The sequence below is a fragment of the Caulobacter sp. P1_D6 genome (assembly GCF_056406095.1).
The window spans coordinates 1-54,055 of the sequence record NZ_JBFUAW010000004.1; the positions used below are offsets into that span (position 1 = coordinate 1).

58 protein-coding genes and 2 tRNA genes (1 of these 60 cut by a window edge) are annotated in these 54,055 nt (G+C 69.7%); 27 read left to right on the forward strand and 33 right to left on the reverse strand.

Features of this window, described 5'->3' with window-relative positions; all coding sequences use genetic code 11:
- Positions 1-96: 96 nt before the first annotated feature.
- Complete coding sequence (locus tag AC1DYP_RS02040; RefSeq protein ID WP_477044915.1) at positions 97-1,317, reverse strand: acetyl-CoA acetyltransferase; 1,221 nt, start codon at positions 1,315-1,317, stop codon at positions 97-99.
- 133 nt (positions 1,318-1,450) lie between these two features.
- Between AC1DYP_RS02040 and AC1DYP_RS02045 the strand changes: the two genes are divergently transcribed.
- The gene (locus tag AC1DYP_RS02045) at positions 1,451-2,395 is read left to right on the forward strand and encodes a winged helix-turn-helix transcriptional regulator (protein WP_477044916.1); all 945 of its coding nucleotides are present in this window, start codon (positions 1,451-1,453) and stop codon (positions 2,393-2,395) included.
- On the opposite strand, the gene dgcA is transcribed toward AC1DYP_RS02045, so the two are convergent.
- The gene (gene dgcA / locus AC1DYP_RS02050; RefSeq protein WP_477044917.1) at positions 2,392-3,405 is read right to left on the reverse strand and encodes an N-acetyl-D-Glu racemase DgcA; all 1,014 of its coding nucleotides are present in this window, start codon (positions 3,403-3,405) and stop codon (positions 2,392-2,394) included. The two genes, AC1DYP_RS02045 and dgcA, sit on opposite strands and share 4 nt — an antisense overlap.
- Positions 3,406-3,495: 90 nt before the next feature.
- Positions 3,496-3,705: a DNA damage-induced SOS-independent cell division inhibitor A gene (gene didA, locus AC1DYP_RS02055; RefSeq protein ID WP_477044918.1), complete on the reverse strand. Its 210-nt coding sequence runs from the start codon at positions 3,703-3,705 to the stop codon at positions 3,496-3,498.
- A 126-nt stretch (positions 3,706-3,831) separates the two neighbouring features.
- On the opposite strand from didA, the gene AC1DYP_RS02060 reads away from it, so the two are divergent.
- Complete coding sequence (locus AC1DYP_RS02060; RefSeq protein WP_477032035.1) at positions 3,832-4,143, forward strand: polyhydroxyalkanoic acid system family protein; 312 nt, start codon at positions 3,832-3,834, stop codon at positions 4,141-4,143.
- Positions 4,144-4,196: 53 nt separating this feature from the next.
- Here AC1DYP_RS02060 and AC1DYP_RS02065 read toward each other — a convergent pair whose 3' ends face one another.
- Positions 4,197-4,682 (reverse strand): low affinity iron permease family protein, encoded by a 486-nt coding sequence (locus tag AC1DYP_RS02065; RefSeq protein WP_477044919.1) that lies wholly within the window; start codon positions 4,680-4,682, stop codon positions 4,197-4,199.
- A gap of 118 nt (positions 4,683-4,800) precedes the next feature.
- On the opposite strand from AC1DYP_RS02065, the gene AC1DYP_RS02070 reads away from it, so the two are divergent.
- From AC1DYP_RS02070 to AC1DYP_RS02105, 8 genes are all read left to right on the forward strand, one after another.
- Positions 4,801-6,072: a cation:proton antiporter gene (locus tag AC1DYP_RS02070; RefSeq protein ID WP_477044920.1), complete on the forward strand. Its 1,272-nt coding sequence runs from the start codon at positions 4,801-4,803 to the stop codon at positions 6,070-6,072.
- Between the two features lie 99 nt (positions 6,073-6,171).
- Positions 6,172-8,235: an ATP-binding protein gene (locus AC1DYP_RS02075; protein WP_477044921.1), complete on the forward strand. Its 2,064-nt coding sequence runs from the start codon at positions 6,172-6,174 to the stop codon at positions 8,233-8,235.
- 227 nt (positions 8,236-8,462) lie between these two features.
- Positions 8,463-9,443 (forward strand): ABC transporter substrate-binding protein, encoded by a 981-nt coding sequence (locus AC1DYP_RS02080; protein WP_477044922.1) that lies wholly within the window; start codon positions 8,463-8,465, stop codon positions 9,441-9,443.
- The gene (locus tag AC1DYP_RS02085; protein WP_477044923.1) at positions 9,440-10,183 is read left to right on the forward strand and encodes an ABC transporter ATP-binding protein; all 744 of its coding nucleotides are present in this window, start codon (positions 9,440-9,442) and stop codon (positions 10,181-10,183) included. The genes AC1DYP_RS02080 and AC1DYP_RS02085 overlap by 4 nt, the downstream gene beginning before the upstream one ends.
- A 106-nt stretch (positions 10,184-10,289) precedes the next feature.
- Positions 10,290-11,048 carry an ABC transporter permease gene (locus AC1DYP_RS02090; protein WP_477044924.1) on the forward strand — a complete coding sequence of 253 codons (759 nt, stop codon included), beginning with the start codon at positions 10,290-10,292 and terminating at the stop codon, positions 11,046-11,048.
- Between the two features lie 130 nt (positions 11,049-11,178).
- Entirely contained in the window at positions 11,179-11,925 is a 747-nt protein-coding gene (locus AC1DYP_RS02095) for a hypothetical protein (protein ID WP_477044925.1), read from the forward strand.
- A complete protein-coding gene (locus AC1DYP_RS02100) occupies positions 11,922-13,013 on the forward strand; it encodes a DUF2336 domain-containing protein (RefSeq protein ID WP_477032043.1) in 1,092 nt (363 codons plus the stop codon). Before AC1DYP_RS02095 ends, AC1DYP_RS02100 begins: the two co-directional genes overlap by 4 nt.
- 98 nt (positions 13,014-13,111) lie before the next feature.
- Positions 13,112-13,735, forward strand: coding sequence for a hypothetical protein (locus tag AC1DYP_RS02105; protein ID WP_477044926.1), 624 nt, complete (start codon positions 13,112-13,114; stop codon positions 13,733-13,735).
- Positions 13,736-13,737: 2 nt separating this feature from the next.
- Here the strand turns inward: AC1DYP_RS02105 and AC1DYP_RS02110 are convergent, their stop codons facing one another.
- The 4 genes from AC1DYP_RS02110 to AC1DYP_RS02125 form a co-directional block, all read right to left on the reverse strand.
- On the reverse strand, positions 13,738-14,181 hold the full coding sequence (locus tag AC1DYP_RS02110; protein ID WP_477044927.1) for a hypothetical protein: 444 nt from the start codon (positions 14,179-14,181) through the stop codon (positions 13,738-13,740).
- A gap of 74 nt (positions 14,182-14,255) precedes the next feature.
- Positions 14,256-14,561, reverse strand: a complete 306-nt coding sequence (locus tag AC1DYP_RS02115; protein ID WP_477044928.1) for a hypothetical protein — start codon at positions 14,559-14,561, stop codon at positions 14,256-14,258.
- Between the two features lie 61 nt (positions 14,562-14,622).
- The gene (locus AC1DYP_RS02120; protein WP_477032047.1) at positions 14,623-15,999 is read right to left on the reverse strand and encodes a hypothetical protein; all 1,377 of its coding nucleotides are present in this window, start codon (positions 15,997-15,999) and stop codon (positions 14,623-14,625) included.
- A 363-nt stretch (positions 16,000-16,362) separates the two neighbouring features.
- On the reverse strand, positions 16,363-16,812 hold the full coding sequence (locus tag AC1DYP_RS02125) for a DUF2214 family protein (RefSeq protein ID WP_477044929.1): 450 nt from the start codon (positions 16,810-16,812) through the stop codon (positions 16,363-16,365).
- 119 nt (positions 16,813-16,931) lie between these two features.
- Here AC1DYP_RS02125 and AC1DYP_RS02130 point away from each other — a divergent pair, with 119 nt between their 5' ends.
- Positions 16,932-17,402, forward strand: a complete 471-nt coding sequence (locus AC1DYP_RS02130; RefSeq protein ID WP_477044930.1) for a ribonuclease H family protein — start codon at positions 16,932-16,934, stop codon at positions 17,400-17,402.
- 4 nt (positions 17,403-17,406) lie between these two features.
- Here the strand turns inward: AC1DYP_RS02130 and AC1DYP_RS02135 are convergent, their stop codons facing one another.
- From AC1DYP_RS02135 to AC1DYP_RS02165, 7 genes are all read right to left on the reverse strand, one after another.
- Entirely contained in the window at positions 17,407-17,787 is a 381-nt protein-coding gene (locus AC1DYP_RS02135) for a methylglyoxal synthase (RefSeq protein WP_477044931.1), read from the reverse strand.
- Between the two features lie 87 nt (positions 17,788-17,874).
- Positions 17,875-18,435 carry a hypothetical protein gene (locus AC1DYP_RS02140; protein WP_477044932.1) on the reverse strand — a complete coding sequence of 187 codons (561 nt, stop codon included), beginning with the start codon at positions 18,433-18,435 and terminating at the stop codon, positions 17,875-17,877.
- Complete coding sequence (locus tag AC1DYP_RS02145) at positions 18,432-19,523, reverse strand: hypothetical protein (RefSeq protein ID WP_477044933.1); 1,092 nt, start codon at positions 19,521-19,523, stop codon at positions 18,432-18,434. The genes AC1DYP_RS02140 and AC1DYP_RS02145 overlap by 4 nt, the downstream gene beginning before the upstream one ends.
- A gap of 113 nt (positions 19,524-19,636) precedes the next feature.
- A complete protein-coding gene (locus AC1DYP_RS02150; protein WP_477044934.1) occupies positions 19,637-20,512 on the reverse strand; it encodes a hypothetical protein in 876 nt (291 codons plus the stop codon).
- A gap of 35 nt (positions 20,513-20,547) precedes the next feature.
- Complete coding sequence (locus AC1DYP_RS02155) at positions 20,548-22,149, reverse strand: peptide chain release factor 3 (protein WP_477032055.1); 1,602 nt, start codon at positions 22,147-22,149, stop codon at positions 20,548-20,550.
- Between the two features lie 9 nt (positions 22,150-22,158).
- Positions 22,159-23,676 carry a DUF1570 domain-containing protein gene (locus tag AC1DYP_RS02160; protein WP_477044935.1) on the reverse strand — a complete coding sequence of 506 codons (1,518 nt, stop codon included), beginning with the start codon at positions 23,674-23,676 and terminating at the stop codon, positions 22,159-22,161.
- 119 nt (positions 23,677-23,795) lie between these two features.
- On the reverse strand, positions 23,796-25,340 hold the full coding sequence (locus AC1DYP_RS02165) for a DUF1570 domain-containing protein (RefSeq protein WP_477044936.1): 1,545 nt from the start codon (positions 25,338-25,340) through the stop codon (positions 23,796-23,798).
- A gap of 255 nt (positions 25,341-25,595) precedes the next feature.
- Between AC1DYP_RS02165 and AC1DYP_RS02170 the strand changes: the two genes are divergently transcribed.
- On the forward strand, positions 25,596-25,739 hold the full coding sequence (locus AC1DYP_RS02170; RefSeq protein WP_477044937.1) for a hypothetical protein: 144 nt from the start codon (positions 25,596-25,598) through the stop codon (positions 25,737-25,739).
- Positions 25,740-25,796: 57 nt separating this feature from the next.
- On the opposite strand, the gene AC1DYP_RS02175 is transcribed toward AC1DYP_RS02170, so the two are convergent.
- Positions 25,797-26,177: a hypothetical protein gene (locus tag AC1DYP_RS02175; RefSeq protein ID WP_477044938.1), complete on the reverse strand. Its 381-nt coding sequence runs from the start codon at positions 26,175-26,177 to the stop codon at positions 25,797-25,799.
- 177 nt (positions 26,178-26,354) lie between these two features.
- On the opposite strand from AC1DYP_RS02175, the gene AC1DYP_RS02180 reads away from it, so the two are divergent.
- Entirely contained in the window at positions 26,355-27,095 is a 741-nt protein-coding gene (locus tag AC1DYP_RS02180) for a 2OG-Fe dioxygenase family protein (protein WP_477044939.1), read from the forward strand.
- 144 nt (positions 27,096-27,239) lie between these two features.
- On the opposite strand, the gene AC1DYP_RS02185 is transcribed toward AC1DYP_RS02180, so the two are convergent.
- A complete protein-coding gene (locus AC1DYP_RS02185; RefSeq protein ID WP_477032062.1) occupies positions 27,240-27,581 on the reverse strand; it encodes a DUF1491 family protein in 342 nt (113 codons plus the stop codon).
- A 99-nt stretch (positions 27,582-27,680) separates the two neighbouring features.
- Here AC1DYP_RS02185 and AC1DYP_RS02190 point away from each other — a divergent pair, with 99 nt between their 5' ends.
- Positions 27,681-28,544 (forward strand): hypothetical protein, encoded by an 864-nt coding sequence (locus AC1DYP_RS02190; protein ID WP_477044940.1) that lies wholly within the window; start codon positions 27,681-27,683, stop codon positions 28,542-28,544.
- Positions 28,545-28,702: 158 nt separating this feature from the next.
- Here AC1DYP_RS02190 and divJ read toward each other — a convergent pair whose 3' ends face one another.
- Complete coding sequence (gene divJ, locus AC1DYP_RS02195; RefSeq protein ID WP_477044941.1) at positions 28,703-30,457, reverse strand: cell cycle sensor histidine kinase DivJ; 1,755 nt, start codon at positions 30,455-30,457, stop codon at positions 28,703-28,705.
- Between the two features lie 188 nt (positions 30,458-30,645).
- Between divJ and AC1DYP_RS02200 the strand changes: the two genes are divergently transcribed.
- Together AC1DYP_RS02200 and AC1DYP_RS02205 are read left to right on the forward strand one after the other, a co-directional pair.
- A complete protein-coding gene (locus AC1DYP_RS02200) occupies positions 30,646-31,509 on the forward strand; it encodes a sensor histidine kinase (protein ID WP_477044942.1) in 864 nt (287 codons plus the stop codon).
- Positions 31,510-31,549: 40 nt separating this feature from the next.
- The gene (locus AC1DYP_RS02205) at positions 31,550-31,975 is read left to right on the forward strand and encodes a SufE family protein (protein WP_477044943.1); all 426 of its coding nucleotides are present in this window, start codon (positions 31,550-31,552) and stop codon (positions 31,973-31,975) included.
- 26 nt (positions 31,976-32,001) lie between these two features.
- Here the strand turns inward: AC1DYP_RS02205 and AC1DYP_RS02210 are convergent, their stop codons facing one another.
- Complete coding sequence (locus AC1DYP_RS02210; RefSeq protein ID WP_477032067.1) at positions 32,002-32,163, reverse strand: hypothetical protein; 162 nt, start codon at positions 32,161-32,163, stop codon at positions 32,002-32,004.
- 78 nt (positions 32,164-32,241) lie between these two features.
- Here AC1DYP_RS02210 and trhO point away from each other — a divergent pair, with 78 nt between their 5' ends.
- The gene (trhO, locus tag AC1DYP_RS02215; RefSeq protein WP_477044944.1) at positions 32,242-33,189 is read left to right on the forward strand and encodes an oxygen-dependent tRNA uridine(34) hydroxylase TrhO; all 948 of its coding nucleotides are present in this window, start codon (positions 32,242-32,244) and stop codon (positions 33,187-33,189) included.
- Here trhO and AC1DYP_RS02220 read toward each other — a convergent pair.
- A complete protein-coding gene (locus AC1DYP_RS02220; protein WP_477044945.1) occupies positions 33,186-33,500 on the reverse strand; it encodes a hypothetical protein in 315 nt (104 codons plus the stop codon). The two genes, trhO and AC1DYP_RS02220, sit on opposite strands and share 4 nt — an antisense overlap.
- Before the next feature lie 113 nt (positions 33,501-33,613).
- On the opposite strand from AC1DYP_RS02220, the gene AC1DYP_RS02225 reads away from it, so the two are divergent.
- Positions 33,614-33,946: a hypothetical protein gene (locus tag AC1DYP_RS02225; protein ID WP_477044946.1), complete on the forward strand. Its 333-nt coding sequence runs from the start codon at positions 33,614-33,616 to the stop codon at positions 33,944-33,946.
- Between the two features lie 78 nt (positions 33,947-34,024).
- Positions 34,025-34,477: a PA2169 family four-helix-bundle protein gene (locus AC1DYP_RS02230; protein ID WP_477032071.1), complete on the forward strand. Its 453-nt coding sequence runs from the start codon at positions 34,025-34,027 to the stop codon at positions 34,475-34,477.
- A gap of 162 nt (positions 34,478-34,639) precedes the next feature.
- On the opposite strand, the gene AC1DYP_RS02235 is transcribed toward AC1DYP_RS02230, so the two are convergent.
- The 4 genes from AC1DYP_RS02235 to AC1DYP_RS02250 all read right to left on the reverse strand — a co-directional run bounded on the left by AC1DYP_RS02235 (position 34,640) and on the right by AC1DYP_RS02250 (position 37,371).
- A complete protein-coding gene (locus tag AC1DYP_RS02235) occupies positions 34,640-35,362 on the reverse strand; it encodes a DUF6456 domain-containing protein (RefSeq protein WP_477044947.1) in 723 nt (240 codons plus the stop codon).
- Entirely contained in the window at positions 35,359-35,745 is a 387-nt protein-coding gene (locus AC1DYP_RS02240) for a helix-turn-helix domain-containing protein (protein WP_477044948.1), read from the reverse strand. Before AC1DYP_RS02240 ends, AC1DYP_RS02235 begins: the two co-directional genes overlap by 4 nt.
- Positions 35,746-35,885: 140 nt before the next feature.
- Complete coding sequence (locus tag AC1DYP_RS02245; protein WP_477044949.1) at positions 35,886-36,815, reverse strand: sugar kinase; 930 nt, start codon at positions 36,813-36,815, stop codon at positions 35,886-35,888.
- 49 nt (positions 36,816-36,864) lie between these two features.
- A complete protein-coding gene (locus AC1DYP_RS02250) occupies positions 36,865-37,371 on the reverse strand; it encodes a MarR family winged helix-turn-helix transcriptional regulator (RefSeq protein WP_477044950.1) in 507 nt (168 codons plus the stop codon).
- Between the two features lie 91 nt (positions 37,372-37,462).
- On the opposite strand from AC1DYP_RS02250, the gene AC1DYP_RS02255 reads away from it, so the two are divergent.
- On the forward strand, positions 37,463-38,962 hold the full coding sequence (locus AC1DYP_RS02255; protein WP_477044951.1) for an alpha/beta hydrolase: 1,500 nt from the start codon (positions 37,463-37,465) through the stop codon (positions 38,960-38,962).
- On the opposite strand, the gene AC1DYP_RS02260 is transcribed toward AC1DYP_RS02255, so the two are convergent.
- The 4 genes from AC1DYP_RS02260 to AC1DYP_RS02275 all read right to left on the reverse strand — a co-directional run bounded on the left by AC1DYP_RS02260 (position 38,959) and on the right by AC1DYP_RS02275 (position 41,745).
- Positions 38,959-40,719, reverse strand: a complete 1,761-nt coding sequence (locus AC1DYP_RS02260) for a DUF885 domain-containing protein (protein WP_477044952.1) — start codon at positions 40,717-40,719, stop codon at positions 38,959-38,961. The genes AC1DYP_RS02255 and AC1DYP_RS02260 overlap by 4 nt on opposite strands.
- Positions 40,720-40,782: 63 nt before the next feature.
- Positions 40,783-41,418, reverse strand: a complete 636-nt coding sequence (locus AC1DYP_RS02265; protein ID WP_477044953.1) for a hypothetical protein — start codon at positions 41,416-41,418, stop codon at positions 40,783-40,785.
- A 131-nt stretch (positions 41,419-41,549) separates the two neighbouring features.
- Positions 41,550-41,624, reverse strand: a tRNA-Gly gene (locus AC1DYP_RS02270).
- A gap of 46 nt (positions 41,625-41,670) precedes the next feature.
- A tRNA-Gly gene (locus AC1DYP_RS02275) sits at positions 41,671-41,745 on the reverse strand.
- A 204-nt stretch (positions 41,746-41,949) separates the two neighbouring features.
- On the opposite strand from AC1DYP_RS02275, the gene AC1DYP_RS02280 reads away from it, so the two are divergent.
- Positions 41,950-42,810 carry an SDR family oxidoreductase gene (locus AC1DYP_RS02280; RefSeq protein WP_477045022.1) on the forward strand — a complete coding sequence of 287 codons (861 nt, stop codon included), beginning with the start codon at positions 41,950-41,952 and terminating at the stop codon, positions 42,808-42,810.
- Here the strand turns inward: AC1DYP_RS02280 and AC1DYP_RS02285 are convergent.
- Complete coding sequence (locus AC1DYP_RS02285; RefSeq protein WP_477044954.1) at positions 42,807-43,340, reverse strand: hypothetical protein; 534 nt, start codon at positions 43,338-43,340, stop codon at positions 42,807-42,809. The two genes, AC1DYP_RS02280 and AC1DYP_RS02285, sit on opposite strands and share 4 nt — an antisense overlap.
- 27 nt (positions 43,341-43,367) lie before the next feature.
- Entirely contained in the window at positions 43,368-44,243 is an 876-nt protein-coding gene (locus AC1DYP_RS02290) for an alpha/beta hydrolase (protein WP_477044955.1), read from the reverse strand.
- Positions 44,244-44,299: 56 nt separating this feature from the next.
- Here AC1DYP_RS02290 and AC1DYP_RS02295 point away from each other — a divergent pair, with 56 nt between their 5' ends.
- Positions 44,300-45,466, forward strand: coding sequence for a glycosyltransferase family 4 protein (locus tag AC1DYP_RS02295; RefSeq protein WP_477044956.1), 1,167 nt, complete (start codon positions 44,300-44,302; stop codon positions 45,464-45,466).
- A complete protein-coding gene (locus AC1DYP_RS02300; RefSeq protein ID WP_477032082.1) occupies positions 45,463-46,434 on the forward strand; it encodes a glycosyltransferase family 9 protein in 972 nt (323 codons plus the stop codon). Before AC1DYP_RS02295 ends, AC1DYP_RS02300 begins: the two co-directional genes overlap by 4 nt.
- 7 nt (positions 46,435-46,441) lie before the next feature.
- On the opposite strand, the gene AC1DYP_RS02305 is transcribed toward AC1DYP_RS02300, so the two are convergent.
- From AC1DYP_RS02305 to AC1DYP_RS02315, 3 genes are all read right to left on the reverse strand, one after another.
- Entirely contained in the window at positions 46,442-46,864 is a 423-nt protein-coding gene (locus tag AC1DYP_RS02305) for a hypothetical protein (protein ID WP_477044957.1), read from the reverse strand.
- Positions 46,865-47,140: 276 nt separating this feature from the next.
- A complete protein-coding gene (locus AC1DYP_RS02310) occupies positions 47,141-47,653 on the reverse strand; it encodes a hypothetical protein (protein WP_477032084.1) in 513 nt (170 codons plus the stop codon).
- A gap of 155 nt (positions 47,654-47,808) precedes the next feature.
- On the reverse strand, positions 47,809-48,420 hold the full coding sequence (locus AC1DYP_RS02315; RefSeq protein ID WP_477044958.1) for a YitT family protein: 612 nt from the start codon (positions 48,418-48,420) through the stop codon (positions 47,809-47,811).
- A 270-nt stretch (positions 48,421-48,690) separates the two neighbouring features.
- Here AC1DYP_RS02315 and infC point away from each other — a divergent pair, with 270 nt between their 5' ends.
- The 4 genes from infC to AC1DYP_RS02335 all read left to right on the forward strand — a co-directional run.
- On the forward strand, positions 48,691-49,212 hold the full coding sequence (gene infC / locus AC1DYP_RS02320; RefSeq protein WP_007672122.1) for a translation initiation factor IF-3: 522 nt from the start codon (positions 48,691-48,693) through the stop codon (positions 49,210-49,212).
- A 196-nt stretch (positions 49,213-49,408) separates the two neighbouring features.
- Positions 49,409-51,307, forward strand: coding sequence for an alpha/beta hydrolase family protein (locus AC1DYP_RS02325; RefSeq protein ID WP_477044959.1), 1,899 nt, complete (start codon positions 49,409-49,411; stop codon positions 51,305-51,307).
- Between the two features lie 77 nt (positions 51,308-51,384).
- Positions 51,385-52,635 carry an MFS transporter gene (locus AC1DYP_RS02330; protein ID WP_477044960.1) on the forward strand — a complete coding sequence of 417 codons (1,251 nt, stop codon included), beginning with the start codon at positions 51,385-51,387 and terminating at the stop codon, positions 52,633-52,635.
- A gap of 56 nt (positions 52,636-52,691) precedes the next feature.
- A protein-coding gene (locus tag AC1DYP_RS02335) for an alpha/beta hydrolase family protein (protein WP_477044961.1) crosses the window boundary here: on the forward strand, positions 52,692-54,055 show its 5' portion. It continues 565 nt past the right edge of the window; only the first 1,364 of its 1,929 coding nucleotides appear in the window; its start codon is at positions 52,692-52,694; the stop codon falls past the right edge of the window.

A 54,055-nucleotide genomic window follows, 5' to 3' on the forward strand; every position in this document is an offset into this window, starting at 1 on the left:
GGGCGGGGGGAGTAGCGGTGAGGTGGGACCACTCCCCCCACCGGCGCCTTCGCGCCGCCTCCCCCACAGGGGGAGGACCTAAAGCAGGCGGCGTCGTCACAGCCCCACCACCAGACTCACCGTCGTGGTCGTCGAGCCGCCGATGTTCAGGGTCTGCACCGTCTTCGCCCCCTCCACCTGGCAGTCGCCGGCCGCGCCGGTCACCTGCTTGAAGGCGTCCAGCGCCATGCGCACGCCGGTGGCGCCGACCGGGTGCCCCGCGCCGATCAGGCCGCCGGAGGGGTTGACCGGCAGGCGGCCGCCGATGGCGATGGAGCCATCCTCGACCGCCTTCCAGCTCTCGCCCGGCGCGGTCAGGCCCAGATGGTCGATGGCCATGTATTCGGTGGCGGTGAAGCAGTCGTGGACCTCGACGGCGTGGACCTGCGACAGGTCGGTGATCCTGGCCCTGGCCCGGGCCTCCTCGATGGCGCGGCGCACCTGGGGGAAGACATAGGGCTGGTCGCGGCTGGCCTCGACCTTGCGGGCGTAGCTGATCGGGGCCGAGCGATGGCCCCAGCCCTTGATGCGCGGCAGGCTCTCCAGCGGCACGCCGCGCAGGAAGGCGTAGGCCCGGGCCCGGCGCTCCGACGCCAGGAACACCACCGCCGTGCCGTCCGTCACCTGGCCGCAGTCCTGCTTGCGCGTGCGGCCCTCGACCACCGGATTGGCGACGTCGTCGGCGGTGAAGGCCTCGGGGCCGAACCGCCAGTCGCGGGTCTGGGCGTTGGGGTTGCGGCGGCCGTTGGCGAAGTTGTTCTGGGCGATCGCCATCAGGTGTTCGTACTTCAGGCCGTGGCGGCGGTCGTATTCGTCGGCCAGGTCGGAGAAGGCGCGCGGCCACAGGAAGCGGGCGTCCTGGAACTCCTCGCCCACCCAGGCGGCCGAGCCCAGGTGTTCGGCGGCGGTCTGGCCGGGGACGTTGCGCATCTGCTCGATCCCGACCACGCAGGCCAGGTCGTAGCGGCCGGCCTCGATCTCGGCGGTCGCCGCCAGGATCGCCACGCTGCCGGAGGCGCAGGCCGCCTCGTGGCGCGCGGTCGGCAGGCCGTCCAGGGCCGGATGCACCTGGCCGAAGAAGCCGCCCAGCAGCCCCTGCCCCGCGAACAGCTCGCCGGCGAAGTTGCCGACATGGCCGGTCTCCAGGTCCCCGGGGTCCAGGTCGACGGCGGCCAGCCCCTCGCCCACCGCCTGGGCGAAGGCGTCGGTCAGGCTCAGGCCTTGCCGCGCCCAATTGACCGAAAAATCGCTCTGCCAGCCGCCCAGGATATAGACCATGGCCGTCGCCTCCCGCTCGCAACCCCAACTCGCCGATGTGACCTCGGCTTAGTGAGTCCGACTATACAAGCGACCCCTCGCGAGACAATGCTCCGCGTTGACACACCGACGCGAAACACCCGAACCAAGCATCATGACCGAGGTCGCCGCCCCCCCTGCTTCAATGGTCCGCGCCAGCTCGGCCGCGCGGGCCCTGAACCTGATCGGCGACCGCTGGACCCTGCTGACCCTCTACGCCGCCTTCATGGGCGAGACCCGGTTCGACGGCCTGGTGCGGTTGACGGGCATGGCGCGCTCGCTGCTGGTCGATCGGCTGGCGCGGCTGGAAACGGCCGGCGTGCTGGAGAAGCGGCCCTACCAGGACCGTCCCGTCCGCCACGGCTATCACCTGACGGCGATGGGCAAGGACCTGTACGACGCGGCCCTGATGATCCTGCGCTGGGAGACCCGCTGGCACTATGACGAGACCAGCCCCTCGCATCGCATCGAACACGCCGCCTGCGGCAAGCCGCTGGTCGCCGAGCTGGTCTGCAAGGCCTGCGACCGGCCGGTCGAGGCGCGCGACGTCGAGCTGATCCCCGGTCCGGGCGCCGGGCTGGAGCCGGCGCCCCGCGCCCGCCTGCAACGTCGCTCGACCGTCGAGACCGCCCAGCCGCTGACGCCGATGCTGGAGCGCTCGATCGCCGTGCTGGGCGACCGCTGGACCGCCCACTTGCTGGCCGCGGCCTTCTACGGCCGGCGGCGGTTCAACGACCTGCAGGCCGAGCTGGGCGCGGCGACCAACATCCTGGCTGACCGGCTGACGCGGCTGACGGCCCTGGGCATGCTGGAGCGGCGGCTCTACCAGGCCCGGCCCGAGCGCTGGGAGTACCGGCTGACCGACGAGGCTCGCGACCTCTTCCCGCTGATCGCGGCCCTGATGGCCTGGGGCGATCGCTGGCTGGCGGGCGAGGCCGGGCCGCCGGAGGTGCTGATCCACAAGCCGTGCGGACATCCGCTGGAGACCAAGGTGCGGTGCGGCGAATGCCACGGGGCGGTGGACGTAAGGTCGACGCGGCTACCTGAAACGCCGCGCTAGAGCCACAGCCCCGTCGCCGTAACGCCATCCCCCCAGAACCCTTCGGCCGGCCTCGTCATCCGCCCGTCCGCCACCCGGCAGCCGCCGGGGTGGTCCTCGGCCAGCCACCAGGGCCCGTCCAGGTCGGCGAAGGCGCACGAACCCGCCAGGTGCAGGGCGGGCGCGATGGCCAGGGACGAGGCGACCATGCAGCCGACCATCAGCGTGAAGCCGTGGTTGCGGGCCTCCTCCAGCATCAGCAGGGCCTCGGTCAGGCCGCCCGACTTGTCGAGCTTGAGGTTCACGGCGCGATAGCGGCCGCGCAGGGCGGCCAGGTCGTCGGCGGTGTGCACCGACTCGTCGGCGCAGATCGGATAAGGCGGGTCGTAGCCCTCCAGCGCCTGGTCCTGGCCGGCCGGCAAGGGCTGCTCGACCAGGGCGATGTTGAGGTCCGACAGCACCGGCTTGAGGCCGTCGAGGATGGTGAAATCCCAGCCCTCGTTGGGATCGACGATCAGCCGGGCGTCCGGGGCGGCCTTGGCCACGGCCAACAGGCGGCCGGCGGGATCCTCGGCCGACAGCTTGACCTTGATCAGCGGCGCGGAGGCCACGGCCCGGGCCGCCGCGCCCATGGCCTCGACGCCGTCCAGGCTGACGGTGACGGCGGTGACCAGGCTGTCGGGCACGCGCAGGGCGGTCAGGGCCTCGACGCTGAGCCCCTCGCGCTTGGCCCGCAGGTCCCACAGGGCGCAGTCCAGGGCGTTGCGGGCCGCGCCGGCCGTCAGCAGCGCCAGGGCGTCGTGCGGCCGCGCGCCGTCGCGCAGGGCCTGGGCGGCGGGCTGGAGCTGGGCGACCACGCTCTCGACCGTCTCGTCGTAGCGGGCGTAGGGCACGCTCTCGCCTCGCCCGACCAGCTCGCCTTCCACGACCTCGACCACCACCACCTCGGCGGCGGTCTTGACCCCGCGCGAGATGCGGAACGGGGCCTTCAGGCGGTGGTTGACATGGGCGATCGAGACGGTGCGCTGCATGTCCCTGCCATCCCACCGTCTGGCGGATTTGGCTAGAGCATGGCAGCCGAAAGTGGATGCCGGTTTCGGCGCCCGCCATGCTCAAAATATCTAGTCGCGACGGCGGATCGGCGAGTCGGCGCGGCGCTCGCGGAGCACCTGCATGGCCAGCCGGGGATCCCACACGAACAGCGCGCCCCAGACCAGCAGCACGCCGGCGTAGTTCAGCGCGCCAATCACGCCGCCGGGACGGCCGGGGCGCGTGAAACGGACCGAGCGGGACCGGGGCTGGAACAGGCTGGGCATGGCGATGTCGGTCATGGCGTCCTCCGTGGATGTCCACACCTTCGTCGACCGATGCGTCAGTTCCGGACGTATGATATGGCCGCTTCGCCCCCATATCTCGCCGACGGGCGTTTAGACCCGCAGAGCAGGAGCGCCACGGGCATGAGCAAGCCGGTCACCATCACCATTCCCCACGCACTGGGCGCCGCCGAGGCGCACCGCCGCATCGAGGAAGGGTTCGGCCAACTGCTCAGCCAGACCGGCGGCATGGTCAAGGACGTCCAGAAGTCGTGGGCCGGCGACGCCCTGACCTTCTCGGCCCAGGCCATGGGCCAGCCGATCTCGGGCGTGCTGACGGTGTTCGAGGACTCCGTGCGGATGGACATCGTCCTGCCCGGCCTGCTGGGCGTGATCGCCGGCAAGATCACCGGCCAGGTCAAGAAGCAGGGTACGTTGCTGCTGGAGAAGAAGTAGCGCTCAAAAACATCCGCTCATCCCGACGAATGCCGGGATGAGCGGGATTGGGGCTACGACGTCTTAACCCGCCGCGCCGGCGCGTCCTTGGCGGCCGGGCGCTTGGCCGGTGGACGCTTTGCCTTCGGCGAGGCCTTGGCGCCCTTGCGGGACTCGCGCTCGGCCGCGACCTTCTCCAACCGGTCCTGGGCGATCTGGGCGTGCTCGGTGCAGCGGGCGTGCATGGCCGCCAGCTCCTTCTCGGTCAGCTTCTCGATGCCGATGAAGTCGTTCTCGGCCTCGGAGGTCAGGATCAGCTCGTCCAGCTTGGTCTGAACCGCCGCGCCGTCGCGGTTCTGGGTGTTCTGGATCAGGAACACCATCAGGAAGGTGATGATCGTGGTTCCGGTGTTGATCACCAGTTGCCAGGTTTCCGAGAACTTGAAGATCGGCCCGCTGGCGGCCCAGACGACGACCAGCAGCACGCAGAGGATGAAGGCCGGCGGACTGCCGGTGACCCGCGCCGTGGCGTTGGCGAATTTGGCGAACAGCTTATCCATGACGCTCCCAGCTCTCGGACCTGAAGATCCGGGGTCATAACGCCCGACGAGGTCGCCGGGTTCGGGGCGGTTCGGATCCCAGGCGCCTCCGCTTACCCCGCCCACGCGTTAGGGACGGATGTTCGATCCGTATCTGCTGTTCCTGCTCGGCCTCGGCGTCGTCGTGCTGCTGGTCGCGTGGCTGCCGATGGCGCTCAGCCGCCTCCCGCTCTCCCTGGCCATCCTCTGCGTGCTGATCGGCGTGGTGGTGTTCCAGGGCGGCCTCCTGCCCTTCCATTCCGATCCGGTGAGGTTCTCGACCCTGACCGAACGGATGACCGAGATCGTGGTGATCGTCTCGCTGATGGGCGCGGGGCTGAAGATCGACCGGCGGATCGGCTGGCGACGCTGGGGTTCGTCCTGGCGGCTGATCGCCATCACCATGCCGCTGAGCATCGTCGCGGTGACGCTGATGGGCGTCCACGGCCTGGGCCTGGGCCTGGCCTCGGCCTTGCTGCTGGGCGGCGCCCTGGCGCCCACCGATCCGGTGCTGGCCTCGGACGTCCAGGTGGGGCCGCCGCGGTCGGGCGAGGACGGCGAGGCCCGCTTCGCCCTGACCTCGGAGGCCGGCCTCAACGACGGCTTCGCCTTCCCCTTCGTGCACCTGGCCGTGGCCATTGCTCTCGCCGGCGGCGCGGTCGGCCAAGGCCTGGTCACGCACTGGCTGGCGGTCGACGTGCTGTGGCGCGTGGTCGCCGGGGCCGGGGTCGGCTGGGCGGTCGGCAAGGTGCTGGGCTGGGCCACGTTCAAGGCCCCGCACGCCAGGATCTCGGGCACCGGCGACGGCCTGGTGGCCCTGGGCGCGACCCTGGTGGCCTACGGCGTCGCCGAGGCCGCCCACGGCTACGGCTTCCTGGCGGTGTTCGTCGCCGCCCTGGCCCTGCGGGCGACCGAGCGCGACCACGAATTCCACGAAGCCATGCACGACTTCGCCGAGCAGGTGGAGCGCCTGCTGATGATGCTGGTCCTGGTGCTGCTGGGCGGCGCGGTGGCGGGCGGCCTGCTGGACTCCCTGACCTGGAAGGAGGCGGCGTTCGGCCTGGCGCTGGTGTTCATCGTCCGCCCGCTGGCCGGCTGGATCGGCCTGATCGGCGCGCCGCACTCGATGCGCGAGCGCGCGGTCGTGGCCTTCTTCGGCATTCGCGGGATCGGGTCGTTCTACTACCTGGCCTATGGCCTGAACCACGGCGACTTCCACGGCTGGGACCGGCTATGGGCGATCGCCGGCTTCGTCGTGCTGTGCTCGATCCTGATCCACGGTGTCACCGCCACCCCGCTGATGACCCGGATCGACGCCTGGCGACGGCGCGAAGTCTTGCACCAGGACGACCCACAACCAGGACGTGATTGAACTTCACCTTAGGATGCGGCAAAGCGTCACAGCTTCGCGTATCGACGAAACGTAAAGGCCCTGTTCGCGTATTTCTCCCGTCCGGGGAACGGGAAAACAATGCAGGCTAACGTCGCCCATCAGGAACAGCGGCGGCAGGACAGGATCCTGTTCGTCCTGGCCGTGGCGTTGGTGGCCAGCCAGGCGTTCAGCGATTTCCTGACCCGCAACGCGCTCGGCGTCCCGACCCTGTGGCCTTCCAACGCCCTGTTGGCCGGCGGGCTGCTGGTGCTGAACCCGCGCCGTCGCCTGATCCTGACAATCATCGCCGTGATCGGCCACGTGGCCATCGACCTGCTGGTCGGCGACGGCCCGGGCCGCGCGGCGCTGTACACCGTGGTCGACATCGGCGAGGCCCTGCTGGTCTGGTGGGTGACCCGGCGCTTCTTCGGCGGACCGCCGCGCGTGCGGACCATGCGGCAGTTGGCCCTGCTGACCACCCTGACCGCGCCGGTCACCCTGGCGATGGCCGCGATCGCCGCGGCGGTGCTGACCCTGGGCTACGGCCTGCCCTTCGTGACGGTGCTGACCGACTGGTTCCTGTGCGGCGTGCTGGGCATGGCGATCGTCCTGCCCGCCGTGCTGGTGCTGCTGGACAGCGAGCACCGCCGGGCCTTCCAGCGCCCGGTGCTGGAACAGCTGGGCCTGGGCCTGCTGGTGGCGAGCCTGTCGGCGCTGGTGTTCCACGCCAAGGGCCTGCCCGCGCCGTTCCTGCTGTTCCCCGTCGCCCTGCTGGCCGCCTTCCGCCTGGGCCCGCGCGGAGCGGCCCAGACCTCGCTGATCGTCGCCTGCGTGGCCATCCCGCTGACCGTCCACGGGCTGTGGACCCCGCAGATCTCCACCGACTGGTCCCAGGCCCACCAGAACCGGCTGGTCCAGGTGTTCGTCGGCGTGCTGTTCGTCACCAGCCTGGCCACGGGCCTGGCCCTGGCCCAGCAGGAGCGCCTGCGCCGACTGCTGGTGCGCCGCGAGCAGCTTACCCGCGCCGCCCGGGCCCGCGCCCTGGCCGCCAACGAGGCCAAGACCGAGTTCCTGGCCACCATGAGCCACGAGATCCGCACGCCGCTGAACAGCATGCTGGGCTTCTCGCAGCTGCTGGTCGAACGCCGGGACTTGCCGCCCGACGTCCGCCGCCAGCTGACCCTGATCGACAGCGCCGGCACGGCCCTGCTGACCGTCGTCAACGACATCCTCGACTTCTCGCGCGTCGAGGCGGGCCAGGTGGAGCTGCTGTTCCAGCCGACCTCGGCGGCGGCGGTGCTGCACGACGCGGTGGGCATCATCCGGCCCGAGGCCGAGAACAAGGGGCTGACGCTGGAGGTCGAGGTCGTCGATCCGGTTGGCGGCCTGCACGACCTGGACGGCCTGCGCCTGCGCCAGGTGCTGCTGAACCTGCTCAACAACGCGGTGAAGTTCACCGAGGTCGGGCGGATCCGCGCCCGCCTGACCGTCGAGCCCGGCGAGATGGAAGACCGGCTCCGGTTCGAGATCATCGACACCGGCGTCGGCATCGCCATCGAGCAGCAGGGCCGCCTCTTCCAGCGCTTCAGCCAGATCGACAGCTCGGCCAGCCGTCCCTACGGCGGCGCGGGCCTGGGCCTGGCGATCAGCAAGGCGCTGGTCGAGCTGATGGGCGGCAAGATCGAGGTCGACAGCGCCCTGGGTCACGGCTCGGCCTTCTGGCTGGAGCTGCAGGCGCCCCAGGTCGAGGCCTATGACGCCGGCGAGCCCCGGCCGATGGCGGCGCCCGGCGCGGCGCGCATCCTGCTGGTCGACGACCACCCGATGAACCGCGAGATCGGCGCGGCCCTGCTGACCCTGGTCGGCTGCCAGGTCGAGACCGCCGACAACGGCCAGCAGGCGGTGGCCAAGGCGGCGCGCGGCGGCTTCGACATCATCCTGATGGACATCCACATGCCCGAGATGGACGGCTTGGCCGCCACCCGGGCCATCAAGGCGCTGGTCGGCGGGGCCGGCGACGTGCCGATCATCGCCATGAGCGCCGACGCCCTGCCCCAGCAGGTCGAGCGCTGCTACGCCGCCGGCATGGTCGACCACGTCGCCAAGCCCGTGCAGCGTGAGGTGCTGTACGCCAAGATCAGCCGGTGGCTGGCGCGGAAGTAGGCTTCGTCAGAGGCGGCTAACACTGGCCCCCTACGGACCGCTTCGCGGTCGTCTTCCCCCACAGGGGTAAGAGGGTGCCGCGCTTTCTTCGTCCTCCGCCCCCTACGGGGGCGGACAGACCGCGAAGCGGTCAGGTGGGGGCAAGTGGGTGAGCTGCTGACCCCATACTGGGCTTCCCTCCCCAGCCCTCCCCCACTAACCTCCCCCGGCACTTCGGGGAGACGACCATGAAGATACCGCGCCTGGCCGCCCTGGCCCTCTGCGCCGCGCTGGCCGCCTGCTCGCCGGCCAAGAAGGAGACCGCCGAGGTCCCCGGCCGCACCGCGCTGAAGCTGGCCACCGACTGGAAGGGCGAGGCCGAGCTGGGCGGCTACTACCAGGCGCTGGCGACCGGCGAATACAAGAAGCGCGGCCTGGACGTGACCCTGATCCAGGGCGGTCCGGGCGTGAACGTGCCCCAGCTCCTGGCCACCGGCGCGGTCGATGTCGGCGTCGGCTCCAACAGCTTCATCGTGCTGAACCTGGCCAAGGAAAGGGTCCCGGTCAAAGCCGTCGCCGCCTTCATGGACAAGGACCCCCAGGTGCTGATCGCCCACGACGGCCAGGGCATCAATTCCATCGCCGACATGAAGGGCCATCCGATCCTGTTGTCGGACGCCTCGATCACCGCCTTCTGGGTGTGGCTGAAGGCCAAGCACGGCTTCACCGACGACCAGGTGCGCAAGTACAACTATTCGTCCGCCCCGTTCCTGGCCGACAAGTCCGTGGTCCAGCAGGGTTACGCGACGTCCGAGCCCTACCTGATCCAGAAGGAGGGCAAGATCACGCCGAAGGTCTTCCTGCTGGCCGACGACGGCTATCCCGCCTACGCCTCGTTCGCCCTGGTCCCCACCGCGCTGATCGAGAAGAACCCGGCGGCCGTGAAGGCCTTCGTCGAGGCCACGGCGGCGGGCTGGACCAGCTACCTCTACGGCGACGCCAAGCCGGGCGACGCCCTGATCCTCAAGGACAATCCGGAAATGACCCAGGACGTCCTGGACCAGGCCCGCGAGAAGATGCGGTCCTACGGCATCGTGCCCCGCCAGGGCGTGGGCAAGATGGACGACGCGCGCTGGGCCGAGTTCTTCAAGGTCGCCTCCGAGCAGGGCGTGTACCCCAAGGACATGGACTACAAGTCGGCCTACACGCTGGACTTCCTGCCGAAGTGATCGCAGCCCTCCATCAGGTCGAGGTCGACTATCCCGGTCGCGGCCGAGCCCTCGGGCCGGTCGACCTGGCGCTTAGCCCCGGCGAGATCCTCGCCCTGGTCGGACCGTCGGGCTGCGGCAAGTCCACGGCCCTGCGGCTGCTGGCAGGGCTGGAGCCGCCGACGCGTGGAACTGTCACCCGCGCCGCCGGAAAGGGCGAGACCTCGGTGGTCTTCCAGGCCCCGACCCTGGCCCCGTGGATGAGCGCGGCGGCCAATGTGGCCCTGCCGCTGGAACTGGCCGGTACGCCCAGGGCGCAGGCCCGCGAGCAGGCCGTCCAGGCCCTGGCCAAGGTCGGGCTGACCGGCGCCGAGAACGCCCGCCCCGCCCAGTTGTCGGGCGGCATGGCCATGCGCGCCGCCCTGGCCCGCGCCCTGGTCACCCGCCCGCGCCTGCTGCTGCTGGACGAGCCGTTCGCGGCCCTGGACGAGATCACCCGTCGCGCCTTGGCCGACGACGTCCTGGCCCTGGCGGCCGAGCTGGCCCCGGCCGTGGTCTTCGTCACCCACAATGTCGAGGAGGCCGTCTACATGGCGGGGCGCGTCGTCGTGATGAGCGCCGGCCCCGGCCGCATCGCCGGCGAGGTGGCGGTCGAGGGACCGGTGGTCCGCCCGCCGGGCTTCCGCACCACGGCGGCGTTCCGCGAGACGGCCGAGGCGGTGTCGCGGCTGCTGGCCGGGAAGATCGGGGCCGCCGCATGATCCCCCTCAGTCGCTCCGCGACAGCTCCCCCAGAGGGGGAGCAGCTGACGGGTCGATCCTCCCCCTCTGGGGGAGGTCGCCCGAAGGGCCGGAGGGGGCTTGCCGCATGACCCGCCTCCTCGCCCCCCTGCTCCTGATCGCCCTGCTGCTTGCCGCCTGGGAGCTCGCCTGCCGCGCCCTGGCCGTGCCCGTCTATCTCCTGCCCGCGCCGTCGGCGATCGGGGCGGCCCTGGCCGAGGGCTGGCCGCTGCTGCTGGCCAGCGCCTGGAACACCCTGTCGACCGCCCTGATCGGCCTGGCCCTGGCCAGCGTCCTGGCCTGCGGCCTGGCCCTCTTGGTCAGCCTGAACCCGACGGTCGAGGACGCCGTGCGCCCCGTGGCCGTCACCCTGCAGGTGACGCCGCTGGTGGCCATCGGGCCGCTGATGACCATCTGGGCCGGGATCGAGCATCCGCAGCGGGCCGTCGTCGCCCTGGCGGCCGTGGCGGCCTTCTTCCCGATCTTCTCGGGCGCCCTGACCGGTCTGAAAGCGACTGATCCGGACCTTTCCCGCCTGTTCGACCTCTACGGCGCGCGCCGCGTCCAGAGACTGTGGCGCCTGCGCTTGCCCTCGGCCGTGCCCGCCTTGCTGGAGGGGCATAAGGTGGCGGCGGGCCTGGCCGTCGTCGGGGCCGTGGTCGCCGAGTTCGTGGCCGGATCGGGCGGCAATCAGGGCCTGGCCTGGCGGATCCTGGAGGCCTCCAACCGCCTGCAGACCGCGCGGGTGTTCGCCGCCCTGGCGGTGCTGGCGGTGCTGGGCGTGGCGCTGCACGGCCTGCTGAGCCTGGCCGAACGCCGCCTGCTGGCCTGGTGGCGCGGCCGCTGATCGCCGACGGCCAAGGTCGGAAACGCGACATGACACCACAATCTTTCGGCGAGGCCGGGCCGCGTTAGGTCAAGATTAAGCCCGCACGCCTATCAATCAGGCCGATCCCGCGCTCGTTTCGGACCGGTTCATGCGTCTCGCCCTGCTCCTGCCCGTGCTGTTCAGCGTCGCCGCCCCGGCGTACGCCGAGGGCGCGCGCGAGAGCCGCTACGGCCCGACCACGCCCCGGCAGGCGTCCGCCACGGCCGCCGCGCGCTATGACGGCCCGATGCTGGGCTGGTCCAACAAGCGCCAGCCGGCGAGCAATGTCGCCGCGCCCGCGACCTCCGCCCCGGCGCAACCCGCGCCGCTCGCGCCTTGGGCCGGCTACCGGGCGACGCCCGCACCCGCCGTCTACGCCTCGCCCGCCCAGAGCGCGCCTGCCCCCACGCCGCCGACCAGCCTCTACGCCGCGCCGCGCTCCGCGTCCGCCGTCGCCCGGACAACAGCCCCGGTCCCAGCCCAAGCCCCGGCCCCGGCCCCGGCCCCGGCCAAGGATTGGTCGAGCTACCGCAGCTCCCGGATGACCGCCGTCGCCCCACCCGCCCCGCAGCCGCCGCCTCGCGAGGTCGCCGCCGCCGACGTCGCCGCGACCGGCGCGACCGGCGCCCGTTTCTATTCGGTCGATCGCGAATACGGCCTCACGCCCGACGCCGCGCCGAGGGGCACCCCCGACAACCGCGTCCTGGTCACCGCCAGCGAACCGCCCCCCGAGACCAAGGACGCCGTCCCGATGCACGGCTCGGCCGACTGGCTGGCGGCCGGCGCGCGCGGCGATGACGACAATGACGACGACAGCGCGGCCCGCCGCGCCAAGACCCGGAACGAAGGCCTTTGATCCAGTCGCGCCTCCATGACCTCATCGCCCTGGCCGATGAGCCCTCCAGCTCGCGTCGTCGCGAACTGCTGCGCGGCGTCACCGACCTGTTCTTCGCCGCCGATGGTCACGGCGACGTCGAGATGGGTCTGTTCGACGACGTGATGGGCCAGCTGGCCGGCGAGATGGAAGAGGCGGTGCGCATCGAGCTGGCCGAGCGCCTGGGCGCGACCGCCACCCCGCCGCCGACCCTGACCCGCACCCTGGCCAGCGACAGCATCGCCATTGCCCGTCCGATCCTGGAAGGCGCGCCCCAGCTCAGCGAAGCCGACCTGCTGCATGTGGCCCGCACCCAGGGCCAGGATCACCTGCGGGCCATCTCGCAGCGCCCGGTCGTGCCCAGCCTGGTGTCCGACGCCATCGTCGAGCGCGGCGACGACACCACCCTGGGCGTGCTGCTGCGCAACGAGGGCGCGGTGCTGTCCCGCCAGGCCCACGAGGCGGCGGTCGATCGCGCGGCGGCCAATCCGGCCCTGCACGAGGCGGTCATCGATCGCAAGGCCATGCCCATGGACCTGCTCAACGAGATGTACTTCGTGGCCGAGGCGCGCCTGCGCGACCGGATCATGGAGCGCAACGCCGATGTCGATCCGGCCATCCTGGAAGCGGCGCTGAAGGCCGGCCGCAACCGCGTCGCCGCCGGCGACGGCGCCCTGCCGGCCGACTACCAGGCGGCGGTCGACGAGATCGTGGCGCTGAAGCTGCGCGGCGCGATCACGCCCCAGGCCCTTGTCGCCATGCTGCGCAGCAACAGGACCAGCCAGTTCCTGGTGGCCCTGGCCGAGCTGGCCGACATCGACTTCCACACCGCCCGCAAGATCATCGAGCGCCGCGAACTGGACGCCCTGTCAGTGGTCTGCAAGGCGGCGGACTTCGACCGCGCCCTGTTCCTGACCTTCGCCCTGCTGATCCTGGATCCGAACGACAACGCCATGGGCAAGGCCAAGGGCTATGGCGAGCTCTACGCCGCCCTGCCCCGAGAGGCCGCCCTGCGCACCATCCGCTTCTGGCGCATGCGCCGCACGACCGGCGACGTCGCGGCGGCCTAAGGCCTTCCTCCACCAAAGACGTAAATTCGCGCGGAACTGGCGTCCGCCGACGCCGTTCCCTTTCCCGTCGAGGGGCCTTCCGTCTCCGGAGCGCCCTAGTGGAACTGCCCAAGAACAAGACGGCCCTGGCCGCCGGCGTGGCCGTGGCCGCGATCGTGACGACGGCCGCCCTGGGAATGGCGGTCTGGCCCGCGCTGACGCGCCCCGATCCGCCCGCCGAGGCGGTGGGGGACGATGGCCTGCGCATCCGCCTGGTAGAGCCGCCCAAGGCGCTGGTCGCGCGGGCCAGTCCGCTGGACGTCGGCCTGTCCGAGGCCGCCCAGGCCATGGCCAAGGGCCGCGAGGCGCTGTTCGTCCAGACGCCCACCTTCCGTCCCGCGTCGCCGAGACCCCCGCCGACACCACCCCGGTATGCGCCCGCGCGGGTCGCTCAGGTCGACGACGAGGACGATCTCGCGCCGCCGCCCGAGCCGGTCGACGACCGATGGGATCGTGAACGCGAGAGCGGCTACGAGCTTGCCCAGCAACGGTGGGAAGATGAACGCGAAGCCCGGCGTGAGCGCGATCGACGGGCGGCCTGGGAGCAGGCGCAGCGCGACGATCGCCGACGCTGGGAAGAGGCTCGCGAACGGGATCGCTACGACGCCGAGCGCCATGACGATCGCTACGATCCCCCGCCGCCGCCGGAAGACGACGACGCTCCGCCGCCCAGGCGCTGGTGAGCCTAGCCGCGCCGGCCCTGCATCAGGGTCAGCAGCCAGCCGACGCCCAGGCCGCCGGCGACGGTCAACGGCAGAGTCACGATGTCGGGCGTGGGTTCGTGCAGCCACAGATCGCGGCCGGCCAGCAGGCCCCAGACGACAAGGCCCCAGACGGCGCCGTGCACCGCCCACGGATACCGGTCCATCCATCCGCGCAGGCCGGTCCGAGCCGGCAGTTCTTCGGCGGGTTCGACGGGACCGCCGCAGGCGGTGCAGGTCCAGCCGCCCCAGGGCCCGTGCGGCGCGGCGCCGGGACCGATCGGCGTCCCGCAGGCCTTGCAGCGCGCGGGCTCGGCGCGACGGCGGACCACCGACGGCAGGCCGCGCAGTCCCATGATCACGATGAAAAGATAGATGAGGAGATAGACGACCCGCGAGACGTCCAGGTCCTCGAAACTTCCGCCCATGCCCGCCCCCGAAACGCTGCGCCGCCAAAGTTAGGGCGTGTCGCGTCTCGGGTCGAGGCTTCGGGACGAACCGTTTAGCGGATGCGGATGCGGACCGGGACGTCGATGAACGAGCCGGCGCGGCTCTTGCCGTCGGGGCCCATCAGCTCGACCTGGAACTGCGAGGCCATCGAAACGGCGGCCTTGCCGACGCCCATGTCGGCGGGGAATTCGCTTTGCACCGAGCAGGCGGTCAGACCGCCGTCGCGCTTGACCATGCAGCTCAGCATCGCTTCGGCGATCTGCGGCTGGACGTCCTTCACCTGGGTGACGGCGGGCTGATCGGCGATCGGAGTCGGAACGATCGAAACAGCGGCGGCGGCGAGCAACGAAGCGATCACTGGGTCTTCCCTACTGGTCTTTGGGTCCGGCCCGTTCGAGGCCGTCCGGTTTCATTTTGGGTCAGGCGGCGTGCGCCTGCTTCACCCTTTGCAACCCTTGAGCCGCCAAGTCGGTCAGCGACCGCAGGCCCAGCTCGGCGAAGATGTCGAAGGCGCTGGCCAGGGCCATCGCGGCCCGGTCCAGGCGGCCGTCGTCGCGGCCGGTGATCTCGACCCGGGCCTCGTAGAGGCGGGCCAGGTTCATCTGGGTCACCGCCCAGGTGGCCGGGTCGCGGGCGCCCGGGGTCGCGGCCAGCTCGGCCTTGAAGGCCATTTCGGCGGCGTCCAGCACGGCCAGGTCGGCGGTCAGCTCGGCGCAGCGGGCCAGGCTGAGGGCGCGGTTGTTGGCGACCACGGCGCGCAGGGCCAGGGCCGGCTGGGTCTTGAGGATGTGCGAGGCGCGGTCGTAGCAGGTGACGGCCCGTTCGAAGCAGCGCTCCGAGGTGGTGGCCTCGCCCATGGCCTGCAGGCCGGCGCCCAGGGCGGCCTGGGCTCGGGCCCAGTCCATCGGGCTGTGGTCGGCGGTGACCGGCTCCAGCGCCGCGGCCAGGGCCTCGACCCCGTCGGCGATGTTGTTGATCTCGCCGTCCAGCTCGCCCAGTTGCACCAGGGCCGCGCCGCGCAGGGACTCAAGGCGCGACCAGGCCAGGGGTTCGAAATCGGGATCCAGGCCGGCCTCGGCCTCGCGGGCCTCGTTCAACGCCACTTCGGTGAGGGCGCGGTCCTTCAGGCGGGCGGCGCAGGCCAGCAGCAGCTCGACGCGGGCGGCGCGCTGGTCGGCCAGCAGCAGGCGCGAAGCCCCGCCCTTGACGCGGCGCGCGGCCGACAGGCCCCGCAGCGGCGCCTCGAAGGCCTCGGCGGCGGCCAGGGCGCGGTCCAGGTCGTTCTCGCCCAGGGCCACGCGGCCCTCCAGCCCGGCCAGCAGGGCCTCGGCCATGGCGCAGCGGTGGCCCGGCGCAGTCTTGGCCAGGGTCAGGGTGGCGCCGGCGGCGGCGTGCAGCCCCTCGTCGCCGAACAGGTCGGCGCCCAGCACGGCCAGGGTCGCCTGCTCGCAGCGGGCGGCGGCCAGGCTGTCCTGCTTGTGTTCGGCTTCGAAGATCTTGGCGGCGGCCTCGGCCTGGGCGGCGCCTTTACGTAGGGCCGTGGCGTCGCCCGAGCGGCGGGCCAGCTCGCGCCAGACGACGGCGGCTTCCAGCAGGCGATGGCCGCGATCCTTGGCGCCGATCCGGCCGGCGGCCACGTCGGCCGAGCGGGCCTCGTTGACCAGCAGCCGAAGGTCCAGCAGCTCCAGCAGCGACGTGTCGCCGCCCGTCAGCCCGTCGCGATGCGCCGCCGCCCGGGCGGGCGCCCCGGCGTCGACTCCAAAGAGCTTCTTCAGATCACGACCGAAATCAAACATCGCTGCGCACTCCGCACACGGACCGTCCCACGCCGGGACGTCCGGCAAGGGTTCAACGCTCGAGTAGCAAAGCCGGAGCCAACGCGTTTAACAAGCGGTTAACGGGTGTGAAGATGGCGTTAACCATAAATATTTGGAGCGTGTTTACACTTCGTTCCCGAATGCCCGCCAAACCCCTGTTTTTGCACCGATTTGGCACACTTCTTGCTTGGCGGATCTTTATGGGAAAGCACGTGCGGGCGCACTTGTTAGAACATTGTTCACTCAAGTGAAAATGACGTTAACCATAGAATTTAAGATCGCGTTTACCATCCGTTCCGGCGGAGCTCTCCGCCCTCCGCCCGGTCGGCGGTTCGCGGGCCTCTAGAGGCCGTAGCCGCGCGCCATGGCGGCGGCGAAGATCGGGATCAGGGCGAAGACCACAAGCTCCCAGCCGAGCGCCCGCCGAACCTTGGCGATGTCGACGTCGGAGGGGGCGAAGGCAGGATCGGCCTTGGCCTGCTTGCCCCACCGCAGGATGATGATCGTCGGCAGGATCGACAGCAGCCCGACCACCGCGAAGGCGGCGATCTTGGCCCAGAACAGCGGGTTCTCGAGATAGAAGGCCGCGCCCTTGGCGCCCCAGTAGACGCGGCAGAAGCCCACCACCAGGATCAGCCCCGCCGTCGCGCCGTAGGCGGCGTCCATCTTCGCCAGGATCCTGAGGGACGAGCCGCTCAGGCCGGGCCTGACCAGCACCCGCTCTACACACAGAAGCCCCGCCAGCGAGAGGATCAGCAGGTGGTGCAGGACGGCGAGAATGAGATCAGCCATGCCAGGCTCCGACTCGGTGGGCGGGACGCGAGCATGACTCGGAGAACGGCGTTCGTCACGGCGCCGCTGCCGGCCGCCTCCTCTGGCCAGCTTTCGCCCTCGCCTCTAAACAGAGCGACATGACCAGCTCCATCGACCTCTGGACCGCCTCGCTCTGCAAACCCGACCCCGGCTACGGCGGCTGGGCCCATGTCCGCCGCAACGCCGACGGGACCCTGGCCGGCGCGGCCGGCGGCGAGCGACGGGTGAGCGGCGCCAAGATGGTGCTGACCGGGGTGATCGAGGCCCTGACGGCGCTGGCCGACCTCCCGGCCGACACGGCCGTGACCCTGCACTTCGCCGATCCGGCCCTGGCCGCCGAGCTGGTGGCCGGCGAGGGCGCCTACGCCACGGTCGAGCCCGAAGCCTGGGCGGCCGCCCGCAAGCTGCTGGCCGCCCGCCCCGTGCTGGTCCTGTCGCCCCTCTCGGACGCCACGCCCGCCGCCGGCTTCCTGAAGGCCTGGGCCGATTTCGGCCTCGACACCGCCAAGACCCGGGGCACGTTCAAGGCCGCGATCCCCAGGCCGAACCTGCTGAAGTTCCCGGGCTAGCGGACTAACGCGCCGCTACGATCAGGTCCGCCGTCGCCGGATTGCAGGCGAAGGGGATGTCGGCCAGGGTCGCCATGCGGATCAGCGCCTTGACGTCGACGTCGTGCGGCTGGGGCGACAGCGGGTCGACGAAGAACACCAGCATGTCCAGCAGCCCCTCGGCCAGCAGCGCGCCCAGTTGCTGGTCGCCGCCCAGCGGGCCGCTCTTCAGTCGGGTCAGGGCCAGGTCCGGCAGGGCCTGCAGGATGCGTCCGCCCGTGGTGCCGGTGGCGTACAGCTTGTGCTGGGACAGGAACGCCCGGTGCGCCACCGCCCAATCGACCAGGGCCGCCTTCTTGTCGTCGTGGGCGACCAGGCCGATGGCGAGCGGCGCGTTGGCGGGCATGGGGATTCTCCAGGTTCCGGCTTCCTTCCTAGCCGTATCCCGGGGAAGTGGAAAAGCCGCGCTTGGAGAAACAGCGAACGCCGGTCGTCAGGAGAAGCGGATCTTTGTCGGGGCCGAGAACTCCGGCGTCCCCTTCTCGATCAGCACCTGGTCGTGCAGCGACAGCTTGGCGTTGGCGGCGAACACCCCGGCCGTGGCGCAGACGACCTTGCCGCCGCGCACCTCCAGCCGCACCCCCTTCACCTTCAGGGCCAGCTCCATCTCGAAGTCGAGGTCGGCGATCTTGACCGCGCCGTAGCGCAGCTCGATGCGCGGCTTGTGGGTGGAGACGATCTTGTGGTCGTCGAGATCCTGGAAGAAGGCGTCGTCGGGACGGGCCTTGGACTCCTCGACGCATTTCTTGAAGCGCTCCAGCTTCATCCAGCCGTCGAACAGCACCTTCTCGACCGACAGGTCCATCAGCTTGTCGACCTCGCGACGGCAGCCGCCCTCGACGTCGTCCCAGCAGGCGCTGGGAAACTTCTGGGCGGCCTGGGAGATCGCCTCGGTCAGGGGCGGGGCGTCCTTGCAGGCCTCCAGCGGATCGCCGCCGTCGGCGGCGAACAGGGCGCGCCAGGTGGTCGGCGCGCTTGCTGCGGCTTCGGTCATGGCGCGGTCTCCAGCGTGGGATAGTCCAGCTTCACCTCGCCGCCGTCGACGGCGGCCTCGAACCGCAGCGACACCGCCATGCCGGCCCGGGGCGGACCGTCGGGCGTCAGGACGACGACGCCGGGATCGGCGACCAGGGCGATCTCGGGACAGGGCGCGGCCGCGACCTTGGCGGGACGCGACGACGACGGACGGGCCCGGCTCAGCAGCTTGGCGACGCCGAAGCCGCCGCCCGCGGCCGCGACCAGGGCGATCAGCCAGAACCAGATCGGCGTCTCCGGGGACTTGGGCGCAGGCGGCGCTTGCGGCGGGGGCGGCGGGGCGACCACCACGGGAGGCGGCGCCGGCGGCGGCTCGACGATCGCGACCGGCGGAAGCGCGGGCTCGACGACGGGCTCGGGCTCGACCGTCTTCGGCGTCAGCACCGGCGGGGTCTGGATCGGCGGCTCCGACACGACGGGCGGCGGCGGTTGAACCGGCGGAGGCTGGACGACGGGTGGAGGCGGCTCGACCACCGGCGGGTTCTGCAGCACCAGCGGCGGCTGGCCCCGCAGTCCGGCCGTACGCCAGGCATCGGCCACACAGCGCCGCCAACGCTCGGGAACGCTGGCGTAGCTGGCGCAGGCGGCCTGAATCCCGGGGATCACGGCCAGCGGATCGGCCGGTGGTTTGGGCGTGACCGGAGGCGTCCTCGGACGGTTTTGCCAGGCTTCGATCAGCTTGGTGAGGTCGACCGGCTCACGGGTCGGCGGGGTCGTCGTGGGCGGGGTCGGCGTCGTCGACGTCGCGCCGGCCGGCGCGGTCGTGGACGGCGTCGCGGCGGCGGGCGCCGTGGTCGGGAACAGGCGCTGGCAATAGGCCGCCGCGTTCGTCCGGCCGACATAGGACCGCAGGCATTCGGCATAGGTCCTGGGCGCGGCGGCGGCCGGCGTCGCGGCGGGCGCGGCGGTGGGAACGGCCGTGGTCGTCACCGGGCGCTGTTGGAACGCGGCGACGGGCGTGGCGATCGACAGCAACAACGCCGCGACGAAGCCGCCGCCCCAGCGCCCGGCCTGGCCGCCTCCAACCCTGCCCAGATCCCGTGTCACTCCAGACGCCCCTTCAAATGGCGAGGAAGAGCGCGGAAGGGTCCGCCCGCGACAATGCGCGGTCAAGTAGAATTGAAGCTATACAGCAACCCATGGAAAGGGGTGCGAAGGCCCTATTGGCCCCAGTTGACGTTGAACGTCACATGCCGAACCAGCTTCAGGCTCGGCATGAAGGCGATAGCCGCCTTGACCGTCTTCCTGGGCATCGGCGGATTGGTGGGAACCGCCCGGCACTTCCGCAGGCGTCCGTCTGGCCGCCACCGGCATATCAGGTTCACATAGATTTCCGGCGTCCCGGCGATGCTGGGGCCCGGGCCGATCGGCACGAGCTCAAGACCCATGCCCGGCGCCTTCACCTCGGCGGTCCAGCGCCGGTTCGGCGTCATGGGATGCGGCAAGGCGAACCGGATCTCCACTTCGGCCGGCGCGTCGGAGATCAGGTGGAAGTCGCGTTCGGCGAGACCGACCGCCGCCGCGCCGTACCCCTGGCCGGATGGGGATTCGGCGACGGCCACGCAGTCGTGCAGCGGATCCGGCTTCGTCAGCGGCACGGGGCACCTGACGGTCGCCATGCCGATCGGTTCGGAACCCGCCGGCCGCGCGCCTTCGATCACCGCCCGATCCGGGCCACGAACCGGGCCGGGGTCGAGCTCGCCGCCGTCGGGGTGGCGGTACACATAGAGGAGATAGGACGGCTTGCCCGCGAACTCGGCCCGCCTGGTGGGCGGAATGCGCGTCAGCCGGGCCACTTTCAAGACGGCTTGGCCGAAGCCCTGATCGGCGAGGCCCTCTCCGACCACGATGCAGTCGAGCAGAACGCCCTTGTCGTCGGGCGTGCACCGCACCCGCGCCCAGCTGGACACGTGCGCCCGCCACGCCTCGATAGGATAGTAGCGGCTGACGTCGTCGTGGTTCACCCGTACGGGCGCATCGGCCGGGATGGCCTCTTGCGCCAAGGCAGGACCCGCGCCGAGCAAGGTGGCCGCCAAGAGAACGCCAACCCCGCCCCGACGCATGGTGAGCCCTATCCCCGTTCCTTCGTCCGCTCGAACCGTACCTTGGGGAAGCGCTCGGCGACATAGCCGATTTCCCAGCTCGACTTGCCCAGGAACACCGGCTGTTCGTCGATGTCGTGGGCCATGGCCGTGCGGTGCTTGTTGACGAAATCCTCAACGTCGGCGCGATCGCCGCCCAGCCAGCGGGCCTCGGCGTAAGGCGCGGCCTCGAAGATGCAGTCCAGGGCGTATTCGTTGGCCAGGCGGTCGGCCATGACCTCGAACTGCAGCTGGCCCACGGCGCCGACGATGAAGTCCGAGCTGCCGATCATCGGGCGGAACAGCTGGGTCACGCCCTCCTCGGCCAAGCCTTCCAGCGCCTTCTTCAGGTGCTTGGCCTTCAGCGGATCCTTCACGCGCACGCGGCGCAGGATTTCCGGGGCGAAGTTGGGCAGGCCGGCGAAGCGCAGGGTCCCGGTCTCGGACAGGCTGTCGCCCACCCGCAGCACGCCGTGGTTGGGGATGCCGATCACATCGCCGGCGAAGGCGTCCTCGGCCAGCTCGCGGTCGCTGGCGAAGAACATGATCGGCGCGTTGACGCTCATGGCCTTGCCGGTGTTCTGGGCCTTCAGCTTCATGCCGCGCGTGAAGCGGCCGCTGGTCAGGCGCAGGAAGGCGATCCGGTCGCGGTGATTGGGGTCCATGTTCGCCTGGACCTTGAACACGAAGCCCGAGACCTCGCTGTCGCCGGGGGCGATGTGGGTGTCGACCCCGCCCTTGCTGACCTTGGCCGGATGCGGCGGGGGCGCATAGGCGCCGATGCCGGCCAGCAGCTCGTTGACGCCGAAGTGGCGCAGGGCCGAGCCGAAGAACACCGGCGTCATGTGGCCTTCCAGGAACGACTGCACGTCGAACGGCTTGGCGGCCTCGGAGACCAGCATGGCCCCCTCCTCCACTTCCGACAGCTCCTCGGGATCGAGGTACTGGACGATGGCGTTCGACTTCAGCGACACGGCGGGCGGATGGCCCTCCTCGTCGGTCGAGCTCTTCTTGGCGTAGGGGATGAAGGTCTGTGCGCGCAGGTCCAGCATGCCCTTGAACCGTCCGCCCGAACCGGCCGGCCAGAACAGCGGCGCGGGGTCCAGGGCCAGCTTGGACGACACCTCGTCGAGCAGCTCGAACGGGTCCTGGGCCTCGCGGTCCATCTTGTTGATGAAGGTGATGATCGGGATGTCGCGCAGGCGGCACACCTCGAACAGCTTCAGGGTCTGGGGCTCGATGCCCTTGGCGGCGTCCAGCACCATGATCGCCGCGTCGGCGGCCGTCAGGGTGCGGTAGGTGTCTTCCGAGAAGTCCTCGTGGCCCGGGGTGTCCAGCAGGTTGAACATCAGGCCGTCGTGGTCGAACGTCATGACGCTGGCCGACACCGAGATCCCGCGCTCGCGCTCGATCTTCATCCAGTCGGACTGGGTGCGGCGCGCCTGGCCGCGGGCCCGCACGGCGCCGGCCGCGCGGATGGCGCCGCCGGCCAGCAGCAGGTTCTCGGTCAGGGTGGTCTTGCCGGCGTCGGGGTGGCTGATGATCGCGAAGGTGCGCCGACGGGCGGCCTCGAGGGCGAGGGAGGTGCTCATCCCCGGGGGTTAGCTCCCCGAGGCGTCCTTGTCACCCTCTCCCGACGCCGAGGCCTCGCCTTCTTCCGGCGCGGCGGCCTTGGCCGCAGCGACATCCTTGGCCTCGATGCTCTTGAGCATGGCCTGGGCCGCCGCGACCTCGGGGCCGCCGTGCGGATTGGTGACCAGGGGCGCCAGGATCGTGCGCGCCATCTCCAGATCGTTGACCTGGATCAGGGTCCGAGCCGCGTCGAGCCGCAGGTGGCCGATCTGCGGGGCCAGCACCACCGCCCGCACGCGAATGTCGGCCAGGCTCTCGGTCACGGGCTCCATGCCCCGGGCGTCGGCATAGCCGTGCAGGGTCTGGGGGTTGTCCGGATTGACCTTGAAGGCGCGGGCGAACAGCTTGCCGGCCTGGGCCAGGTTGGCGGCCCGCTGGCCGGGATCGCCCCGAGAGGCGGACAACTTGCTCTCGCCCAGCGCCACCAGCGCCTCTTCGTCCTTAGGATCGGCGGCCAGCAGGTCGTTCAGGATCGCTTCGCCGGCGGCGCGATCGCCGTAGACCGTCTCGGCCCTGGCCAGGACTAGCCGGCTGAACCGGTCCTTGGGCTGCTTGGCGGCGGCTTCGCGGATTTGCGCCAGCATCTCGGGTCGTTCCGCCTTGGGCACGCCGACCTTGAGGCGCTGTCCCTCCAGGATCAGGTCGTCGGCGCCCGGCGACAGATGCGTCACCGTCACCGGGGCGTCGAGCGGACCGGTGCGCGAAAGGCCGACGGCCGGAATGGGGCGGTGCATGTAGTTGGAAAGCTTGCGGGTCAGGCCCGCAGGGTCGTCGCCATAGACGTCCTTCCAGGACTGCACCGGATCACGCCCGTCGCGGACGGCGTCCAGATAGGTCGACAGCAGCTTGCGGCGCGCCGGATCGGACAGGATGTAGTGGGTCAGGAGCCAGGCCTGGGCGTAGTAGGCGTAGTGCTCGCGCGGGGTCTTCAACTCGCTGGTCCGCTTGGCCAGCACGTCCTGGATCGGGATCCACGAGCCCGGCTGCATCAGGGTTCGAGCCCGTCCCTGGTTGAACCCGCCCACCACCAGCTGCGTCCTGGCCAGGTCGGCGGTCATGTAATATTCGGCGTAGCCCTCGACCAGCCAGCTGGGATAGGCGCTGGGATAGTACTGCATCATGAAGTGGTGCACGTACTCGTGCAGCACCGTGTCGTCGCCCTTGTTGAGATCGACGGCGCCGGTGCTGCTATTGCGGATCGCCACGACAAAGACTTCGGGGAACCCGGAAAAATAGGCCCCGGCCAGGCCCGCCTTGGCTTGCGGCCGAACCCGTTGGAGCTGCTTGAGGTCCGAGACCAGATAGACCGGCAGCTTGCGAGGCGTGACCTCGTCCTCGGGCCGGCCGTGCATGCGGCGCAGCAGGGAGTCGAAGTCCTCCAGCATAGTGGCGTATTCGCGGACCGACTTCTCGCTGCGGCCGTAGACCACGAAGTGTTCGCTTTCGGCCCGCAGCCATTCGGCCCTGACCGGAGAACCAACCGCCAACACAGCGGCCGCCAACAGCCCCGGCAAGAGCCGGCTTGGAAATCCACGCACGCGACGCCACTCCCCCTAACGTTGCACCGAAGCTAGACGGGTATCGCCACCATGCGCAAGACCGACGATCAGTTGGCCGGCGCGGCCTTGTCGTCCTCGGCGGCGGGCTCCGCGCCAGTCCCGACCGGGCGGCGGCGGGCCACCGCCTGCTCGAACCGCGCGCGGGCCTGCTGGCGTTCGGGACCGCCGTGCGGATTGTTGAACACCGGCTCCAGCAGCGCGGCGGCCTCGTCGAAGCGGTCGCGGCGCATCAGGGCGTCGGCGGCCGCCAGCCGGAAGGCCGCCACCTGCGGCGCCAGTTGCTGCGCCTTCAGCAGGACGTTGACGGCGTTGTCGTTGGGATAGCCCGCCTCGCCGCGCCGGCTGATCCCATAGTCGTAGAGCAGCAGGGGAACGTTCGGATCGACCGCGAAGCCCTTGCCGAACCAGTTGCGCGCTTCGTTCAGCAGGGCTGCGGCCTGCGGCCGGTCGGCGCGGGCCTGCAGCATGAACGACCAGCCCAGCATCTGGATCGCCTCGACGTCGCGGGGGTCGGCCTCGATCCGGCGCTTGAGGATGGCCTGGGCCTTGGGCCGATCGCCGAAGTCGTTCTCGGCCCGCGCCAGGGTCAGATCGGCCAGGCGGTCGTCGGGATAGCGGGCGGCGCGCTCGCGCACCATCGCCAGCACGGCCGGCCGGTCGGCGGACGGCACGCCCATCTTCAGGCGCTGGTTCTCCAGCAGCAGGTCGTCGGCCGAGGGCGGCAGCCGCACGACGGCGGCCGGCGTGGCGCTGGGCGTGGGCCGAGGCATCCGCAGTCCCGGCAGCTTGGTCATGTAGCGCTTGAGCGTGCGGTCCAGGTCGGCCAGGGGCATGCCGGCCGCCGTGACCATCTCGCCGACCGGGTCGCCGCCGGCCGCCACCGCCCCGGCATAGGCCGTCAGGCGCTTCAGTCGCTCGGGATCCGACATCATGTAGTGGGTCAGTATCCAGGACTGGGCGTAGAACGCATCGACGTCCCGGTCGCGGCCCTCCAGGGCTCGGCGGCCCAGGATCTGATCATAGGGGTCCCAGACGCGGCCGCGCAGCCAGGCGATCCTCTCGTTGGTCACGCCCAGTTCGACGGCGTCGGGCTTGAACCGCACCGTCTTGAAATATTCCGCGTAGCCCTCGACCAGCCAAGCCGGATAGGCGGCCGGCGCGTGCTGGCTCATGAAATGGTGGGTGTATTCGTGGAACAGGGTGCCGCGCCCGCGATCCTCGCCGCCCTCGATGCTCATGACCGCGAAGGTGTCGCCGATCGAAGCCGAGTAGAAGCCGCCGATCGCCTGGTCGAGGTCGGGCTTCACCCGCCGCAGGTCGGACCGGCGAGGCACCAGGTATATCGGCAGAGGCCGCCCGTCGGACCGCTCCATCGCCCCGTGCAGCGTTCGCAGCAGGCCGTCGAAATCCTCGAGATCGCGCGCGAAGCCCCGCAGCGTGTTCTCGCCGACGTCGCCGTACAGGACAAAGCCCGGCGTCTCGCTGCGCACCCAGTCGCCGCCCGCGCGGGCGGCGGCGACCCCGGGGCCGATCAGCGGCGCGACGGCGGCGGACAGGGCGAACGTCCTGCGGGACATCAAGCGCTGCGACATGCGGATTCTCCAGGCGGCGTTGGTCGTTGTGGCATGTCGGCACGCCATCGAACAACCCTACGGTGCAGATTGAATACGCCTGAAACGTGACGATCGGCGCCGTCGCGACGCGCCGCGGGCGCTGCGACAACCCGCCCCGTACCCAGCCTACGAAAACCAGGGAACGACCCTAGTCATTGCAGGGTTTTAGAGTCATGCTGACGTTACTGCGGACCTGCCCACGTCAGAGGGGCGGCCGCGAAAGAGGAAACGACAATGGCTATGGTTCACGAGCCGCGTCACCGGCGCGGAGTCTGCACCCCTCAAGGCAACGCCCTTTGCCTGGGCACCGCGTTCGCGGGCCTGGTGATCCTGGCGATGGTCCTGAGCTGGCTGTTCAGCCTGATCGGTTTTCTGTAGGCGATCAGGACTTTCGGGACCACGAACGGGTCCCAAGGGCGCTTCAAGCCCCGGCGGTCAGGCCGCCAGACGCCGCCACACCTGGCGGTCCGCTTCAACGTTGCTGAGCGCGCCGGCCTTCTGGCGCTCGAACAGCGATCCCATGATCTCCAGACCCAGCTGCGCGTAGCGCACCTGCACCTGGTCGACCAGGCAGCCGCGCGACGGCGCGATGAACAGCGCCGCGTTGATGTCGGGGGCCTTGGCGATGATCAGGGCGGCCAGGCGCAGGGCCTTCTCCGGATCCTTGTGATGCAGCAGCGGCTCGGCGGCGTAGAGCTCCTGGCCCAGCTTGGCGACATAGTTCAGCGACACCTGCGCGAAACGATCGCTGGTGATCGGCGGGGTCAGTTCCGCCGAGTCGATGCTGAGAATGACGTCGTTGAGCAGGAAGAGCATCGGAACCCTGGTGAGGCCTGGCGGCGGCGGACGGGGAGGTCGGGGAGACGTGTGGCACCCTGCCGCATCGAGCTTTCGGTCCGGTTTAGGATCAGGGTTAACGGCGTGGGAAATGAGACGCCCGGATAAATGCGGGGACACGGAACAAGGCTTGGCGCGAGGGCCGCGGCGCCCCATGTGGAGGCCTCGTTCCGCCGGAGGCAGCGCTTGATCCCGCCCCACATCATCGCTGCCTTGCATGAGACCGGCTTCTGCCGCGTCCCGCCGGTCGAAACCGACGCCCTGCTCGGCTCCGAAGCCGTGGCCGGGTGGGACGCCTTCGCCGACAGCTGGAACGACCTGGGCCTGGACCGCTTCATGGCCGACGGCGGCCGATATCGCCGGCGGCGGTTCGCGGCCTTTTCGGCGTCACCCGGCGGCGTCGTGCGCAAGCCGCACCAGCCGCACTATCAAAGCCGCGACTACAACGGCCTGAACGGCGGGGTGCAGCGCTGGTTCGAGCCCGTCCAGGACGCTATCGCCGACCACCCGGTGACCCGGGGCGTGCTGGCCGCCGGCCTCGCGCTGTTCCATCCCCTGACGATCGATCCGCCCGCGCGCTGGCACGTGGAGCTGCACCAATTCCGCATTGAGGCCGGCGAAGGCGAGGCGGGCCTACCCACGCCCGAGGGCGCGCACCGCGACGGCGTGGACTGGGTGATCGTCATGCTGGTGGAGCGCCACAACGTGGCCAGCGGCGTCACCGACATCTTCGCCAACGACGGCGCCCGCCTGGGGGCCTTCACCCTGGAACAGCCGCGCGACACGGTGTTCCTCGACGACCACCGCGTGCTGCACGGGGTGACGGCGATCCATCCTTTGGAGCCGGGCCGGCCCGCGCGGCGCGACGTGCTGGTGGCGACCTTCCGGCGGGAATAGGCGCCACAACGGCTGTCATCCCGGACGAGCGCGCAGCGCGAAGATCCGGGACCGACGCGTGAACTCCGCGCTTCCGGCGGTCCCGGATCGGCGGCCCTTCGGGCCTTGTCCGGGATGACAGTCGCTTCTTGAGTTACATCATCGTCAGCCCTTGGGATCCGCCTCCACCGGCTCCGTCAGGAAGTGCCGCCCCTCGCGATCCTCGATCTCGATCACCCAGATGTCCGGATCGATCCGCGCGGCGCGTTCGGCGTAGGCGTCCAGATCCGGCTCGAAGTCCGAGCGGACCGGCTGCATCCAGAAGCGCTCGCCGTCGCCCCGTGTGGCCTCGCTGTAGAGCTTGGCGGTGTTGGCCCGACGGTCGACAGCCTTGACCAGCACGGCTCCGGCCCGCGGGTCGCCCTTGCGGGCCACCATGGCGAAGGCGCCGCCCAGTTCGGCGCGGCGGATCAGCGCACCGACCCAGATGTCCGTCGAAAGTAGCATCGCTAACCGAACCGCAACCTCGGCGCCCTAAGGCTGCCTGCTGAAACCGCTCTCGCAGAATACGAGATTATGACGTCAAGAAAGACCCTTGGGGGTCGGATGGCGCGGTGGCTAGGGATTTTCGTCACGACCGCCGGGCTCGGCGCGTCGAGTCAGGCCCATGCCGCCACGGCCGCCGACCAGCTCTACGAACGCACGCTGATGACCTCGGCCGACGCGCGCTGCCGGCTGTTCAAGCCCGCCGTGGGCTCGGCCCTGGACGCCGCCCGCGCCCAGGCGCGCGGCGCGACCCTGCGTTCGGGCGCCAGCGAGGTCCAGGTCCAGGCGGTCGAACAGCGGGCCCGCGCCAAGGCCGGCGCGGCGGCGTGCGGCTCCAAGGACCTGCAGACGGCCGCCGGCCGCGTGCGCCAGGCCTTCGACGGCTATTCGACCATGCTGCGGATGAACTATCCCGGCGACCGCGCCGCGTGGCAGGCCGACCGCTCGGTCTCGGCGACCATTCCGGTCTGGCGGCTGTCGCAGCCGGCCGGCTTCGGCGGCGACCGGCTGGTGTTCGGTCTGTCGGGCCGGGCCAACGACATGCTGGCGGTGGCGACCTTCGCCGACAACGCCCAGCCCTACACCGCCCGCCTGGTGCTGCGCGACACGCTGCGCACTCAGGGCCCATATCTGAACGCCCGCAACGCCAAGGGCCTGGCCGCCAACGCCGCGCCGCGCAACGCCAGCCGGGTGTTCGGCGCCGAGACCCGCGACACCGCCCCCGTCACGCTGCTGCCGACCGGCGCCAAGACCGGCCTGTCGTTCCGCTTCCCCCACGAAGCCGCCGACGCCATGAGCCGCCTGGACCCGCGCGAGGCCGCGACGGTCGAGTTCGTGTTCACCAGCCGCAGCGGCGTGGACGTGGTGCGGCGGGCGTATGTGGAGGTCGGGGATTTCGCGGCTGGGCGGGCTTTCTTGCGGTAGGCGTAGGCCCCTCCCCCTGTGGGGGAGGCGATCGCGCAGCGATCGGTGGGGGGGGAGTTTTAGGGTCTTCGATCCAGACTGAGGCCGCCTGCCGATCACGCCCCCCTCCGTCGGCTTCGCCGACACCTCCCCCACGGGGGGAGGGCCCGACCGCGCTTTCAGCGCGGCGGGGCGAACTTCACGACGTTCGGGCCTAGCTCGGCCTCTTCCGGCTCGACCTCCGACAACGACAGCGGCTCCAGCAGCGGCGCTTCCATCGCCGGGCGCGAAACGCCCAGCAGCACCGGCATGCGCACCGAGACGCTGGTCCCGGCGCCCAGGCGGCTTTCGATATTCATCTCGCCGCCGTGCAGCTTGGCGAAGGCCCGCACCAGCGACAGGCCCAGGCCCGTGCCCTTGGCCCGCTGGTCGACGCCGCCGGCCTGCTCGTAGGGGCGGCCCAGGCGCTCGAGGTCCTCGGGGGAAATGCCGACGCCGCTGTCGGCGACCACCAGCTCGAACTCGCCGTCGTGGCCGTCGGCGGTGACCGTCACCTGGCCGCCGCGCGGGGTGAACTTCAGGGCGTTGGACACCAGGTTCAGCACGATCTGCTTTAGGGCCCGGCGATCGGCGTCGACCTCCAGCTCGCCCGGCGGCAGCACGCCGCGCAGCTGCACCCCGGCCGCGTCGGCCTGGACACGCAGCAGGCGCATGGCCGCCGTCACCGCCTCGCGGGCGTCGAACTCGCCGCGCTGCAGCTCGAACCGCTCGGCCTCGATCTTCGACATGTCGAGCACGTCGTTGATCAGGTCCAGCAGGTGGCGGCCGCTTTCGTGGATCAGTTCGGCGTACTCGCCGTAGCGGTCGGTCAGGGGGCCGAACATCCGGGCGCGCATGATGTCAGAGAAGCCCATGATGGCGTTCAGCGGCGTGCGCAGCTCGTGGCTCATATTGGCCAGGAAGCGGGCGCGGCCGGCGGCCAGGCCTTCGGCCTCGGCGCGGGCCTGCTGCAGGGCGGTCTCGCGGGCCTTGTCGATCGTGGCGTCGCGCATGACGCCGACCAGCAGGTCGGGCGACACCTGGCGCAGGTCCAGGCACACGGTGCGAGTCGGGTCCAGCAGCGGGGCGAAGGCGACGCTGGCCTCGCCGGCGTCGAGGGCGGCGGCCAGGGCGGCGCTGACCTTCTGGCGGTCGCCGGCCATCGCGACCGAGGCCAAGCCCTCGTTGACCAGGCTGACCGTGGCCACGCCGCGTGGGGCGGCCCCGCGCACGCTCTTGACCCGGCCGTTGGCGGCGATGACCAGCAGCAGCTGCGGCGCGCCGTCGACCAGGGTCTGAAGGGTGTTGAGCTCGCCGACGTTGCGGTTGTCCCGCTCGCCGGCCCGGCGGTGGGTGAGGATCAGGCCCGAGGCCAGGCCGACGCCGACCGTCGCCACCGACAGGAAGCCCAGGATGAAGGCCAGCGGGCCGGTGGGCGCGGGCGGGGCCAGGCCCGACAGCTGGGTCAGGGCCGCCACCGCGCCGCCGATCAGGGCCAGGCTGGCCCCCTCGGCCAGGCGTCGGGGGGAAGACAGGGTCGAGGCGGCGGCCACCGGGGCCAGGATCCAGGCGCTCATCGCGCCCGAAACGCCGCCGGTCACCACCGCCGCGCCCGCGCCGCAGGTGGCCCAGAGGACCAGGATCAGCGATTGCAGGCGCTCGTCGCGGCGGTCGCCTACGGCCAGGGCGGCCAAGGCGGGCAGCGCGCCGGCCGCCAGGGCCAGCCAGATCGGAAGGCCGACGACGCCGGGCGTGAAGGCCGCTGCGCCGGTCGCGAAGATCACGGTCGCCAGCCAGCCCAGCCGCCACAGATGCGCCGCGCCGAAGGCCGTCGTCGTGGACGAGGCCGGACCCGGCCTGGAGCCGGTCTGGAGCGGGGCGCCGTCGATGGGCAAGGCCGCGAGAATCCCTTTCGGTGAGTCTTCGTCGTCAAAGCTTAACGCGGGCCGGGGAGTCTCCCAAGGCCGCACAATCGGCGCGCGATCGTTAACGCCAGAGCTTCTTGTGGACGGAAACGGATTCGTAAGCGCCTTGGTTCATTCTGGCCCATCGAAGTTACGGACAGAAGGTCCGGGAGTCCCTGATGCCGCCACCGGCGATCACCGACGCATCGAGCCCCGCCGAGACGCCGCGCGAAAGCGCCGGCGCCGATACGGGCCTGATGTCGCAGACCACCGCCTTTCGGCGGGCGGCGGCGCGCGCGCGACGCCAGCAGGCGCTGGACGAACAGAAGCGCTCGTTCCTGCGCATGGTCAGCCACGAACTGCGCACGCCGCTGAACGCAGTGATCGGCTTTTCCGAGATCCTGTCCTGCGAGCTGTACGGCCCCCTGGGCGCGCCGCAGTACAAGGAATACGCCAGCCTGGTGCACGAAAGCGGCCTGAAGCTGCTGCGGCTGGTCAACCAGATCGTCGAGATCGCCCGCCTGGAAGGCCATGTCACCGACCTGGACCTGGGCGAGGAGAGCCTGGACGACGCCGTCGAGGACGTGATCCTGCAGCTGCGCGGCGAGGCCTCGGCCCGCGGGATCAGCATCGTCGCCCCCGAGGTCGGAACCCTGCCCTGCCTGCGGGCCGACGGCCGGGGCTTGCGCACCATCCTGACCAACCTGCTGCAGAACGCCATCACCCACTCGCCGCAGGGCGGGCTGGTGGTGATCGAGGCCCGGCAAATCGACGGCGGCTTTGTCGAGGTCGCGGTCCGGGACCATGGCGAAGGCGCCGACCCGGCCGACCTGGCCCGGCTGGTCCGCCCGTTCGAACAGGGCGGAGCCACCTTGACCCGGGTTTCCGGCGGCGCGGGCCTGGGCCTGCCGATCGTCGACCTTCTGACCCGGGCGATGGATGGAAGCCTGCGGCTGAAATCGGCGCAGGGCGAGGGCTTCACCGCCATCGTCACCCTGCCGGAAGCCACGGCGCGGACCTCGATGGCGCGCGCGCGGCCGTAAAGGTCTTCCCCTTTCGGCGCCGCCGCACTAAGTCCCGCCCATGCAACGCTCTATCGACGCCGCCCTCGACGAACTGGCCGACGAGTTCGAACTGCTCGGCGACTGGGAAGAGCGCTATCGCTACGTGATCGAGCTGGGCAAGGAGCTGGCCCCGCTCAGCGAGGCCGAGCATTCCGAGACCAACAAGGTGCGCGGCTGCGCCAGCCAGGTGTGGCTGGTGACCGAGCCGCAGGCGGACGGCACTGTCCTTTTCAGGGGCGACAGCGACGCCCACATCGTCAGCGGGCTGATCGCCATCCTGATGCGGCTCTATTCGGGCCGCCCGGCCCGAGACATCGTCGATTTCGACGCCGCCGCCGCCATGGCCCGGTTGGGCCTGTCGGAGGCGCTGTCGTCACAGCGGTCGAACGGACTGAAGGCGATGGTCGCGCGAATCCAGCGGGATGCCGGCGCGCTGGCGGGCTAACCGCCCTCCCGCGCGCCTCGCTAGGTTCAGAAGAACCCTGCGCGCGTCCCGATGAACCAAATCGCGATGATGATCAGCACCAGCTGCAACAGCCAGTTGACCGGCGACGGAATGGGGCTGCGCTGGACCGCGTAAAGAGCCAGGCCAAGCAGCACGAGGGCGACGACGATGACGATCAGAATGCTCATGCCGGTGTAAGCGCGTCCATGGGTTGAAAGTTCCACTGACGCTTGAGAAGCCGCCGACCTGCGCTTATCAGCCGCTCCATGAGCTTCCGCGTCGCCGCCCTCTATCGCTTCACGACCTTCGCCGACCCGCTGACGATCATGCGGCCGCTGTCGAAGCTGTGCTGCGGCCTGGGCGTCAAGGGCACGCTGCTGCTGGCCCGAGAGGGGATCAACGGCACGATCGCCGGCACGCCCGAGGCGATCGACCAGGTGCTGGACCACATCCGCGCCCTGCCCGGCTGCGACACGCTGGAGCTGAAGTTCGCCGACGCCGAGACGATGCCGTTCCACCGCATGAAGGTGCGGATCAAGCGCGAGATCGTCACCCTGGGAGCCGGCGACCTGGATCCGGTCAACAACGCCGGGACCTATGTCGAGCCGGCCGACTGGAACGCCCTGATCGCCCGCGACGACGTGGTGGTGATCGACACCCGCAACGCCTACGAGGCGGCGATCGGCACGTTCGAGGGCGCGATCGACCCCAAGACCGCCAGCTTCAGCGACTTCCCCGCCTGGTTCCGCGCCTTCCGCCAGACCTGGGACCCGGCCGCGCCGCCCAAGGTGGCGATGTTCTGCACCGGCGGCATCCGTTGCGAGAAGTCGACGGCGTTCCTCAAGAGCGAAGGCGTGGACGAGGTCTTCCACCTGAAGGGCGGCATCCTGAACTATCTGGAGACCACGCCGGCCGAGGCCAGCCTTTGGCACGGCGAGTGTTTCGTGTTCGACGAGCGGGTGGCGGTCGGCCATGGCCTGACGCCCGGAACCCACGCCCTGTGCCGGGGCTGCCGCATGCCGGTCAGCCCCGAGGACCGCGCCTCCGAGCACTATGTCGAGGGCGTCTCCTGCCCCGCCTGCCACGACGCCCGCGACGACGAGGCCAAGGCCCGCTACGCCGAACGCCACCGCCAGGCGACCCGCGCCAAGGAACTGGGCATCGCCCATGTGGGGGCGGTGATGGAGCCGCCGGCTCCACGCCTGGACGACTAGGAACGCCACTCCCTGTACAGCTTGAGATCAAGGTCGCCGGACAGAACCGACGCCTGAACGCCCACGAGATAGCCGCGCCGGCCCTTGAACGGATGGTCGACGACGATTTCGTACTTCCGATAGCTCGGCGATGATCGGCCGCCCAGCTGGATTCCCGCCGGTTCGATGCTGGTCACGCGCGCTCGATTCGCCTCGTAGTCACGCTTGATCCGGGGCGCGTCGGACCCGCTCCTGAAGAACGCCGGGGCCCACTTCGCCGCCAACACCCCGATGACGACCAGGGAGAGAAGCACGTTCAACAAGGCGTCCACGAGACTTTCCGACATACCTCATAGTCTAGCTGGCCGCCCGATCCGACAAGTCCGAACGGATCGTCCCCGCCGCCACCGCGTTATCGAGGCTCCCATATCTGACGGAGCCTCCCATGGCCGCCTATGACGCCTCCTACGGCACGCCCGCCGCTGCTCGCCAGGGCCTGCTGTCCAGCCTGTCCGACAAGATCTCGGGCCTGTTCAACAAGTCGCCGGAAAACACCTACGGCGCCGATCCGTACGCTCCGGCCCCGCCGGCCGACTACGCCCTGACGCCCGACGCCGAGGGCAAGGTCACCCTGGCCGGCTACAAGGTGCCGGTCGCGGTCGCCGTGATCGGGGCCGGCCTCGTGGCCGCCCTGCTGATCAACCGCCGCACCCGCGCCCCGGCCATCGCCGCGGCCACCACGGCCTGGAGCTTCTTCGGCTCCAAGCTGGCCAAGTAAGGCCACGCTTCGAACCTTTCGCCGACGCCCCGCGTTAGGCCGGTCCCCCGTTTCTGGCCCCATTCAAGGAGAGCCTCCATGGCCCATACCAACGAAGACCACATCAAGCTCGTCAACAGCCTGGTCGAGACCACCATCGACAGCGCCGACGGCTATGCCGAAGCCGCCAAGGACGCCGACGGCGCCCGCTTCAAGACCCTGTTCACCCAGCGCGCCCAGGAGCGCCGCTCGGTGGCGTCGGAGCTGCAGGACGAGGTCCGCCGCCTGGGCGGCGAGGCCAAGGACGACGGCACCATCCTGGCCGCCGCCCACCGCGCCTTCGTCAATCTGAAGGACAGCTTGACCAAGGGCGACGAAGCCGTCGTCAACGAGGTCGAGTCCGGCGAGGACTACATCAAGGCCAAGTTCGAGAAGGCCCTGCAGGACTCCGACGTCCAGCCCCAGACCCGCGCCGCGATCGAAAAGGCCTGGACCTCGGTAAAGTCGGGCCACGACCAGATGCGCGACATCAAGCACATGCTGAAGCACTAGGTCGCGGTTAGAGCGCCCAAAGATATGCTCTTCCCTCCCCTTCATGGGGAGGGGGGACCAGCGAAGCTGGTGGGTGGGGTCCGCTGAGTCAGCAAGCCCCACCCGACCTCCTTCGGAGGCCACCCTCCCCATGAAGGGGAGGGAAAGGCGCTCTTGGCGCCCTCAAACCATCCGGTAGTGCATCGCCAACCGCTGCAGCGCCAACTTCAGCACGGTCTTGCCCGCCCGTCTCGGCAGGCCCAGCTCGCGCTCGGCAACTTGCAGGGCGGTCTCGGCCAGGCACACCCGTTCCAACATCTCGCGCAGGCCCGGCCCCACGGCCGCCAGCGCCGCCGCGATCCGGTCCTTGGCGGCCCTCGCGCGCAGCGCCGGCTCCAGGACCTGGCCGCCGCCCTCGCCGCGCGGCTGGGCGTCCCAGTTCATGGTCAAGCGGCCCACGGTCCCGGCCTTCTGGAAGTCCTCGCGCAGCCGCTCGCCGGCCGCGATCTCCACCGTTTCCAGCCCGCCCCGTCGCGCCAGCCACGCCAGAGGCGACTCGCCCAGATTGGCCCGCAGCACCACGTGCTGGTCGCTGCCCTCGATCACCACGCGCTCGCCCTCGATCACGCCCGGACGTCCCGGCGGCGGCTTCGGCGGGCCCAGCGGCTTGACCAGCCGCCAGCCGCCCTCGCGACGCACGGCCAGGGCGCCGTCGCGGGCCAGCATGCGGAAGGCGGGCTCGTCCACGGTCAGCATGGCCCGCCGCCGCGGACCGAAGCGGACCACATAGCCCAGGCCCTTGACCTCGATCAGCGCGCCCGGCCGCCGCAGCAGCCGCTCGGCGCGGCTCGCCAGGTGCTCGGCCTCCAGCGCCCTCTCGAACGCGCCGTTCGCCCCGCCGCTCATCGGTCCGCCCCCAGTTGAGTCAGTTCCGGAATGCTCTCGGGCGCCTGCTTGATGCACGCCTCCAGCACGCTCATCCGGGCGTCGAAGGCGGCGTTCTCGCGCATGTCCTCAATGCGGTGGCAGGCGTGGCCGCAGGTGGTGCGGTCGCGGTTGAACGCGAAGGCCACCCGGATCAGCGGCCAGTTGAAATTGACGTGCGCCAGGTAGATGGCGATCTGCCGGGCCCGGGCCGCCGCCTTGCTGGTCCGCTTGGCCGAGGCGATGTCGGCGGGCGAGACTCCGGTGGCCAAGGCCACCGCGTGGGTTATGAACGCGGCCGTCAGTTTGTCGCGGCGTGGGTCGGGCGAGATGGCCCAAAGATCCTCGAGAGCTTGAGCCAGCATCGGCTTCCCCCTGCGAACGGCGTCCCCGTGACGCCCTCAACCCGAATCCTAGGTCGATATTCCAGGGGTGAGGATAACTTTCCTATTACGCGCGTCTAGTAGGAATATAAACCTTTGATTGCGTTAACGTCGACCCCGCTCTATCCCCGCGACCAAACGGGCGTCGAGGCTTTCGGGATGATCGCGCCCTTGCTCGTGACCACCGCCGCGGCCAGTTCGTGACCGCGCGCCACGGCCGTCTCGACCGGCAGTCCGGCCAGGCGCGAGGACAGGTAGGCGGCGTTGAAACTGTCGCCCGCGCCGGTGGTGTCCAGCGCCTTGACCCGGGCCGGCGCCGGGGTGGCGATCCGGCCATCAGGCGTATGGACGTTGACCGCGTGGCTCTCGTCGCGCGCCACCACCTCGGCCCCAAACCCGGTTCCTGGGGCGGCCCATTCCGCGGCCAGGTCCTCGGCCTCGCGGCCGTAGAGCGGCCGGCTGTCCTCGCTGCTCAGCGACACGTAGCGGCACGAGGGCACGACGCCGTCCAGCGCCTCGCGCGCCGCTTCCGGCGAAGCCCACAGGGCCGGGCGGTAGTTGAAGTCCAGCGCCACGGCCACGCCCAACGAGTGGACGTAAGCTAGAATGTCCTTCAGGCGCGCCCGCCCGATGTCGCCAATCACCGCCAGGGTGACGCCCGACAGATAGACCAGGTCGCTGGCCTTGGCGGCGGCGATCAGCTGGTCGGCGGTGTGCTGCGAGAACAGGTCGCGGATCGGGGCCCGCTCGCGCCAGTAGTGGAACTTCCGCTCGCCGTTCTCGTCCAGCACGATGGCGTACAGGCCCGGCAGCCGGTTCTCGGCCTCGCGCACCAGGGCGGTGTCCAGCCCCTCGCGCCGCATGGCGGCCAGGGCCCCGTCGCTGAACGGATCGCCCTTGCCCAGGGCCGTGCAGTAGGCGACCGCGTCACCCAGCCGCGCCATGTAGACGGCGGTGTTGAAGGTGTCGCCCGCGAACCCCATCCGGTGCAGCCCTTCGCCCTCCGGCGACAGCTCGACCATGCATTCGCCCAGGACGGTGATGCGCGCCATTGATGGGTCCCCTGTTTGTCGCGGTGATAGGGGGTTTTGGCGGCGGCTTCTAGCGGCCCAGGCTCAGGTTCAATGTCCGCAGCAGATTGGAGAGATCCTCGGCCTGCCGGGGCGTCAGCCCCCTCAGCGCCTCCGCGGCTTCCTGAAACCTCAGCGCCGCGGCGCGATCGACCAGGGCGAGGCCTTGCGGGGTCAAGCGGGCGGTCAGGACGCGCCCGTCCTCGGCGTCGGGCTCGCGCGTCAGCAGGCCCTGCGCCTCCAGGCGGTTGAGGCAGGCGGTCATCGCGCCGGACGTCAGCACCACCGAGCGGCGCAGCGCGGTGGGCGTCAGGCGGAACGGCTCGCCGGCCCGCCGCAAGGTCGCCAGGACGTCGAAGTCGGTATAGGCCAGCCCGACCGGCTTGAGCGCCGCGTTGGCCCGCGCCTCGAGCGCCCGTCCCAGGTGCAGCAGACGGCCGACGACGGCCATGGCCGAGACGTCGAGCTCGGGACGCTCTCGCGCCCAGTCCTCCTGCAGGCGATCGACCAGATCCCCGCCCCCGTCATCCTTCGCCATGGCCGTGCCCTCCTTGCGGTTCGCCGAAGATATCTTGACATGAAGATATCTTCGGCGAACCTTCCGCAACCCTTTCAGGGAAGATCGCACCATGAAACCGCTCGCCGCGCTCTCCATTTTGGCCCTGGCGCTCCTGACCCTGGCGGCGGCTTCCGCCCAGGCGCAGCCACGACGGGCCGGCGACATCGTGACGGAAAGCGCCGTCGCCACCACGATCGACGGACTTGCGACGCCCTATGAGATCGGCACGCTCTACGTGCCGGAAAACCGCGACAAGGCCGACAGCCGGCTGATCAGGGTGGGCTTCGCCAGGATCAAGGCGACGCATACGACCGGCGCGCCGCCGATCTTCCTGCTGGCCGGCGGCCCTGGCGTCACGATGCTGGACATCGTGCTGGACCACGACGACCTCGCCCGGCGCCGCCTCAAGGCCTGGCGGGCCTACGCCGAGGTCGCCGACCTGGTGGTCATCGAGCAGCGCGGCTGCACCCTGCGCGGCGATCTGATGGAGATCGACAGCGGCGCGTTGCCGCTCGACCGTCCGTCGACGACGGCGCAGGACATCGAAATCACCCGCGATCTGGCGCGCCGCGCCCAGGCGGCCTATCCGAACGCCGACCTGGCGGGCTACTCGATCACCCAGATCGCCGACGACGTCGACGACCTGCGGCGCGCCCTGGGCTACGACAAGATCAGCCTCGTCGCCGCCAGCTTCGGCTCGCAATGGGCCTTTGCCGTCATGAAGGCCCATCCGGGCCGCATTGCGCGCGCGGTGATTTCGTCCGCCGAACCCCTAGACCAGGGCTACGACATGCCGTCCCAGGTGTTCGCCGCCCTGCAGCGGATCGCCGTCGAGACCGACCAGGACCCTGGCCTGAAGCCCTATCTGCCACCAGGCGGCCTCATCGCCGCCATGCACGCCACCCGCGAGCGACTCGCCCAAAGCCCGGTGACGGTCGAAACCACGACGGAGGACGGCCAGACGCGCCGCATCGTCCTGGGCGCGGAGGACTACCAGCTGGCGCTGATAACCTATTCAGCCGACGCCTCGACCTTCCCGCGCTTCGTGCTCTCGGCCTATCATCAGCGCTACGAGGACTGGGCCAGGGACGCCGTCGGCTGGCGCGCTTCCGAAAAACGGGCGTTGATCAATCCGTTGATCAACGTCGGCCTGGACATGACGGACGCCCGCAAGCGCCTGCTGTGGAGCGATCCGGCGCTGCCGATGCTCGGGGCCTGGAACTTCGCCGGCTACCTGGCGACCAAGGGCGAGTGGCCGACGCCCGACGCGGGGGACGCCTTCCGCAAGCCGGTGCTCGACCCTACGCCGATCGTGTTCGTGCAAGGCGACTGGGACACCTCGACCCCGATCGAGAACACCCTGTCCATGTTGCCCTATTTCCCGAACAGCCGCGCGATCGTCCTGCACCGCGCGCAGCACAACGGAACCTTCGCCCTGCTGCGAACCCGTCCGGAGCTGGCGGCCAAGGTCTACGCCTTTCTGCGCGATGGAAGCACGGCCGACCTGCCGGCCGAAGCCTCCCTGGACCCGATGATCTTCGCCAAGCCCGACTTCGCCCCGCCGAACTAACCGGCCTTCTTCCGGTCTGCGATCCACGCGTCGATCTTGGCCTCCAGCACCGCCAGCGGCAGCGAGCCGTTCAGCAGCACCGCGTCGTGGAAGGCCCGCTCGTCGAACCTGTCGCCCAGGGCCTTCTCCGCCCGATGGCGCAGCTCCAGGATCTTCAGTTCGCCCACCTTGTAGGCCAGGGCCTGGCCCGGCCAGGAGACGTAGCGGGCCACCTCGACGTCGATGTTGGTCGGCGACAGGGCGGTGTTGTCCAGGAAGCAGGCCTTGGCCTGGTCGATCGTCCAGTGCTTGGCGTGGATTCCGGTGTCGGCCACCAGCCGGCAGGCGCGCCACATCTCGTAGGACAGCCGGCCGAACAGCTCGTAAGGGTCGCGATAGATCCCCATCTCCTCGCCCAGCCACTCGGAATAGAGGCCCCAGCCCTCGCCATAGGCGTTGAAATAGACGGTCTTGCGGAACTCCGGCACGCCGGTCTGCTCCTGGGCCAGGGCGGTCTGGATGTGGTGGCCGGGCGCGCCCTCGTGCAGCACCAAGGCGGGCAACTCGTAGAGCGGCCGCTGGTCCAGGGCAGAGGTGTTGATCATCAGCCCGCCGGCCCGGCCGGTCTTGGGGTCGCCGCCGAAATAGCGGCCGGTGGTGTAGCCCTGTTCGATGCTGGCCGGCACCGGCCGCACGCCGTAGGTCAGGCGCGGCAGGGTCCCGAAGTGGGCCGGCAGCTGGTCGTCGGCCCGCTTGGCGATCTCGCTGGACTTCTCCAGCAGCTGCTGGCGGCTGGTGGCGTAGAAGCGCGGATCCTTGCGCAGATAGGCGATGAAGGCCGGCAGGTCGCCCTGGAAGCCGGCCTGCTTCATCACGACCTCCATCCGCGCCCGGATCCGCGCCACCTCGGACTGGCCCAGGGCGTGGACCTGGTCGGCGGTCATGGTCGTGGTGGTGTGACGGCGCACCAGGAAGGCGTAGTAGCGCTGGCCGTCGGGCAGGTCCGACACCGCCAGGCTCTTGGCGGCGTGCGGGACGTATTCGGTCTCCATGAAGGTCACGAAGCCGGCGCGGGCGGGGGCGACCTTGTCGGTCACCACCTGGGTCCCCTCGGCCAGCAGGGCGGCCTGGCGGTCGGCGGGGATGCTGGCGGGCAGGTTCCGCAGCGGGGCCAGCAGCGGCTCGTCGGCCAGGGGCGTGGCGGCGGTGCGGCGGGCGCGGTCCAGCACGGCCTGGGCGGTCGGGACCGCCTGGACAAAGCCGCTGGCCACCCCACGCCGGGCGCCCGCGATATTGGCCGCATACCAATCGGGCGCCTGGGCCAGCAGGGCGATCCACTTCCTGGCCTCGGCCTCGGACTTCAGCCGCATGCCGTTGGCGCGATACAGCAGGATGACGTCGAAGCCGCCGTCGGTGCTGAACGGCATCCGCGCCTCGTCGAACGACAGGCCCTCCAGCCGCTCGTCCAGGCTCCATTTCAGGATGGCGTGGGTCAGGCGCTGATCGGGGGTCAAGGCCGCCAGGTCGACGCCGTCCAGCGACTGGCGGGCCGAGGTCAGCAGGGCCTTGCGGTCGATGTCGGCCTTGGGCCCCACCGGCGGGAACTTGAACCGCGACGCCTCGTCCGCCCCGCCCTCCCCGTCGTCCTCGCCGGCCCCCGCCGCCTCATAGGCCTTGACCGCCTGGGCCAGCTTGTCTGCGGCGGTCGATGTCGCGGCGACGGCGACGCCGTTCAGGGCCAGAGCAAGGGCCAGGCCCAGAAGGACGCGTTTGGACATCGAAAACTCCCCGCAGGTCTGTGCGGGTTAGATCAGGAATCGCGCGTTGCTAGAAGGCGGGCGCTAGAACGTCGTCTTGCAGCCCCGGTTGGCGTGCACGCCGCGAAGGAAGCCGCGGCGGGCGTAGCCCGCGTCGAGGGCGGCGTTCAGGCGACGGTCGGCCGGGGCCGCGCCCGTGACCTCCCGAACCAGGCCGCGGAACGGGATGATCGAGTTGATCACCGTCTTGCCGCCGGCCTCGGCCAGCTTGCCGGCGCGGTTCTCCTTGACCTCGTTGCCGACCACGTAGTCGGCGCCCAGCACCTCGTTGAGCTCCGTCAACTCGCCGGACAGCTGCTTGCACGTCTTCAGGCCCTTGAGGCTGTAGGGATCGTTCTGCGCCTTGACCAGGATCGGCGGGACCTGGCGCTTCATGATGCCGACGTCGCGCACGGGCTGGGTGCCGATGTTCACGGACTTCTTGCGGACCTCGGTCCAGCCGCCATCGTTCGGCTCTGCGCTTGCCGGAGTCGTGGACGAGGCAGGCGGCGTGACGTGTTTGAGAGGCTTCTCGGCTGGGGCCTCGGCCGCGGGTTTCCGGGTCGGGTACTGAGGCTTGGCCTGTTCGGCCTGCGCCTGAACGGCCCCCGTCAGGATCAGCAGCGTCGCGAGCACCGCCGCGCGGGCCGCCTGCGTTTTTCCGAGCTTGAAGTCAGTCATTGTCCCGCATCCCCAGTCCCACCCGCTCCGAGCAGGATGATCACCGATCAGCAACGGCGGCCCACGCAACGAGTTCCCTAGGGCTATCAGTTGCCCACCGGATGCGTCACTTCAAATTCTGGGAGGGAAATTGGAGCGGGCGAAGAGATTCGAACTCTCGACCCCAACCTTGGCAAGGTTGTGCTCTACCACTGAGCTACGCCCGCATCCGGGATATTTCGGGTCTCGTTCCACCGCCGGAAGACCGGAGAATGGAGCGGGCGAAGAGATTCGAACTCTCGACCCCAACCTTGGCAAGGTTGTGCTCTACCACTGAGCTACGCCCGCATCGGCGAGGCTGAAAACAGCGCCCCGCGACGAGGAGGCGGCTTATGGCAGAGCGCCTTGCGGTTGGCAAGCGGTCTGACGCCGGTTCGGGCGCGTCATTGTGGACAACGCATAGCACCTCCCCCAGCAGGGGGAGGAACCCCACTTGCGCGAACGCACGTTTTACGCGCTCAATCCTCCCTTCATTTCGGGGACTTGAGCCTTTTGCGTCTGTTCGTGTTCGGATTGGGTTATGTCGGCCGGGCTTTCGCCGAGGCGCTGATGGCCAGGGGCTGGGAGGTCGCCGCGACGGCGCGGGACGCCTACCGCGCGGCGCAACTGCGCGCGCTGGGGATCGAGCCCGTGGACGCCGAAGACCGCGCCGCGATGACCGCCGCCCTGGTCGGCGTCAACGCCGTGCTGATCACCGCCCCGCCCACCGTCGACGGCTGTCCGGGCCTGGAGGCGACGATCCCCGCTCTGGCGGCCGCCGAAGCCTTCCCCGACTGGATCGGCTACCTGTCGACCACCGGCGTCTATGGCGATTTCGAGGGCCGCTGGGTGTTCGAGAGCTCGCCGCTGAAGGCCCAGTCGGTCGAGGGCGCGCGCCGGGTCGGGGCAGAGCGCGACTGGCGGCAGGTCGGGCGCGGCATGGGCCTAACGGTGACCACCTTCCGCCTGCCCGGCATCTACGGCCCCGGGCGCAGCGCCCTGGACCGCCTGCGGGCCGGCGAAGGCCGCCGCATCGTCAAGCCGGGCCAGGTGTTCAGCCGCATCCACCTGGAGGACATCGTCTCGGGCCTGCTGGCCTCGCTGGACCGTCCCCGGGCCGGCGGCGTCTACAACCTGGTCGATGACGAGCCGGCCCCGCCGCAGGACGTCATGGAGCACGCCGCCAGCCTGCTGGGCGTGGCGGTGCCACCGGACCTGCCATTCAACGAACTGGGCCTGTCGCCCGCCACCCGCCGCTTCTACGCCGAGAACAAGCGGGTCTCGAACGCCCTGGCCAAAGCCGAGCTGGGCTGGCGGCCGAAATATCCGACCTACCGCGAAGGCCTGGCGGCGATCCTGGCGGGCGGACGCTAGGCGGCGACCGCCTCATCAAGCTTCGCGCGCGCCGAGAACCGCCGGGCGACGATGAACGGCGCGACATAGATCATTCCGACCAGCACCGTCGTGTTGAAGATCTTCCACTTCGACGGAGCCTCGCCCCGCGCCACCATGCGCTCCAGCGCCTCGGCGGTCTTCCAAAGACAGAAGGCCGAGCTTCCAAAGATCAGAATAGCCGCCAGATTCGCCGCGACGGCCGGGAGCCCGCCCATCTCCTGCGCCCCATCGGGCAGGATGAAGACGAGGGGAAACACCAGGAGAGGCAGCAGATGCAGCCAGGCGCGCGGGGGCGTCGCATCGTCAGGGGTCTCCTGGAGGGCCGCCATTCGGATCGCCCAGGTCCATCCGCACCAGCAGGCGCCGCCGACCAGCGTCAACGCGTTCACGACGAGCATGGAAGTCATCCCACCGAAGATCGTCATCAGGATGGGCGTAGCCAGGGCCAAGGTGATCCAGAAGATCAGGACGATCCCCGGATGGATGGACACAATCTTTCGAGCCAGCATTCACCCCTTCCCCAGAATGTCGCCCAGCTAATCGTCATCGGACAGGGGCGCAAGCGGCGTGATCCCGACCGCCTCGACGCCGGCAGCGTTGCGGATGCGGGCGGCGCGGGCGATGCGGCGGGCGACGAGGTCGCCCCCCTCTTCAGGCGCAGCCAGGGCCCTGACCTCGCCAACGGCCGCCACCAGCCGCTCCAGGTCCTGCTGCCTTGAAAGCCGGTGATCGCCGTCTTTGATCAGGGTGAAGACCACGTCGTCCGAGGTCAGGCCGTTGGCCAATTCCAGCGCGTGGGTCCAGGGAACGTCGGGATCGGCGCCGCCCTGCAGCACGCGCACCGGCATGTCGATCGGCACGGGGCCCGGCAGGATCGACCACCGCGCGCCGTCCTCCAGCAATTCGCGCGTGATCGGATAGCCGCCGTCGTCGTATTCCGAAGGCCGGATCCAGCGGCCGTCGCGGGCGATCGCCGCCTTGGCCTCGACCGACAGCTCGGGCTCCATCAGCTTCTCGGTGAAGTCGGGCGCGGGGGCGATCAGCACCAGCGCCTTGACCCTGTCGGGACGGGCGATGGCGGCCAGGCAGGCCAGCCAGCCGCCCATCGACGAGCCCACCAGCACCAGCGGCCCCTCGGTCAGTTCGTCGATCACCGCCAGGGCGTCCTCGCGCCAGCGGCTGATCGTGCCGTCCGCGAAGTCGCCGTCCGACTCGCCGTGACCGAAATAGTCGAACCGCAGGTAGCCGCCGCCGGCGACCTGGGCCTGCTCGGCCAGGACCTGGGCCTTGGTCCCGGTCATATCGGAGTGGAATCCGCCGAGCCACACAACCGTGGGCTGGGTTCCGTGGACGATGCGGTACGCCAACCGCAGATTGTCGTTGCGAACGAGGTGCTGAAGGGAATCGGTCATGGCGCCGCCTTGTTCATTTCGATAACTACGACCCCCTAACCTCGTTAGAGCAACGCGTGTCCATCCTCCCCGACGATTTCACTCTTCTGCAGGTGACCCCGGAGCTTGAAACCGGCGGCGCGGAACAGACGACGATCGACGTGGCCCACGGCGTGATCGCCCAGGGCGGCAAGGCGCTGGTCGCCACCAAGGGCGGCCGCATGGCCGCGCGCCTGGAGGCCGACGGCGGCCGCCTGGCCCAGATGCCGGCCCAGTCCAAGAACCCGCTGATCATGCTGGGCAACGCCGCGCGGATGATCGACCTGATCCGTCGGGAGAAGGTGAGCCTGGTCCACGCCCGCTCGCGCGCCCCGGCCTTCAGCGCCCTGTGGGCCGCGCACGCCACCAAGGTGCCGTTCGTGGCTACCTACCACGGCGTCTACAACGCCAAGTCCAGCCTCAAGCGCTGGTACAACGCGGTGATGACCAAGGGCGACCTGGTGATCGCCAATTCCGAATACACCCGCGCCCATGTGATCGCCGAGCACGGCATCCCGGCCGACCGCGTGGTGGCCATTCCGCGCGGCGTCGACCTGACCCGCTTCGAGCCCGGCCTGGTCTCGGCCGAACGGGTCAAGGCGCTGCGCGAGGCCTGGGGCGTGTCGCCCGAGGATCGCCGGCTGAAGGTGCTGCTGGCCGGCCGCCTGACCCGCTGGAAGGGCCAGGCCCTGGTCATCGAGGCGATGGCGCGGCTGAAGGCGGTCTCCGACGCCCGCTTCCTGCTGCTGCTGGTCGGCGACGACCAGGGACGCAAGGCCTATCGCGCCGAGCTGGAGCACATGATCGCCCAGGCCGGGCTGCAGGACAGCGTCAAGCTGGTGGGCCACTGCGACGACATGCCGGCCGCCTATCTGGTCGCCGACCTGGCCATCGCCCCGTCGCTGGAGCCCGAGGCGTTCGGACGAACCGCGGTCGAACCGCAGGTGATGGGCAAGCCGGTGATGGCCGCCGATCACGGCGCCGCGCGCGAGACCGTGATCAACGGCGAGACGGGCTGGCTGGTCGCGCCGGGCGACGCCGAGGCTTGGGCCGAAGCCCTGTCCAACGCCTGCGAAACGGGGGCGGCCAGACGCCAGGTCATGGGCATGGCCGCCCGGGCGCGCGCTCGAAAATTGTATTCTGTTGACGCGATGGTCGAAGCAACGCTCAAGGTCTACGCACGCGTTCTGGAGACGAAAAGTTGAGCAAGGAAATCAAGAAGGTCCTGGTGATCAAGCTGGGCGCCCTCGGCGATTTCGTACTGGCCCTGGCGGCGATGAAGAAGATCCGCGAAGCCCATCCGCGCGCCAAGATCACGCTGCTGACCACCCCGCCCTTCGAAGCCCTGGCCAAGCTGTCGCCCTACTTCAACAGCGTCGAGACCGACGGGCGTCCCAGCGACTTCGGCGACCTGACCGCCCTGCTCGGCCGGCTGCGCAAGGCCCGCTACGACCGCGTCTACGACCTGCAGACCAACAGCCGCACCAACTGGTACTTCCAGGCTCTGCGACCGTTCGCGCCGCAATGGTCGGGCATCGCGGCGGGCTGCTCGCTGCCCCAGCGCGGCAAGGCCCGCTACCACATGCACACGCTGGAACGGCAGGCCGACCAGCTGAAGCAGGCCGGCATCTGGCCCGACGCCCCGACCGAGCCGGGCGGCGCGCCCGCCCCCGACCTGTCGTGGATCCTGCGCCGCACCAAGGAAGCGCGGCCGGTGGCCGGCGCGACGGCGGCCAAGCCCTATGTGCTGCTGGTGCCGGGCGGCTCGGCCCACCGGCCCGAGAAACGCTGGCCGACCGAGAGCTACGCGCAACTCGCGGCGCTGCTGAAGGCGCGTGGGCTGGACATCGTGATCATCGGCGGCCCGCAGGAAAGCGCCATGGCCCGCCAGATCCAGAAGGCCGTGGGCCAGGCCCGCGACCTGACCGGCCGCACCGACTTCGCGCAACTGGCCGTGCTGGGCGCCAAGGCGGCCCTGACCGTCGGCAACGACACCGGCCCGACCCACCTGCTGGCCGCCGCCGGCGCGCCGACCATCGCCCTGTTCTCCGACGCCTCGGATCCCGAGCTGTGCGGGCCGCGCGGCCACGTGGCGGTGATCCGCTCGCCGGACCTGAAGGCCCTGCCGGTCAGCACCGTGGCCAGCGCCGCGATCGCGCTGCTGCCGCGCTAGACCCTTTTCAGGGGGTCACGCCCTGGCCCTGGTCCTGGCGATCAAGCGCCACGGCCTGAGCGTCGGTGACCTCGCCGCGCGGACCGCCTTCGATCGTGGCGGCGGGGACGCCCAGCTGGTCCGCCGAGGTGACGCCCAAAGCCGACTTGGCTCGCACGCCGCCCGACTGCAGCCATTGGATATAGAGCAGACGCGACGCGGCCTCGTCCGCGGCGTTGAACGTCCGCCCGCCGAGACCGCCGATGGGGATCGCCGAGATCATCGTGGTTCGGCCGTCGACCAGCAGATCGGTATAGAGGGCCTTCGCCTGATTGAGCCGGCCCGTCCGCTGATAGCCGGTCGCCAGGTTGAACCGATCCACCGGACCGCCCTTCTTGGCCACGATCTTCTTGAAGGCGTTGGTCCCGGCCCAGTCATCGCCCTGAGCCATCATCTTCAAGGCATCGGATTCGGCCACAGGTTGAGACTGAGTGACCGCTGCGTCTGACGTTAGTGCATTTGCACTATTTTGAGCATGAACCGCCGTAGAGGCCAAGGCGCCACAGGCAGCCAAAAGCATAGCGTGGAATTTCCGCACTTTTCCGTCCTCCAAATTTCAAATTTTCACAGGCTTCCGACGTGTGAAGACTTGTTCCGGAAACAGGAGCGTGCGGTGAAGGTTTTAGTTCACTATGATTCGTAAATAATCGCTCGACACGGTGACGGGCTAGTAAGACGCGCGTCGACGCGCCTGCCGATCGAGATTCTTCGCCGCCTCGTCGGACACGTCGCCATAGGTCGGACCACCCACCGTGGTCGAGGCGTCGACGCCGACGACGTCGGCCGAAACGGCTCCCTGGTTGCGCGCCATGACCCGCCGCGTCGCTTCGGAACTCATCCAATCGAGATAGACGAGCCGCGAGGCGGCCTCGTCGGCCACGTTGAAGACCCGCGAGGGGGCGTCCCTGGAAGGCGTCGAGGTGGCGGTGGTGGCCTGCCCGTCGACCAGCAGTTCCCGGTAGAGGCCGCGGGCCTGCTCGATACGCCCGGTGCGCTGGTAGCCGGTCGCCAGGTTGAACCGGTTCATGGGGGAATTGTCGGCGGCCACCAGCCTCTTGAGCGCGTTGGTCGCGCTCCAGACGCTGCCCTTGGACATCATACCCAGCGGATCGGCCGCATAGACCGCCGTCGCGCCCAGAACCGCGCACGCGGCCGCAATGATCAGATGAACTTTCCGCACGTCCCCATCCCCCAAAAGGACCAGGGCCACAGGCTTCCGACGCGCGGCCTTGATCGAGCCAACACAGCGCCCGCGACGGCGTGCGGCTCTGCTTAGCTTTACAATAAATTAACCAATCTTGACAGTGGAATATCGTCGGTATCCGGAACGGTATTTCAGTACCCTTCGTATCGCCCGGGCTTGTGGTTGGCGATGATCACCACGCTCAGCGCCACGGCCGAGAGGATCGACAGCAGCAGCTTGTCCCACGACATCACCGCGAAGGCCGCCCCCACGATCACCACGTCCGAGGCCATCTGCACCTTGCCGGCGCTGATCCCGCGCTTTTCGTAGAGCCACAGCGCCAGAACCCCGATGCCGCCGACGCTGGACTTGTGCCGGGCCAGGGCCAGGATGCCCATGCCGATGATCGTTCCGCCGAAGATCGCGGCGAAGACCGGATCGACCGTGGTGATCTTCAGCCAGGCCGGCATGCCCAGGGCCAGCCCCGCCAGCAGCAGGTTGGTGACCAGGGTCTTGCCGGTGAACGTCCAGCCCAGGGTGCGCTGGGCCAGCACGTAGAACGGGATGTTCAGCAGGAAGAACAGCACCCCGACCGGCCAGTGGATCAGGTACGAGACGATCAGCGCCACGCCCGCGACGCCGCCGGTCGACAGGCCGGCCGCCTTCAGCAGGGTCAGGCCTACGGCGATGAAGCTGGAGCCGATCAGCAGGGCGTGAACGTCCTCGATCGGGGTGTGGCGGGCGGCGGAAGTCGGCGTGCTCATGGCGGCGAAAACGGGTCACGATTGGAAATGAAGGTCGACCCGACCCCGACGTTTCGCTCCCCGATCCCTTGTTGGCGCGCCCAAACCCTTAAAAGACGGGCCTCTCGTACGCATGCGCCTTGATAGCGCGGGACTCCTTCGTCATATATCACTTGCGAACGCGGCGTCCCCTGGACTCCGCGCGAACTCATTCAACGATACGCCCCCGGATCGACACGTCCGGTGGCAAAAGCCCTTAAACAACACCGGAGCCGCCCTATTCGCCGTCCTATGCAAACGCCGCCCGTCAAGGATGGTCCGCGTATCAACGATGACATCCGCGTCCCTCGCGTCCTGCTGATCGACCAGAACGGCGAGAAGCAAGGCGAGATGCCGATCTCCGCCGCGCTCGAAGCGGCCGAGGAAGCTGGCCTGGACCTGGTCGAGATCGTTCCCAACGCGAACCCTCCCGTCTGCAAGATCCTGGACTACGGCAAGTTCAAGTTCCAGGAGCAGAAGAAGAAGAACGAGGCTCGCAAGCGGCAGAAGATCGTCGAGCTCAAGGAAATCAAGCTGCGCCCCAACATCGACATTCACGACTACGACGTGAAGGCCAAGTCGATGACCCGGTTCTTCGAGGAAGGCGACAAGGTCAAGGTGACCCTGCGCTTCCGCGGCCGGGAAATGGCGCACCCGGAACTGGGCATGAAGCTGCTGCTCAAGGTCAAGGCGGACTTCGACGAGATCGCCAAGGTCGAATACGAGCCGCGCATGGAAGGCCGCCAGATGATCATGATCCTGGCGCCGCGCTAAGGCTTCCAGCCAAGCTCTGCAGAACGCCCCSGCCCGCAAGGCCGGGGCGTTTTCTTTGCCTCGCGCGACGGCCGCCGGCGCAACCCCACGGTGAGAACAAGCTCGACAGTACGCTGAGCTTTGCTAGCTTGGGCGCAGTTTGGGGGAGCTTCGCGTGTTGAAGAGTGTCTTGGCCGTCATGACGGCCGGTATAGCCATGACCAGTGCAGCCTGGGCCGAGGCCCCGCCGCTTTCGGTCTACGGGCGCCTGCCCAACGTCGAGCAGGTCGAGATTTCACCGGACGGCAGCAAGCTGGCGCTCTCCGTCACCGACGGCGAAATGCGCATGCTTCTGATCCGCGAGGCGACCGAAGGCGGCAAGCTGCTGGCGGCCATGAACTTCGCCTCGACCAAGCTGCGCGGCGTGCAATGGGCCGGCGAGGAGCACGTGCTGGTCACCACCTCCAGCACCGCCCAGCCCCACGGCCTGACCGGGCCCAAGCAAGAATACTGGATGGCCTTCGACTACAATCTCGTCACCAAGAAGCAGCGGCTGCTGATGGAGAACGAGAAGGAGGCGATGAACGTCGTCCTGGGCGCGCCGGACGTGCGCTTCGTCGAGGGCGTGCCCTACGCCTTCGTCAAGGGCGTCCACTTCGTCGACAACTACGGCCAAAACACCCTGTACAGGGTCAATCTGAAGAACGGCGCGACGCGCATGCTCGACGGCGGCGGCGACGAGGACACCGACGGTTGGGCCGTGTCGCTGGACGGTCAGCCCCTGGCGCAGTCGCGATACGACGAGAAGAAGGGCGACTGGTCGCTGAGGATCAGGGGCGACAAGGGCTGGGTCACCACCGAGCGCGTCGTTTCGAAACTGGGCTCGCTCGGCCTGGCAGGCGTCGGTCGCGACGGCCGCTCGGTGCTCTCCTGGATGCAGGACGAGGACGACGAGGACAAGACCGTGCTGCGCGAATACGCGCAGGACGGCAGCTACGTGGTCATCCCCGACAGCGCCAAGTTCGACAACCTGATCCACGCCTCGGACGGATCCAGCCTGGTGGGCGCGATCAGCCTGGTCGGCGACGAGCGCCGCTACACCTTCTTCGACGCCAAGCTGCACGCCAGCTGGGCCGCCGTGGTCAAGGCGTTCCCCGGCGATCGGGTGTCGCTGGCCTCGTGGTCGGCCGACAAGCGCCAGCTGGTGGTCGAGGTCGACTCCCCCACCATGGGTCCGGCCTACGCCCTGGTCGACTTGAACGCCAAGAGCGCCCGCTTCCTGACCGACGTCTATCGGGGCCTGACGGAGGCAGGCGTCTCCAAGGTCCAGCCGATCAAGTACAAGGCGGCCGACGGGCTGGAGATCACCGGCTACCTGACCCTGCCGCGCGGCAAGGATCCCAAGAACCTGCCGCTGGTGGTGCTGCCGCACGGCGGCCCGAAGTCCCGCGACACGCCCGATTTCGACTGGTGGAGCCAGGCCCTGGCCTCGCGCGGCTATGCGGTGCTGCGACCCAATTTCCGGGGTTCGGACGGCTTTGGCTGGGCGTTCGTCGAGGCGGGCTTCGGCCAATGGGGCAAGGCCATGCAGACCGACCTGTCGGACGGCGTCCGCTACCTGGCCAAGCAGGGGACCATCGATCCCAAGCGCGTCTGCATCGTCGGCGCCAGCTACGGCGGCTACGCGGCCCTGGCCGGGGCCACGCTGGACCGCGGCGTCTATCGGTGCGCGGCCTCGATCGCCGGGCCGGCCGACCTCAAGCGCTTCGTGCTGGACAAGGACCGGCTCTACGAGGGCCGCGCCAACTCGACCACGCGCTTCTGGCTGCAGTTCATGGGCGCGGACGGCCTGAAGGACCCCGATCTGGCGGCCATCTCGCCGGTTCAGCAGGCCGGCAAGGCCGAGATCCCGGTGCTGCTGATCCACGGCAAGGACGACACCGTCGTCCCCTACGTCCAGAGCACCCTGATGGCCGACGCCCTGAAGAAGGCCGGCAAGCCGGTCGAGCTGGTCACCCTGCCCAGCGAAGACCACTGGCTGTCGCGCGGCGCCACCCGCCTCCAGATGCTGACCTCGGTGGTCGACTTCCTCGAGAAGAACAACCCATCGAACTGAGGCGACAAATGACCGCTATCTGAAATTTCAGATAGCGGTCGCCACGGCGCGCGATGAGGCGTAAACCGCGCGGCCTGATGACCACGCTTTCCACGCCCGCCGCCCCGACCACCGCCACATCGCCGGACGCCAGTCCGCGCGCGCTCTATGTCCTGCTGCTGGTGGTGTTCATCAACTTGGTCGGTTTCGGGCTGGTGATCCCGCTGCTGCCCTTCTACGCCAAGTCGCTGAGCGCCAGCCCCTGGCAGGTGACGGCGCTGTTCTCGGCCTATTCGCTGGGCCAGTTCATCGCCGAGCCGTTCTGGGGACGCTTGAGCGACCGCATCGGCCGGCGGCCGGTGCTGATCGTCACCATCCTGGCCAACACCGTGTCGTACATCGCCCTGGCCTTCGCCCCGAGCATCGGCTGGGCCTTCGCGATCCGCCTGGCCAGCGGCTTCGGCAGCGGCAACATCTCGACGATCCAGGGCTACATGGCCGACGTCACCCCGCCCGAGAAGCGGGCCGGACGCATGGGCCTGCTGGGCGCGGCGTTCGGCATGGGCTTCGTGGTCGGCCCCACCCTGGGCGGGCTGCTGCCGGGCCTGGCCAAGTTCTTCGGCCATTCCGACACCGGCCGCCTGGCCTTCCAGATCCCGCTGCTGACCGCCGCGGCCCTGGCGGCGATCGCCTCGCTGGGCGTCTTCCTGTTCGTGGTCGAGAGCCGCGCGCCCAGCCACAAGGACGCGCCGGTGATCCGCCGCCGCGACCATCTGGCCGCCGCCGCCGCCCACCCGGTGCTGTCGCGCGTGCTGCTGGTCACCCTGATCTCGACCGCCGCCTTCGCGGGCATGGAGGCGGTCTTCGGCCTGTGGACCCAGGCCCGGTTCGACTGGGGCCCCAAGCAGGTCGGTCTCTGCTTCGCGGTGATCGGCATCATCGCCTCGGTCGGACAGGGCCTGATCACCGGCCGGCTGGCCCGCCGGTTCGGCGAGGCCAAGGTGCTGACGGCGGGCCTGGCGATCATCGCCGTCAGCCTGGCCCTGACGCCGTTCGTCCCGACCAGCGCCTTCGTGCCGGTGGCCGTGGGCTGCACCGCGTTCGGCCAGTCGCTGGTCTTCCCGTGCATCGCGGCCCTGATCTCGCGCGCCACCCCGCCCGACAAGCAGGGCGCCATGCTGGGCCTGAACATGGCCGCCGGCTCGTTGGCCCGCATGGGCGGACCGATGCTGGCCGGCCCGCTGTTCGGCCTGGCGATCGGCGGTCCCTACTGGCTGGGCGCGGTGCTGATGCTGCCGGCCGTCGCCTTCGCCCTGACGATCGAGCACCGGGTCAAGGCCGCCGCATAGGGCTCGACAGCTTCACCGTGCGCCGCTAATTCTTCTACATTGAGTTGGGGGCTTACATGTTGAAGTTGTTCGCCGGCGCCGCCTTGGCCGCGCTGGTTTCGTCGAGCGCCGCCTTGGCCGGTTCGCTCGATGCTTACGGTCGCCTGCCGGCGATCTCGGACGTCGAAATCTCGAGCGACGGCGCCAATCTGGCCTATATCGCCCATGACGGCGGGACCAGCCGGGTGATCATCCAGCCGCTGAACGGCGGCGAGATCCAGTCCGTCGATTTCGGCAAGGTCAAGATGCGCGGCGTCATGTGGTCGGATCCGAACCACGTGGTGGCCGAGGTCTCGCGGACCATGGCCATCGAATATGTCACGTATGTCGGTGAGCAATTCCAAGCCACCAGCATCAACATCAAGACCGGCGCCACGGTCCAGTTACCTAAGCGCTCGTACGAGACGGTCAACAACGTCCTCAGTTCGGATCCGATCGGCGGCGTGGTGGACGGCAAGCCGACTGTATTCGCTCAACTCTACGCCGGCGAGGAAGCTAAGTCGTGGCAGGAGGGGCGCTTCGACCTCTATCGGATCGACCCCGACACCGGCATCTCAGCCATGGTCCAGATGGGCGACTTCGAGACCAACGAGTTCCTCTTCAAGACCGACGGCACGGTGATCGCCCGCACGACCTATCACCGCGAGAACGCTCGCTGGGCGATGGAGCTGCGCAAGAACGGCAAGTGGGTCGACGGCTACGTCACGACCGCGCCGCTCGACGGCCCCGCGATGCAGGGCCTGTCGCTGGACGAGAAGTCCGTGGTTATGTCGATCCAGAACGAGAAGACCGGCGAATATCGCCTGGCCAACGTCTCGATCGCGGACGGCAAGCTGGGCGAATTCTACGGTCCCGATCAGCCGTTCCGTATCGTCTTCGACAACGCCAACCATGTCATCGGCACGGTCACCGACGCTGGCTACAGGCAGTATCATTTCGACGAGCCTCGGCTGGCTGCTGCCTGGTCGACGATCACCGGCGTTTTCCCTGGCCGCCAGATCACCCTGCAATCGCACACGCCCGACTACGCCAAGATCGTCGCCTACGTCGAAGGGACCGGCGAGCCGGGCGGTTACTACCTCCTGGACCTCACGGCCAAGAAGCTGAGCAAGGTCGGGTCGGCCTATCCTGGCCTGGTGGGCAGCGACGTCGCGGAGGTGCGGGCGATCAAGTATGCCGCCGCCGACGGCTTGATGATCGAGGGCTATCTCACCCTGCCCTCAGGCAAGCCGGCCAAGGGCCTGCCCCTGATCGTCCTACCCCACGGCGGGCCGCAGGCTCGCGATGAAGCCGGCTTCGACTGGTGGGCCCAAGGCCTGGCGTCGCGTGGCTATGCCGTGCTGCAGCCCAACTTCCGCGGCTCCACCGGCCGTGGCCATGG

What these genes read in the sequence shown, in the direction of transcription:
- AC1DYP_RS02040 (WP_477044915.1), bottom strand. Translation starts at nt 1,317, where the DNA reads ATGGTCTATATCCTGGGCGGCTGGCAGAGCGATTTTTCGGTCAATTGG.
- AC1DYP_RS02045 (WP_477044916.1), top strand. Translation starts at nt 1,451, where the DNA reads ATGACCGAGGTCGCCGCCCCCCCTGCTTCAATGGTCCGCGCCAGCTCG.
- dgcA (WP_477044917.1), bottom strand. Translation starts at nt 3,405, where the DNA reads ATGCAGCGCACCGTCTCGATCGCCCATGTCAACCACCGCCTGAAGGCC.
- didA (WP_477044918.1), bottom strand. Translation starts at nt 3,705, where the DNA reads ATGACCGACATCGCCATGCCCAGCCTGTTCCAGCCCCGGTCCCGCTCG.
- AC1DYP_RS02060 (WP_477032035.1), top strand. Translation starts at nt 3,832, where the DNA reads ATGAGCAAGCCGGTCACCATCACCATTCCCCACGCACTGGGCGCCGCC.
- AC1DYP_RS02065 (WP_477044919.1), bottom strand. Translation starts at nt 4,682, where the DNA reads ATGGATAAGCTGTTCGCCAAATTCGCCAACGCCACGGCGCGGGTCACC.
- AC1DYP_RS02070 (WP_477044920.1), top strand. Translation starts at nt 4,801, where the DNA reads ATGTTCGATCCGTATCTGCTGTTCCTGCTCGGCCTCGGCGTCGTCGTG.
- AC1DYP_RS02075 (WP_477044921.1), top strand. Translation starts at nt 6,172, where the DNA reads ATGCAGGCTAACGTCGCCCATCAGGAACAGCGGCGGCAGGACAGGATC.
- AC1DYP_RS02080 (WP_477044922.1), top strand. Translation starts at nt 8,463, where the DNA reads ATGAAGATACCGCGCCTGGCCGCCCTGGCCCTCTGCGCCGCGCTGGCC.
- AC1DYP_RS02090 (WP_477044924.1), top strand. Translation starts at nt 10,290, where the DNA reads ATGACCCGCCTCCTCGCCCCCCTGCTCCTGATCGCCCTGCTGCTTGCC.
- AC1DYP_RS02095 (WP_477044925.1), top strand. Translation starts at nt 11,179, where the DNA reads ATGCGTCTCGCCCTGCTCCTGCCCGTGCTGTTCAGCGTCGCCGCCCCG.
- AC1DYP_RS02110 (WP_477044927.1), bottom strand. Translation starts at nt 14,181, where the DNA reads ATGGGCGGAAGTTTCGAGGACCTGGACGTCTCGCGGGTCGTCTATCTC.
- AC1DYP_RS02120 (WP_477032047.1), bottom strand. Translation starts at nt 15,999, where the DNA reads ATGTTTGATTTCGGTCGTGATCTGAAGAAGCTCTTTGGAGTCGACGCC.
- AC1DYP_RS02125 (WP_477044929.1), bottom strand. Translation starts at nt 16,812, where the DNA reads ATGGCTGATCTCATTCTCGCCGTCCTGCACCACCTGCTGATCCTCTCG.
- AC1DYP_RS02130 (WP_477044930.1), top strand. Translation starts at nt 16,932, where the DNA reads ATGACCAGCTCCATCGACCTCTGGACCGCCTCGCTCTGCAAACCCGAC.
- AC1DYP_RS02135 (WP_477044931.1), bottom strand. Translation starts at nt 17,787, where the DNA reads ATGCCCGCCAACGCGCCGCTCGCCATCGGCCTGGTCGCCCACGACGAC.
- AC1DYP_RS02140 (WP_477044932.1), bottom strand. Translation starts at nt 18,435, where the DNA reads ATGACCGAAGCCGCAGCAAGCGCGCCGACCACCTGGCGCGCCCTGTTC.
- AC1DYP_RS02155 (WP_477032055.1), bottom strand. Translation starts at nt 22,149, where the DNA reads ATGAGCACCTCCCTCGCCCTCGAGGCCGCCCGTCGGCGCACCTTCGCG.
- AC1DYP_RS02165 (WP_477044936.1), bottom strand. Translation starts at nt 25,340, where the DNA reads ATGTCGCAGCGCTTGATGTCCCGCAGGACGTTCGCCCTGTCCGCCGCC.
- AC1DYP_RS02170 (WP_477044937.1), top strand. Translation starts at nt 25,596, where the DNA reads ATGGCTATGGTTCACGAGCCGCGTCACCGGCGCGGAGTCTGCACCCCT.
- AC1DYP_RS02175 (WP_477044938.1), bottom strand. Translation starts at nt 26,177, where the DNA reads ATGCTCTTCCTGCTCAACGACGTCATTCTCAGCATCGACTCGGCGGAA.
- AC1DYP_RS02185 (WP_477032062.1), bottom strand. Translation starts at nt 27,581, where the DNA reads ATGCTACTTTCGACGGACATCTGGGTCGGTGCGCTGATCCGCCGCGCC.
- AC1DYP_RS02190 (WP_477044940.1), top strand. Translation starts at nt 27,681, where the DNA reads ATGGCGCGGTGGCTAGGGATTTTCGTCACGACCGCCGGGCTCGGCGCG.
- AC1DYP_RS02200 (WP_477044942.1), top strand. Translation starts at nt 30,646, where the DNA reads ATGCCGCCACCGGCGATCACCGACGCATCGAGCCCCGCCGAGACGCCG.
- AC1DYP_RS02205 (WP_477044943.1), top strand. Translation starts at nt 31,550, where the DNA reads ATGCAACGCTCTATCGACGCCGCCCTCGACGAACTGGCCGACGAGTTC.
- AC1DYP_RS02210 (WP_477032067.1), bottom strand. Translation starts at nt 32,163, where the DNA reads ATGAGCATTCTGATCGTCATCGTCGTCGCCCTCGTGCTGCTTGGCCTG.
- trhO (WP_477044944.1), top strand. Translation starts at nt 32,242, where the DNA reads ATGAGCTTCCGCGTCGCCGCCCTCTATCGCTTCACGACCTTCGCCGAC.
- AC1DYP_RS02225 (WP_477044946.1), top strand. Translation starts at nt 33,614, where the DNA reads ATGGCCGCCTATGACGCCTCCTACGGCACGCCCGCCGCTGCTCGCCAG.
- AC1DYP_RS02230 (WP_477032071.1), top strand. Translation starts at nt 34,025, where the DNA reads ATGGCCCATACCAACGAAGACCACATCAAGCTCGTCAACAGCCTGGTC.
- AC1DYP_RS02235 (WP_477044947.1), bottom strand. Translation starts at nt 35,362, where the DNA reads ATGAGCGGCGGGGCGAACGGCGCGTTCGAGAGGGCGCTGGAGGCCGAG.
- AC1DYP_RS02240 (WP_477044948.1), bottom strand. Translation starts at nt 35,745, where the DNA reads ATGCTGGCTCAAGCTCTCGAGGATCTTTGGGCCATCTCGCCCGACCCA.
- AC1DYP_RS02245 (WP_477044949.1), bottom strand. Translation starts at nt 36,815, where the DNA reads ATGGCGCGCATCACCGTCCTGGGCGAATGCATGGTCGAGCTGTCGCCG.
- AC1DYP_RS02250 (WP_477044950.1), bottom strand. Translation starts at nt 37,371, where the DNA reads ATGGCGAAGGATGACGGGGGCGGGGATCTGGTCGATCGCCTGCAGGAG.
- AC1DYP_RS02255 (WP_477044951.1), top strand. Translation starts at nt 37,463, where the DNA reads ATGAAACCGCTCGCCGCGCTCTCCATTTTGGCCCTGGCGCTCCTGACC.
- AC1DYP_RS02260 (WP_477044952.1), bottom strand. Translation starts at nt 40,719, where the DNA reads ATGTCCAAACGCGTCCTTCTGGGCCTGGCCCTTGCTCTGGCCCTGAAC.
- AC1DYP_RS02265 (WP_477044953.1), bottom strand. Translation starts at nt 41,418, where the DNA reads ATGACTGACTTCAAGCTCGGAAAAACGCAGGCGGCCCGCGCGGCGGTG.
- AC1DYP_RS02285 (WP_477044954.1), bottom strand. Translation starts at nt 43,340, where the DNA reads ATGCTGGCTCGAAAGATTGTGTCCATCCATCCGGGGATCGTCCTGATC.
- AC1DYP_RS02290 (WP_477044955.1), bottom strand. Translation starts at nt 44,243, where the DNA reads ATGACCGATTCCCTTCAGCACCTCGTTCGCAACGACAATCTGCGGTTG.
- AC1DYP_RS02305 (WP_477044957.1), bottom strand. Translation starts at nt 46,864, where the DNA reads ATGGCTCAGGGCGATGACTGGGCCGGGACCAACGCCTTCAAGAAGATC.
- AC1DYP_RS02315 (WP_477044958.1), bottom strand. Translation starts at nt 48,420, where the DNA reads ATGAGCACGCCGACTTCCGCCGCCCGCCACACCCCGATCGAGGACGTT.
- infC (WP_007672122.1), top strand. Translation starts at nt 48,691, where the DNA reads ATGCAAACGCCGCCCGTCAAGGATGGTCCGCGTATCAACGATGACATC.
- AC1DYP_RS02325 (WP_477044959.1), top strand. Translation starts at nt 49,409, where the DNA reads ATGACCAGTGCAGCCTGGGCCGAGGCCCCGCCGCTTTCGGTCTACGGG.
- AC1DYP_RS02330 (WP_477044960.1), top strand. Translation starts at nt 51,385, where the DNA reads ATGACCACGCTTTCCACGCCCGCCGCCCCGACCACCGCCACATCGCCG.